The sequence below is a fragment of the Rhodococcus sp. MSC1_016 genome (genome assembly GCF_023667485.2).
GTDB classification, from domain to species: Bacteria; Actinomycetota; Actinomycetes; order Mycobacteriales; family Mycobacteriaceae; genus Rhodococcus_F; species Rhodococcus_F oxybenzonivorans.
In genome coordinates this window covers 2,468,669-2,526,339 of sequence record NZ_JAMOZI020000001.1, presented here as the reverse complement: position 1 = coordinate 2,526,339, position 57,671 = coordinate 2,468,669, and the positions used below count along the sequence as shown (strand labels likewise).

Sequence of the window (57,671 nt, the reverse complement as noted above, 5' to 3'; positions counted from 1 at the left end):
GACTCCCCACAGTTTGCCGTGCGCACTCGTCTCGGCGCTCATTCCACTTCACTCGCAATCGCGTTCAGGGCGGCCGCCGTGATGGCACTGCCACCCCGCCTGCCGCGCACCACCAGGTAGTCGAGGCCGCTGGGATGCTCGATCAGTGCCTCCTTCGATTCGGCCGCGCCGATGAAACCGACTGGACCACCGATCACGGCAGCGGGACGCGGCGCGCCCGACTCGATCATGTGGAGCAGGTAGAAGAGGGCGGTGGGGGCGTTCCCGATCGCGACGACGGCACCCTCGAGTTTGCTGCCCCACAACTCCAGCGCGGCGGCCGACCGGGTGTTCCCGATCTGCGCGGCCAAGACGGGGACCCGGGGGTCGCGGAGCGTGCACACCACTTCGTTGTCCGCGGGTAGCCGCTTGCGGGTGACGCCGGCCGCCACCATCTGCGCATCGCAGAAGATCGGGGCGCCGTTCGCGAGGGCCTCCCGCGCGGCCTTGACGACACCGGGGGTGAATGCGACGTCGTCCACCAGATCGACCTGGCCGCTCGCGTGGATCATGCGGACCACGGCCTGCGAGACGTCCGCGGGGAAGGCGCTGAGATCTGCTTCGGCGCGAATCGTGGCGAAGGACTGGCGGTAGATCTCCGCGCCGTCTCGGATGTACTCGATCATGGCCTCACGATAGAGGCAGTGCTGTCAGCGGTGGTCCACCCGGTAACCGGTTGCGGTCGCAACGACATCGGTCACCTCACCCTTGGGGCGCCCGCAACAGCGGTCGCAACCCGACCAGTGTTGCCTCCCGGCGACGGGGAGCTCGCCACCGAGAACGGCGTCGCGGGCGTCTGTGCGCACGTCGGCGAGCGCCTTGTCGCAGCCCGGCCTGCCCGTGCAGGCAGTGACGTTCAACCAGGGGGAATCCTCATCGAAGATCAGGCCCATCGGTGCAAGGACGCGGACCACCTGCTCGGCGGACCACTCGTCGAGATCGCACAGCAGCACCGACCTCCACGGGGTGACGATCACCGGTTTCTCCACCGCGGCCAGGAACTCCGCCATCCTCGAGTCGAGGACCCCGAACGCGAGGCCGGCGCCGAGCGTGACGGTGCCGTCCGGCTGATCCAGCCACCCGATCGGGGGCCGGTGCTCGGCGAACCCGGTCACCGGTTCCGCGGTGGGCGCAAGGGCAAGGGCGGTAAGGGTCCGTTCGACGCCGTCGTCGATCTCGGACAGCCGCCACTGCCCGTCACGTAGGCCGAGGAAGGTGCGGGCCGCGTCGAGCAGCACGTGCACCGACTGGGTCGCGGAAATCCGGGCCCCGCTGTCGCGGCCGGCCAGCACCAACGCCACCTCGGTCTCGCTCACCGCGTGTATCCCGAAATCGCCGCCGAGCGCGGACATGTCACCGCGGCCGTCGTCGAGGGTGAAGAGGACGCGGCCGGGGAGGTCGGCCAGCGCGGTGTCGGCGCACAAACTCCGGTCGAGTTCGTCGACCACGTCCCGCAGGTCGGCGACGCCACCGATGCGACCTGTCAACGGCGAGGCGAGAATGTTGCGTACCCGTTCGTGGGTGTGCGAGGGCAGCAGGCCGGTGTCCGCGAGCCGCCTCGCGAACTCCGGGGGATCGCCGACGGCGCGAAGCTGCACGTTGCCGCGGGAGGTCAGTTCGATCTCCCCGTTCCCGAGGTCGCGGGCCGACTCCGCGAGCACCTGCAGCTGCGCGGGCGTGAGAACACCACCGGGCAGCCGCACGCGGGCGAGCGGACCGTCGGCGGCCGGATGGACCTGCAGCGCCCCCGGGCAGGCGTCGGGGCGGGAACGTGGGGCGACCATGGTCCCAGGTTACGTCGGCCGCCCGGTAGCATCACGGGCACTTGCGGCAGCAGGAGAGGAAGCCGGTGCAATTCCGGTGCGGTCGCGCCACTGTGAGCTCGCCGAACCCGGTGGGCGAGCCAGACCCTCACCTGCCGTCCGGTTGACCCACGGTTCCGAAGCCGACCCGGTTTTCGGCAACCACCGCCACGGGGCGCGACACCCCAGGAAGGCTCCACCTGTGATCCTGCTGCTCTCCACCTCCGACACCGACCTGCTCAGCGCACGTGCCAGCAAGGCGGACTACCGCTGGGCCAACCCGGCACGCTTGCTGGTCGAGGAGGACCTGCCGGGACTGCTCGCGGGCGTAGACCTCGTCGTGGTCCGGATTCTCGGTGGCCGCCGGGCGTGGGAGGACGGGCTCGACGCGGTGCTGGCCAGTGGCCTGCCGGTGGTTGTCCTGGGCGGTGAGCACGCCCCCGACGCCGAGTTGATGGAGTGCTCGACGGTGACCGCCGGTGTCGCTGCGGAGGCGCACAACTATCTGGCCGAGGGCGGAGCCGACAATCTCGCCCAACTGCACCACTTCCTGTCCGACACGGTCCTGCTCACCGGTCACGGTTTCGAGGCGCCGGTGCATCTGCCGAGCTGGGGTCTGGCACCGTTCGCCGTCGAGGCCGAACCGCAGCGCCCCACCATCGCCTTGCTCTATTACCGAGCCCAGCACCTGGCCGGGAACACCCGCTACATCGAGGCGCTGTGCGCCGCGATCGATGCGGCCGGGGGCAACCCGCTGCCGATCTACTGCGCGTCGCTGCGCACCGCGGAGCCCGAGTTGCTGCAGACGCTGCGCCGAGCCGACGCCATGGTGGTGACCGTGCTCGCCGCAGGCGGCACCAAGCCTGCCGGTGCGTCCGCCGGCGGCGACGACGAGGCGTGGGATGTCGCCGCGCTCGCCGCGCTGGATGTGCCGATCCTGCAGGGGCTGTGCCTGACGAGCAGCCGGGAGTCGTGGGAGTCCAACGACGACGGACTCTCCCCGCTCGACGTCGCCACCCAGGTCGCGGTGCCCGAGTTCGACGGGCGCCTCATCACGGTGCCGTTCTCGTTCAAGGAGATCGACGCGGACGGGCTGTCCACGTATGTGCCCGACGCCGAACGGGCATCCCGGGTGGCGGGCATCGCCGTCCGGCACGCCCGCCTGCGCCATATTCCGGCGTCCGAACGTCGCATCGCCCTGATGCTGTCGGCGTATCCCACCAAGCACGCGCGGATCGGCAACGCGGTCGGTCTCGACACCCCCGCGAGCGCGATCCGCCTGCTCACCGACATGCGGGCGGCCGGGTACGACCTCGGCCCGGACGACGGACCGGACGCGGTGCCCGGTCTCGCCGCGCAGGACGGGGACGCGCTCATCCACGCCCTGATCGCCGCGGGCGGCCAGGACCCCGACTGGTTGACGGCCGAGCAGCTAGAGGGCAATCCGATCCGCATTTCCGCCGCCCGCTACCGGGAATGGTTCTCGGCGCTGCCGGCGGAGCTGCGCGACGGGGTGGAGGAACACTGGGGCCCGGCACCGGGCGAATTGTACGTCGACCGCTCCCAGGACCCCGACGGTGAAATCGTCATCGCCGCAATGCAGTTCGGCAACCTGGTGCTCATGGTGCAGCCGCCCCGCGGTTTCGGGGAGAAGCCGGTGGCCATCTACCACGACCCCGACCTGCCGCCGAGCCACCACTACCTCGCCGCCTACCGCTGGATCGCCGCGCAGACCACGGACGGTGGTTTCGGCGCCGACGCGGTGGTGCACCTCGGCAAGCACGGCAACCTCGAATGGCTGCCCGGTAAGACCCTCGGCATGTCGGCGTCGTGCGGCACCGACGCCGCCCTCGGCGACCTCCCGCTCATCTACCCGTTCCTCGTCAATGATCCCGGCGAGGGCACACAGGCAAAACGGCGTGCGCACGCCACCCTGGTCGATCACCTGATTCCGCCGATGGCCCGCGCCGAGAGCTACGGTGACATCTCCCGGCTCGAGCAGCTCCTGGACGAGCACTCCAACATCTCCGCCCTGGACCCGTCGAAGCTGCCGGCCATCCGCCAGCAGATCTGGACGCTGATGCGGGCCGCCAAGATGGACCACGACCTCGGGCTCGAGGAACGACCCGACGAAGACGTGTTCGACGACATGCTGCTGCACGTCGACGGCTGGCTGTGTGAGATCAAGGACGTCCAGATCCGGGACGGGCTGCACGTGCTGGGGCAGGCGCCCCGCGGCGATGCCGAGGCGGAGTTGATTCTCGCCATGCTCCGTGCCCGGCAGATGTGGGGCGGCGAGCAGAATGTTCCCGGGTTGCGGGAGGCACTCGGACTCAGCGAGGACGGCGACGAATCGCGCACCCGCGTGGACGATGTCGAGGCCCAGGCCCACGCGCTCGTGCGGGGCATGGCCGACGCCGATTGGCGGCCCGAAGCAGCCGACTCGCTGACCGAGGACGCCACGGTTGCGAAGATCCTTCGTTTCGCCGCGACCGAGGTGGTGCCCCGACTCCGGGAAACCGACAACGAGATCGCGCAGGTTCTGCACGCCCTGGACGGTGGATTCATCGCCGCCGGGCCGAGCGGTTCACCGCTGCGCGGGCTCATCAACGTGCTTCCGACGGGCCGCAACTTCTACTCCGTCGACCCGAAGGCCGTGCCGTCGCGGCTGGCCTGGGAAACCGGGCAGGCGATGGCCGAATCGCTTCTCGAGCGGTACCGAGCCGACCACGGGGACTGGCCGCGGTCGGTGGGGCTGTCGGTGTGGGGCACCTCCGCGATGCGTACCTCCGGCGACGACATCGCCGAGGTGTTCGCGCTGCTCGGTGTGCGGCCGGTGTGGGACGAGGCCAGCCGCCGGGTGGTGAGCCTCGAGGTGATCGACCTCGCGGAGCTGGGCCGCCCGCGCATCGACGTGACCGTGCGGATCAGCGGCTTCTTCCGTGACGCGTTCCCACATGTGCTGGCCCTGCTCGACGACGCGGTCCGGCTCGTCGCCGCGCTGGACGAACCGGCGGAGAGCAACTTCGTGCGCGCGCACGCGCAGGCCGATCTGGCGGACCACGGTGACGAGCGGCGCGCGACCACCCGCATCTTCGGGTCGAAGCCCGGAACCTACGGCGCCGGACTGCTGCAGCTGATCGACTCCAAGAGCTGGCGCGGCGACGCCGATCTCGCCGAGGTGTACACCACCTGGGGCGGTTTCGCCTACGGACGCGGACTCGACGGCGCCCCCGCCGCCGACGACATGCGTGCCGCGTACCGGCGAATCACCGTGGCCGCCAAGAACACCGACACCCGCGAGCACGACATCGCCGACGCCGACGACTATTTCCAGTATCACGGTGGCATGGTCGCGACGGTGCGCGCGCTCACCGGGACGTCACCGGAGGCGTACATCGGTGACAGCACCCGACCCGACTCGGTGCGTACCCGCACCTTGTCGGAGGAGACGTCCCGCGTCTTCCGCGCCCGGGTGGTCAACCCGCGCTGGCTCGAGGCGATGCGCCGGCACGGGTACAAGGGGGCGTTCGAGATGGCCGCCACCGTCGACTACCTGTTCGGGTACGACGCCACCACCAACGTCGTCGCCGACTGGATGTACGAGAAGCTGGCCGAGTCGTACGTTCTGGACGAGCAGAACCGCAAGTTCATGGAGAAGTCGAACCCGTGGGCGCTGCACGGAATCGCCGAGCGGTTGCTCGAGGCCGCGGAGCGGGAGATGTGGGAACACCCCGAGAAGGACACGCTCGATGGGCTCCGTCAGGTGTACCTCGACACCGAGGGTGAACTCGAGGGCGACTGAGACGGCGTTCCCGCGGACTAGCATGGCCGGGTGACCACAGAATTCGATCGGGTGTCGGCCGCCAAGTATGTTCTGCTCACCACGTTTCGCAAGGACGGCTCCCCGGTGGCGACGCCACTGTGGGCGGCCCCCGACGGGGACCGGCTACTGATGTGGACGGTCACCGACTCCTACAAGGTGAAACGAATCCGCCGCAATCCGGAGGTCACGGTGGCGGTGTGCGATGCCCGGGGAAAGCCGAAGGGACCGGAGGTCCCGGGGCGGGCGGTGGTCCTCGACGCCGCGGGCACCGATCACGCGCGCGACGTCATCGCACGCAAGTACGGGATTATCGGGTGGATCTCGATGAAGCTCAGCCTGCTTCGGCGCGGTAGGACGGGCACCATCGGACTCGCCGTCACCGCGGACGACCGGTAGCGGCCACCCGCGCCGACGCGAGACCGTCGGCGAGCAGCGTGATGTCCGCGGGGTCGGGAAGCAGGACATCGACGTACCAGGGGAGTGCACGCACCGTGTCCTCGGACGACTGTGCTCCGAGGAGACCACCGACCAGGGCGGCGACGGTGTCGGTGTCGCCGCCGAGCCCGATGGCCTGCTCGAGGGCCTGTCGGAGTGTGCGCGCGGAAGCCGCGCAGAACAGCACTGCCGCGAGGGTGTCGTACGGATCGAGTGACACGCCGGCCGCATCGGCCGCCCACTGATCATCGGCGACCGCGGCGATCAGTTGCTCGATGCGGCGATCCGCGCCGCACAGGTGGACCGCGGCGGCCGCTTCCTCACGGGCGACCTCCAGTAGTTCCCGCCCGGTTGCGCCGTCGAGCGCCCATGCTGCGCAGGCCGACATCACCACGGCCGCGCCCTGGGCGTTCGGCGACGGGTGCGTGATGCGGGACAGCGCGCGGGTGAGGGCTCGGCGACGGTCGGGGTCGTCGACCGGGACGAACCACCCCACCGGCAGCGCTCTCATCACCGCACCGTTCGTGTTTCCTCCTGCCTCGGGTGGGCGGCCGTGGTCGCGGTAGTGCTGGATCGCTGCGTGTGTCGAGGGGCCGATACCGGGAACGCGGTCGGCGCGCTCGCTCAACAACCGCAGGAAGTGCTCCGCCGGATCGGCGTGTGCCGCGGTGATCAGGGCTTCGGCCACCAGGAGGGTGAGCGCTGTGTCGTCCGACGTCGAGCCGCGCGGCCAGCCCGGGCGCACCGGCAACGCCACCGCCGCCGAAAGGTCGATCTCCGCAGCCGGCGCGCCCTCGCAGGGAACGCCGAGAGCGTCACCGCAGGCATAAGCGCACAGTGCCGCGCCGATCCGGTGCCGGTAGATGTCCACGGTGACGGCGTCGCTGTCCATCCGGCCTCCCTCCGCCCGCGCGGGCCCGTGTGTGAGGGCAACCTACAACAGCTTTGTCCCGGTTTACAGGGCAGCCGGCGACGACGCGCCCGGTGGGAGGGTGGGGATGCGGCCACCCAGGTGTTCGATTTACCCACTTCGGGGTGGTGGTCACCGATCCCGTTGCGCGCGACGATCGACCCTGTGCGCCGTGTCAGGTCTCGATCCGCCCGATTGCTCGCCGCCCAGCCGAAGGACGGCACCCGATGAGCCGTCGGATGATGGTCGCGGCCGTCCTCTCGGCGGTCGCGCTGGCCGTCGCGGTGACGGCGTCCGTCGAGTGGCGGATGTGCCGAACAACCTTCGGCCCTACGGAGTTGGCGTTGTTTCTGACGGTCGGTGGGGTGTTCGTGGCGGCGGGTCTGGTCGCGGGCCGGCACCGGCCGGCGGACACTCTGGGAAGTCTGCTGGTGGCGGCCGGGTTGCTCTGGATGACGAAAGGTCTTCGGCTGTCGTCGATTCCGGTGCTGTTCACCACCGGCACGGTCTTGACCAACATGTATATACCGGTGCTGATCCAATTGGTGTTCAGCTTCCCCTGGGGGCGGTTGCACCACCGGTGGGAGCGTCGGTTCCTCGGCGGGTGCTACGCGTATTACGCGGTGTCCGTGGTCTGCGAGCTGGCCTTCCTGGACACCCGCCGCGTCGATTCCACCCATCCACCCGGGTTGAACCTTCTCCTGGTACGGGACGACCCGACGGTCTTCGCAGCGATGCAAGTCGTCTTCGGAGTCGGGGGAATGGCGATCGGTCTGGTGCTGATCGGTGTTCTCCTCGCGCGGTGGCGTTCGGGTACGCGGGCATACCGGGCCGCCGTCGCACCGTTGTGGTTCGCCGCGCTGCTCGGTACCGCCGCCACCGCCTGGACCCCGCTCGCCTCGGTCTGGGTGCAGGGTCCACAACAGGCGTGGACCCTGCTTCTGCGGTATCCGTCGACTGCGCTGATCCCGCTCGCCGTGTTGGTGGGGCTGTGGCGATACCGAGTCACCCGGGCTGCGGTGCGCAACCTGTCGATCGACCTCGGCGCCGCCCCGTTCGGTGCGGGCGTGGTCGACGCCCTGCGTGAGGCACTCCGCGACCCCAGCCTGGTGGTGTGGTGGTACTCCCGCGCCCACGACGGATATGTGGATGCCCAGGGACGACACCAGGTCCTTCCGCGCAGAAACGATCCCCGGGAGGCGACCACTCTCATCCACGACGGAGTTCTGATCGGGGCCTTGGTGTACGACAAGGCGGTCGCCGATCAGCCGCGGCTTCTCGCGGAGGTGCGCACCGCCACCAGCCTGGCGCTCTCCACTCGGCGACGGGACGACGCACTGGGGCAGCGTCGTCGCGCGGTGTCAGCACGGGACTACAGGTAGCGCGAGGGACGCGGTCCCGTCACGCAGTCGGTACCGACAGAGCAGGTGAGCGACCCGACGGCGACAGGGAGGTGGCCCAGTCGCCGAACGCCATCGCAGTCGATCCGGCGGGCAGCGGCGCCGCCTGTCGCCGATCGGCCAGTACGACCAGCATTCGTGCGGCGCGCTGCACGCTCACGTGGTGATGCCGGGAGACATCCAGCAGTTCCTCGAATGCTTCGGCGTCGCCATACCCGCGGCTGGCGATGAGAATGCGCTTCGCCGCGGCGAGAATTTCGCCGGGGCCGGGCGGGGCCTTCGAGGTGGTGGGTTCCGGGGAAGGACGCAGACGGAGTGGAGTGCTCATACAGCGGCAACGGACAGGGCGGTGGCCAGAAGGACAATCAGTCCCACGGACGCTCCCACCAGCAGCGAGTCGGTAAGGACGCCGCTGCCCACACCGGAGACAAGGCACACGAAGCTCGCAAGGGCAACATTCCCGAAGTCGGCTTTCGCTGCGACGATCGATCGGCGCGACTCGGGGGTGAGCGTGTCGCGATCGAGGGCACTGGAGTGCATACAACCTCCTGGGCAGAGTGCAAAGGACAAAACTCGGCGCACGCCGAATACGCGGCAAAGTCACCTGAGTTGTGGTCCCTTTCTCTGGAGACCGAAATGTGACGTCCCTCGCCACTTCCTCGGTGAGTGAGAAATGTCATAAACAGGACGCCTGGACCTTTATAGCGCACACGGGCACCGTATGTCACCTGGACATTTGTCCAGTAGATGCGGCGCCGTTTCGGTGTGCGTCGCCGCGGGTACCGACACGACATGGATTTCCCACGCACCGCGGTCGTCACCGGCTCCGATTCAGGAATAGGTCGCGCAGTGGCGGTGGCCCTCGCGGCAGCAGGGGTGAACGTCGGTATCACCTATCACACCGACCGGGACGGTGCGAACAACACGGCCCGGGAGGTCCGCGACAACGGTGCCGACGCGTACGTCCGCCACCTCGACCTGACCGACCTGCCGAACTCCAGTGCCGTCATCGACGAACTCGCCGCCGAGCTCGGCGGCGTCGACGTGCTGGTGAACTGTTCCGGCACCGGTACCGCGGTGCCGGTCATGGAGATGGATTTCGCGACGTGGCGCGAGGTGCTGTCGGTCAACCTGGACGGCGCTTTCCTGTGCACGCAGCGCGCCGTCCGGCACATGATCGATGCCGGGCGCGGTGGCCGCATCATCAACATCACCAGTGTCCACGAGCACGCACCCAAGTTCGGGGCTGCCCCGTACTGCGCGTCGAAAGCGGGGCTGGGCGGGTTGACGAAGGTACTGGCGCTCGAACTGGCGCAGTACGGAATCACGGCCAATTCGGTGGCACCCGGCGAAATATCTACGCCTATGACGGGACAGACGGACGAGGAGCCCCGTGCGAAGGATCGGCCGGGCGTCCCCGGGCGCCGTCCCGGCGACGCGCGGGAAGTGGCCGCCGTCGTCTCGTTCCTCGCGTCACCCGAGGCGAGTTACGTCACCGGGTCGTCCTATGTGGTGGACGGCGGAATGCTCCTGATGGGGCCGGAGGCCAACGCCCGCTTGCAGAGCGGGGAATGGACGGTCGCATCGGGGAACGCCTGAACTATGATGCCTGACTCACCGAGGACATGTGGAAGTCGGGAATCCGCAACGGCGGCATGGCTGTTCGGGTGAACCAATCCTTCCATTCCCGCGGCAGCGTGCGTTCGGTGGCCCCGGCCTGGGAGACCCTTCGGAGCAGATCGAGGGGGCTTTCGTTGAAACGGAAGTTGTTCACGGCGCCCGTCACCTTCCCGTTCTCGACGAGGTAGACACCGTCACGGGTCAGCCCGGTCAGCAACAGGGTCGCCGGGTCGACCTCGCGGATGTACCACAGGGTGGTCAGCAGCAGCCCGCGTTCCGTCTCGGCCACCATCTGATCGAGCGACAGCGAACCGCCCGCGTCGAGAATCAGGTTGTCCCCGGGCACGGTGACCTCGGCGCCGAACTCCCGGGCCGCCGCACGCGGATAGGCGAGTGCATGGACCGAGCCCTCCCGCACCCAGTCGACGCGGCCGGCGTTCAAACCGTTGTCGAACACCGACACCGATTCGGAGGACGATCGGGTCGCGACGAACGGGGCGTATTCCAGGCCCAGTGCCGCGGGATCGGAGGTGAGCGTGAGAGGGAGCGCGGAGAGGCGTTCGCCGATTCGGGTGCCGCCGGGCGCCGACAACGCGGAGTGCCCTTCCTCCGCGGCCCTGCCCTCCATGGTCCACATGAGATAGATCATCAGATCTGCCACGGCCGACGGCGGAAGAAGAGTTTCGTAGCGGCCGGCGGGTAGCTCCACCCGGGTGCTCGCCCAGTCGAGGCGAGTGGACAACTCCTCGAGCATCTTCGTGCCGGGGACGTCGGTGAAGTCCTTGGTGCTCGTGCCCACCCACGCGCTGGCGTCGCCGCGTTTGGCATTGATCTCGACGGACCCGGTGGGCTGGACGAATCGGCGCCGGATTCCGGTGGAGGTCCCGAGCCAGGTGGTGTGCAGTTGGTGATGGGCGAAGCCGTAGAGCTGATCGCTGCCGTCGAAGCCCATTGCAAGGTCCTGGGCGAGTTGCTCGAACGCGCCGATCTCGGTGACGGCGGCCGTCTCCTCCCACTGCGGGTCGGTGTCGGTCGCGGCGAGGAGCGGCATCGCGTCGGAGGCGGGACCGGCGGCGCGAGCGGCAGATTCGGCCGAACGGACGACGCCGTCGATGTCCGCGGCGTCCATCGAGGCCGAGGTGACGATCCCGACCTTCGCCTCGTCACCGTCCCGGACGATGGAGACCACCGTCCAACTGCGTGACGTCGAGAGGCCGTTGGTGGTCATCGAGTTGCCGGCCCACCGCAGGGCGGCCTCGCTGGCGTCGGTGACGAGAACGATGGTGTCGTCCACCGTGGCGCGGGCGAGGACCTGCTCGACGAGTTGCTGCGGGGCGATCATCGGGCACCTTCCGTCCGGGTGTTCAGTACGTTGACGCCGCGGAACAACGCGGACGGGCAGCCGTGGCTGACAGCCGCGACCTGACCGGGTTGCGCCTTGCCGCAGTTGAACGCGCCGCCCAGTTGCCAGGTGGAACGTCCCCCGAGGGCCTCCAGCGACCCCCAGAAGTCGGTGGTGGTCGCCTGATACGCGACGTCGCGTACCTGCCCGTCGATCCTGCCCCCGCGGATGCGGTAGAACCGCTGGCCGGTGAACTGAAAGTTGTACCGTTGCATGTCGATCGACCAGGACTTGTCGCCGACGATGTAGATCCCGTCCTCCACGCCGGAGATGAGGTCCGCGGTGCTGCGATCGGTGTCCGGGTCGGGCTGGAGCGACACGTTGGCCATGCGCTGAATGGGCACGTGATGGGGTGAGTCGGCGTAGGAGCACCCGTTGGACCGGTCGAGGCCCAGTCGTGGCGCGAACGCCCGGTCGAGTTGGTAGCCCACCAGCACACCGTCCGCCACCAGGTCCCAAGATTGCGTTTCGACGCCCTCGTCGTCGTATCCGACGGTGGCCAGGCCGTGGGGTTCCGTCCGGTCCGCGGTGACGTGCATGATCGGCGTCCCGTACCGCAGGGTGCCGAGCTTGTCGGGTGTGGCAAACGAGGTGCCCGCGTATGCGGCCTCGTACCCGATCGCCCGGTCGTATTCGGTGGCGTGCCCGATGGATTCGTGGATCGTCAACCACAGGTTGGTCGGGTCGATCACCAGGTCGGTGGGTCCGGCCACCACGGTCGGGGCCTTCACCTTCTCGGCCAGTAGTTCCGGGAGTTCGGCGAGTTCGGTGGTCCAGTTCCACGTGTCGTCGGATCGGAGGTATTCCCAGCCGCGGCCGACCGGGGGCGCGAGCGTGCGCATGGTCTCGAACACCCCTGCCGACTGGTCCACGGTGGTGGCCTCGAGTTGCGGGTGCAGGCGCACCCGCTGCTGCACGATGAAGGAGCCGGCGAGGTCGGCGTAGAACGTCTGTTCTTTCACCTGCAGGCACTCTGCGGTGACATGGTCGACACCGTCGGTCGCGAGCAACCGGTGGGAGTACTCGCCGAGCAGCGAAATCTTCTCTGCGGTCGGCACTTCGAATGGGTCCACCTCGTACTCCGACACCCACTGGGCCTCGGCGTACACCGGCTCGTCGGCGAGTTCGACGTGTTCCCGGTTCAGTCCGCGCAACGCCCTGGCCACCGCGACCGCCTGCTCCGCCGTTGCCGCAGCGGTGGCCGGGGTGAGCTCGGCGTGCGAGGCGAACCCCCACGTGCCCTCCACCACCACACGGACCGCGAAGCCCACCTCGTTGGTGTCGACCGCCGCCTGAACCTTGCCGTCGCGCAGCCGAAGAGACTGGCTGGTCAATCGGTGAACCCGCAGATCGGCGTGGGAGGCGCCCGCCGCGCGCGCGGCGCCGAGTGCGGCGTCCGCCAGCACACGCAGAGGGAGGGCGAGGAATTCCGGATCAACCTGTCGTGGAGCCGTCACGGGGACCACCGTAGTCGGAAACTCAGCCGAACTGTTGCCAACCCAGCCGCAGCACCATGCCGATGACCACCACCAGCAGCGTGATTCGGACGAATCCGGCACCCTTGCTCAACGCCATGCGCGAACCGACGACCGCGCCCAGCGCATTGCACACCGCCATGCCGAGGCCCAGCGCCCACAACACGTTTCCACTTGCCGCGAAGAACGCCAGCGCACCGAGGTTGGAACCGAGATTGATCACCTTCGCCATCGCGGCGCTGCGCACGAACTCGGTGCCGAGGAACGTCGCGAAGGTGATGATGAGGAAGGTTCCGGTGCCGGGGCCGAACAGCCCGTCGTAGAACCCGAGCAACCCGCCGGCCAGCAGTACGACGGCGACCATCTTCCGCTGCGTCGGCGGATCCTTCGCCAGGGTGATGCCGAGTTGCGGCCGTGCGGTCACGAACACGGCGACACCGACGAGAACCACCATGATCAGCGGGATGAAGACGTCCTTGTCGATGCGGGTCACCGTGGCCGCGCCGAGCGCGGACGTCGCCGCAGCAAGGAGACCTGCGGGGATCAGTAGCCGCCACGCCATCCGGACGCGCCGTGCGAAGGTCACGACGGCCGCGAAGGTGCCGGTCACCGCGGTCAGTTTGTTCGTGCCCAACGCGACCTGGGGCGTCAGGTGCGGGGCGACGAGGAACAGCGCCGGGATCAGGATCAACCCGCCGCCGCCGACCACGGCGTCGACCCAACCAGCGGCTGTCGCGGCGATCAGCAGCAGGCCCCAATCGCTGGCGGTCACCGCCGAGTCGCTGCCGCGGACGGAGTGGGCGAATTTCTGCGGACCAGCGATCGTCGGGGCACGGCTCACCATAGTAGGAGTGGGCACGGTCCCTACCTGCGTTCGGGCGCAGCGACCGCACAGCTACTGTGGCGACCATTTTCGGATGCAGTGCTGAAGGAGTTGAGCGACACGATGTTCCGGAGCTGCTAGAGGCGGCCGCCGAGGATGAGATTCCAGTAGATCCGCGGTAGCGCGTAACGGTCGAACGCCCAGGCTGTGCGGCGCGGCTTCAGTGGGTCGATGAACGAGGGAAGGGACGAGGCCACCGAACCGGTGCGGTCGAACTCGCCGGCGATGAGTCGCCGCGAGCTGATCGTGATGGGGGCGACGGTGTATCCGTCGTAGTCGCTGAGGGCTCCTCCCCGCCTGGTAGCGAGCAGATTGTCCACCAGTATCGAAATCTGCTGTCGCAGAGCACCACCGGACGGGTCGGTGTCGACGGCGGCTCCGTCTCCCGCCGCCCAGACGTTCGGGTGCGCGTGATGCCGGAAGGTGTTCGGATCGATGTCGACGAGTCCGTGCGGATCGTCCCCGGTCAGGTTCGACGTCTCGAGCCAGCGCGGGCCCCGGAAAGGCGGCACCAGGTGGAGCATGTCGTACGACAGGTGCTCGGGGGTCCCGTCCGAGTCGGTCACGGTGATCGCGCGCTCCTCCGGTTTCAGCTCGGTGACCGTGGTGCCGTGCAGCACGCGAACGCCGAGGTCGCGGAGGTGGTTCAGGAGCCTGGCGTCGAGGTCCGGAACACCCAACAGCTGGGGGCGGTCGATGACCAGCGTGATGTCGACACCCGGCAGCCGTCCGGTGTGCTGCCAGTGCGCGGCGGCCAGGAACAGCGGTTTGACGGTGGTTCCGGTGCAGCTGACCGGTGGGCGCGGCACGGTGAACACCGCGTGCCCTCCGGCCGGCATCGCCTGCACCAGCTTCCACGTCTCCTCGGCGCGGTCCACATAGTTGCTCGCCACCGCGGAAGTGTGCAGTGCCGCGTCGATACCCGGCAGGGCATCGGTGTCCGGCACCAGGCCGGGCCCCAGCACCAGGTCGGTGTACCCGTAGGTCCGTCCGGACGCGCACCGCACGGTTTTCGCCGCCGCGTCGACGACCAGGGCCGTGTCCTGAAGCCAGGTGCACCGGTGCGGAGTCACCGATCGTTGGGTGCGTTCTGCGCTCCGGAGGGATGCCTGTCCGCCGCCGACGTAGGACAGCAACGGGCGGTAGGTGTGCACGCGCTGCGGCTCCACCACAGCGACGTCGGTGATGCCGCGGCGGATCAGCCGCCCTGCCGCACTGAGTCCGGCGTTGCCGCCGCCGATGATCAGCACATCGAAGGATTGGTCACTCTCGCCGCCGTTGGCATTCATTCTTCGGGCAGTACCCGGGACGGAAGGCCGGCAACCATCCAGGACATGAGGTCCCTGGCGGTGGCACGTGCTCACCTCGTGGGTCCGCACTACCTACGCTGTGGTCATGCGAAGGTTCAGCCTGTGGCTGCGAGGCAAGCCGACGGTCGCGGACTCCATGCTGGCGGCGATTCTGTTCACGCTCGAGGTGTTCGCGTTCGCGGCGTCCGACGATCGGCCGCCGTGGGTGCAGTTGTTCATGGGTTTTCTGGTGTGCGTGCCGATCGTGTGGCGCCGCCGCTATCCGCGTGCGGCTGCCGGCGCCATCCTGCTGGTCTCCATCACCGTCACCTTCGTCAGTTATTCGCTCGGTGACGTCGATGCCGAGCATCCCGCCCTCCTCGCACTCGCCGTCGCCCTCTACACCCTCGTTGCGTATGTCGACCGGCAGACGGCGGCCGTCTACGCGGTCGGGTTGGTCGTCGACTCCGCTCTCTCCATCTGGTTGCTCGACCAGCGGGTAATCGAAATCGGTCTGTATTCCGCGCTGATCTACGCGCTGTCCTGGATCACCGCGGAATTCCTGGGTGCCCGCCGGGCCTACGACGAGGAAGTGGCGGCGCGGCTGGCGGTCGCCGACTACGACCGCGACCGCCGTGCCGAGGACGCGGTGGCCGCGGAGCGCACGCGCATCGCCCGGGAATTGCACGATGTGGTGGCACATGCCGTGAGTGTGATGATCGTTCAGGCGGATGGTGCGTCGTATGCGATGACGAAAAATCCGGCGGTGGCGAAACAGGCGCTGACCAACATTGCGAGCACCGGGCGGGAGGCGCTTGCGGAATTGCGGCGCACGGTGTCGCTGCTGCGGACCGAACCCGCCGTCGACGACATGCCCCAGCACGGGACCGCTGGTCTCGCCCGGGTGGTCGACATGATGCGCAGCGCTGGTTTGCCGGTCGAACTCGAACTGACCGGGGAGCTGGACGACATCAGCCCTGCCGTCAGCCTGGGCATTCATCGGTTGGTGCAGGAGTCGTTGACCAATGTGTTGCGCCACGCGGGGGAGCGTCCCCGGGCCAAGGTCAGGGTTCGCCGCCGTGAAGTCGACGTGCTCGTCGAGATCACCGACAACGGCAACGCAACCGAAAAGTTCACACTCGGTTCGGGCAATGGATTGCTCGGCATGCGGGAACGCGTGGCCGTGCTGCACGGCACCCTCGAGGCGGGTCGGCAGACCGACGGAAGCTGGCGGGTGACCGCGGAGTTACCGCTGCAGCTCGAGGACTGAACCCGGCGGATCAGTTAGCCCTTGACCTAAGTGTTCTGTCGGTGATACTTTGCCTTATGGCTCAGTATTCGGAGCAGTTGGACGGCATCTTCCAGGCACTCGCCGACCCCACCCGCAGGGCAGTGTTGACCCGACTCGGCGAAGGGCCGGCGAGTGTCGGCGAATTGGCGAAACCGTTCGACATGGCATTGCCATCATTCATGAAGCACATCCGTTTCCTCGAGGACAGTGGGTGGATCCAGACCCGCAAGCAAGGTCGCGTTCGCACCTGCGTGCTGGAGGAGGAGTCGATGATCACCGCTCAGGCGTGGCTGGCGGAACAGCGCGCCCTGTGGGATGGCCGCACCGACCGGCTCGCGCAGTTCGTCACTACTCGAGAAAAGGACAATCGGAATGAATCCGTCACTGATAGATGAGCTGGACCTGACGATATCGCGCGTCATCGAGGCGCCGAGGTCGGCTGTCTGGAATGCCTGGACCGACCCCGCCAGCTTCGAGCAATGGTGGGTGCCGGCTCCCGCCAAGTGTCGCGTCCTGGAGATGGACCTTCGCCCCGGCGGGGCGTTCACGACCCAGATCAGCGAGGACGGCGGTGATTTCGCGCCTCACATCAACGGATGCTTCCTCGCGGTCGACCATCTCGAGCGGATCGTCTTCACCAACTCCCTCGTCGGTGGATGGCGACCCGCAGAAAACCCGTTCATGAGCGCGATCATCACCCTCGCCGACCATCCGCAGGGCACCGAATACGTGGCCCATGTGATGCACAAGAACAATGCCGACCGGAACATGCACGAGGAAATGGGTTTCGCCGACGGGTGGGGCACCGTGATCGCGCAGCTGGCCGCACTGGTCGAGCGGTAGGGGAGCGCCCGGCGGGCGCATCGAACCGGCCGCCGTGGTGGAAGTGGCGCCGATGTCGATCAGTGCCCACACTGGAAGAGGTACCCCACCCGAGGACGTTGGGTGGGGCGAACCGTCAGGAGACCGCTATGGCCAACGAGAGACCGTTCGGATTCGATCCCGACGACCTCGACCGCGTGATTCGAGAAGCGAGTGAGGAGCTGCGCGGCTTCAAGGACAAGATTGTTCACTTCGTCGAGGCGGACGCCCAAATTCCCTGGACAGGCCTGTTCGCCGACATTGCCGCCAGAACGAAGCGTCCCGATCCCCGGCCGGAAACGACCGGCGACACCGGCGACGGCGTGTGGGCAATCTACAGCGTCGACGACGGCGGCGTCGCCCGCGTCGAGGAGGTGTACGCCACCGAACTCGACGCCCTCCGTGCCCACAAGCACAACACCGATCCGCGGCGATCGGTGCGCTTCCTGCCCTACGGCGTCACCGTCAGCGTCCTCGATCAGCCGAAGGAGCCGCCGACACCGGCAGCTGAGTAACGGACGCGTTTTCGTGGAGGTCTCGGTGGCCGCCTGCTCCTGGTGCGGGCAGGCCCATCGATACCCGCTGCTGTTCCTTCCACTGCAGAATCGGCTGCGGCGCAACTGTATCGGCATGCACGATCCCGGACGCCGGAGTTCGTGTGGGTTCGCTCTCCCGTAGCCAGGTCGGATCTGATCGTCGCCGAAGGATTGTCGACGCCGATGTCGTTCGATGGCAACGCAATTCACCGTGCATCGGCTCGTATCGCTACCTTGGTGTCGGAATCGCGCAGACGCATGGACGCGCGGACGTGGGAGACCAGACTGGCCGTATGAACGCTGGTCGCCGACTGACCTATGGCGCTGTGGCCGGCGATGATGCCAGCGCCTGGAAACTAGATCTAGCTCGCTCGCAATGTCAGCCCGATTCCGTCGGCGTTGACCAGTCGCAGCGAGTCCGAATGGATGCTGTAACCGGTCTCGCCGGTCAACGCCGCGAGTACGGCACGTTCGACCTCCGACACGTCCGGGGGGCACGCCATCCGGGTGGTCGCCCAGGGCCCGAACGCGATCGAACTCCGTCGCACGTCTGCGGTCCCGGTCATCCGGTTGCAGCCGGTGAAACCGGACGCGGAACCGTCGCCGGCGATCAGCAACTGCGGTGCCGTTCGCTCCAGCGCGGCTGTCGTCGTAACCGCGTCCGGGCTGATCAGTGCGGTGACCGTCCACGTGGTCCCGACGACGGGCCGATCCGGCCGGACGACCTTCTCGTCCGTCAAAGTTACCGACCCCGTGGGCGTGGTAAGGGTGAGCGTGTCGCCGCCGAGGGTCCAGCTCGGCTGCGCGTCCAGTAGGGCCGCCACCCAAGCGTCTGCGCCGGCGGCATCTCCCGGACACGCCATCAGGGTCATCGCGAGCGGACCTGCCTCCACCTTCCCGCCGGACAGGTCGACGTCGGCGCTGCCTTGATTGCATCCGGCGTCGACGGAGAGGCGTCCGGGGTCGGTGAAGTCCAGCACGAGCGGACCACCGCCGGGAATGGGATCGCCCTCGACGGTGGTGGAGACGAAGGTGCGGCCCACCGGGTCCGGGGCCGCGGTTGGCGCGTCTCCGCCGCAGGAAGTGAGCGAGGCGAACGTCAGGAGGCCGAGAACGATGGCGGTGGCGCGCATTCCTCGAGGTTAGACACATCGTCCGCATGTGGTAACAGCATGGGGTGACGCTCGTGCACGGAATCCCCACGGCCGCTGTGCACTCCTGCCGGACGGCCGATGCGCCCGACTGATGGGTTGGGGTATTCGCTGGTGTACGAGTGCGAGCGCGGGTCGGTAACGTACTTCTCGTGATCGGATCGCCTATCACGTCCGGTGCCGGAAATCGTCGCGCCGCTCATCGGTGTGTGGTGACGGTGACACCACCATGAAGGCCGCGGCACCGTCGGTCCGGCAGCAGGGCGCCGACTGCGTCATCGGAATGCGCGGATTGTCGAAATACTTCGGTGATCTCGTCGCCGTCGACGCGCTTGACCTCGATGTCCATCGGGGGGAGGTCTTCGGTTATCTCGGCCCCAACGGGTCGGGGAAGAGCACGACGATCCGCATGCTGTTCGACTTCATCCGTCCGTCCGCCGGAACCTACACCGTGCTCGGCGGCAGCGGCGCCGACCCGGCGATTCGTCGTCGGCTCGGCTACATCCCCGGCGAGCTCCGATTCGATCCCAAATACACGACGGCAGACCTGATCGCGTTCTACGGCCGGCTACGCGGGGGCGTCGACATGCCCTATGTTCATGAGCTCCTCGAACGTTTCGACCTCGATCCCATGCGGCCGATCGGACAGCTCTCCACGGGCAACCGCCGGAAGACCGCAATCGTGCAGGCCTTCATGCATCGGCCGGAACTGTTGATTCTTGACGAACCCACGGCCGGTCTCGACCCACTACTGCAACACGAATTCCACCAACTGATCGGTGACGTGAAAGGCGGCGGCACGACCGTGTTCCTGTCCTCACACGTCCTACCCGAGGTGGAAGCGCTCGCTGACCGCGTCGCAATCTTGAAGAAGGGCGCGCTCGTCACCGTCGCCGCAATCGACGAACTCCAGCGCCAAGCGCGCCAGCACATCGACCTCTACCTTGCCTGTGAAGCAAATGCCGAGCCGTTCGAGAAACTCCCGGGAGTCCTGAGCGCCACGTCGTCCGGAGCGGTGATCGCGCTCGTCATCGAAGGCAATGTCGCCGACGTCCTGAAGCACGCCGCGACGCTGCCGGTACGGAGAATCGTCACGCACGAAACCGACCTCGAGGACGTGTTCCTCAACCTGTATCGGGATCAGCCGTGAGGATCTTCGGGCGATTCCTCGAGGACCGGCGCCGATCAACGGTGTGGTGGTCGGGTGGAGTGGCCGCCTACGTGGCGGTCAACAATGCGTTCTACCCGACGATCAAGAACACGGCCGGCATCGAGAACCTCGTCAAGAACCTTCCGGACACCTTCAAGACACTGATCGGCTCGAGCGACCAGATCCTCATCACTTCCCCGGCGGGGTACCTACAGGGACGTGTGTTCGGCCTCATCCTGCCCGTCCTGCTGTTGGTCTTCGCCGTGGGAGCCGGTGCATACGCGATCGGTGGGAGCGAGGAGGACGGCACCCTCGAACTACTCCTGTCCAACCCGGTGACCCGCGGACGTGTCCTGATCGAACGATTTTTCGCCGTCGTCGCGCTCTCGACCAGTCTCGGGATCATTACCGCTGCAAGCCTTCTCGCCTTCTCCCCGCCGTTCGGTCTGCTCGAGGGTGTATCGATTCCCGGACTCGTCGCGGCGGTGTTCGCGGCGACTGCTTTCGGCCTCATGCATGGTGCGATCGCGTTTGCTGCCGGCGCCTGGACGGGTCATCGGTCAGTGGCGATCGCCACGGCCACGACCGTGGCCGTCGTGGGCAATCTTCTCAACGCCGTCGCGGCGGCGAGCGCGAGTTTGCACATCTTGCGCTTCGCTTCGCCCTGGCATTGGTACGGGGGCCGCAACATGCTTGCGCAGGGGATCGCGCTCGAGCCCTTCCTCGTTCCGATTGCCGTTTCCGTACTCTGCGCGGCAGTGGGTTGGTGGAGCTTTCGACGTCGAGATCTGCACTGACCACGGGGGTGATGCGAAACGAACATCATGGGCTAGGGGGACCAGGCGATAAGAGAGTCGGGTGCCGCCCACCGCCAGGCGCTTTGGCCTTTCCTACCCGGTTTCGAGAGTCACCTCGAAGGGTAATTGCGATGTATGGGTGCACCAGAAAGGGTCGACGGCCGGACCGCACCGGCCGGGCCTGACCGCGCAGGCACTCGCTCTCGCGGCACTACCACCGGCAGAGGCAGCCAGACGTCGGCGGCTCAGCCTGGCGCAGTGGCCCGTCCATCCAGGACAGCTCCTTCCGAAGCAGCATCGGGGCGGCTGCCACGAAGGCGCCCGCTTCCCCCCAGGCAACCGGCTGCCAAGACCGCGACCGTCTCCCGTGGCAGCGTCCCACGGAAGAAAATTTCGGCGTCACGCCCGACACGAACCGATGCCACCGCACCGTCCGCGGGCGCGCGCCGTCGGTCACATCCAGACAGCACCGCCTCCACCAAACGTGCGCGGGAACAGACCGGCATCGCGAAGCCGACGGCTCGGAAGCACCCCCGAAACACCGGGGCCCACGCACAAGCCCATTCCCGGTCCACCACGTCGGCCCATATCCGACCGCTCGACACGGCCTCGCGAGGGACGGAACACGGCCCGCTCTCCGATGCGGTCATCGAGTGGCTGAAGAACACAGTTCACAGGCTCCTGGACTCGGCGCGGGACCGCAGCGACACACTGACACAAAAGATTCAGCAGAGACTCCGAAAATTTATGGATGCTCTCGTCGACCCCGCCGCACATGGCAACGCGGGCCTCCTGGCCGGACTCGAAGCACTTCGCGCCGTCCTGACGGGTAAAAGTCCGGTGTGGGCGGCGACCAAGGCGCTGGTGTCCCGACTGAGCGGCAAGACCAAGATCATCATTGTTCTTCTTCTCATTCTCGGACTCCTGCTCGGGCCGGTGCTGCTCGTAGTCCTCCTCCTGGCTCTCGTTGTCGCGGCGGTGGTTGCGGCAGTGCGGGCCGCTGCCAAGTGACATCGCTGACCATCGATTGGGGAATGTTGCGGCCTTGCACGAGACGGTCATCGAGAAGAAGCCAAGGTCATGATCAAGGGTGTGCCCGAGTCCGCGGGTGAAAACACTCACCGGCGGACGAAAAACAAAGTGCGTCAACTTATTTCACACGTCAACTCGGTGCGACACGTGCTGTCCACCCGATGTGGACGCCGGACAGGACGCGGTCGGCGGGGGAGACGGACTCAACATCGCCGCCGAAACTGTCGTCAACGGAGTTCAGTGACGCTTGCGGCGGGGTGCGGGTTCGCGTTCGGTTTCCGATCCGCCGAGCACCTCACCGAGCGACTCTCCGACGGCCTCGAGCGCGCCCTTGGTCTTCGCCTTCGCACTGCCGCTGCCCTTCACATCGGAGACGAGGTCGGCCAGGCCTTCGGGTTCGCTGCCGATCTCGAGTCGGTTCACCGCCTCGGCGAAGCGCAGGTAGGTGTCGACGCTGGCGACCACGACGCGTGTATCGATGGTGAGCAATTCGATTCCGACCAGCGAGACTCGCACGTAGGCGTCGATGACCAGGCCCTTGTCGAGGATGGTGTCGACGACGTCGGCGAGGCTGCTCGAACTGGGGCCCCCTCCCGCTGTGGTCATCACTACGTCCTTCCCGGTCGCCTATCGGAGGTCTACTCAGCACCCCGTCTGCGGGGCCGCCGTCGCACCGGTCGATCCTCGGCCTGCTCGACCGGCTCGTCTCCCTCATCGCCATCGTCGCGGTCGTCCGGTGATGGGGCCGCCTTCGGCCGCTTCCTGCGCCCAAGAGCGCCCAGCGCGCCGAGCGCGTCGCCGGTGACGTTTCGCACCGTGCCCACGGTATCGCCGGTGACGTTTCCCACCGTGCCCACGGCGTCGCCGGTGACGTTTCCCACCGTGCCCACGGCGTCGCCGGTGACGTTTCCCACCGTGCCCACGGCGTCGCCGGTGACGTCTCCGGCCATGTCCGCGGTGTCCTCGACCAGCTCTTCGGCTGTCTCGAGGACCGCATCGTCTCCGGAGAGGAGCCGATTGTTCAAGGCGTCGATTCGGGCGGTCGTCGCGGTCATGGCCGCCACTTTCACGGCGTCGAGAAGTTGGCCACGCACCGATTCACTGAGCTCGGCGAACTCGGGCGAGGACCGGAGTAATTTGGCGGCCCGGTCAACCATTTCCTGGGGTCCCCCGGCGAGGCGGCCGGCCCCCGCAGCCGCGAGCAGAATTCCCAGTTTCTTCCGGTGACCTCGGCCCAACCAATAGCCCACCAGCACCGCTGCTGCGACCTGCACACGGGTCATCATCGTCGACTCCCTTCACCCGGATCGCCCATCTTTGGTCGGGGCCGGGCGACTCGGAGGTGGCCGCCCGGCGTACCCGAAGTCAGGCCCTGCCGCGGCGAACCACCCTCAACCCGGCTACCCGCAACGGACATCCTTCAAGCGGTCGAAAGGGGTGATTGAGTTCCCCCGGCATATCCGGGCGCGCACCGGCACAACCCCGACACGCCCACCAGAGACACCTCCAAGTGGGCGCGTTCTCACCGGGATCAGCGGGCGAAGCGCTGATCGATCGGAGGCAGAACGGTGGGTCCGAAATTGTTCACGATCGGCATCATCGCCTTGAACCAGGTACGGGCCGGTTCGGTGCCACCGAACAGATTGCCGTCACCGCACGAGCGCAACGGGCTGGTGCAGATCTGGCCGGGGGTGGGCGAGTCCCCGAACACGTAGACGCTGCCGGCCAGGTTGTTGGTGTACCCGAGAAACGCCGACGACATGTGAGACTCGGTGGTTCCAGTCTTGCCGGACATCGGCAGCTTCCAGCCGGCGCCGGCAGCTGCCGCCGACGCTGTGCCCCCGGGCAGGTCGTCCTTGCTGAGCGCGTTGGACAGGGTGTCGGCCAGGCCGGGGTCGATGACCTGCTCGCACGCCTGTTGGGTGAGCGGGACCGGCCGCCCCTGCCGGTCGACGATGGAATCGATCGGGGTCGGTGGGCACCACTTGCCGTGCGAGGCCAATGTCGCGGCAACATTCGACAGCTCGAGCGGATTGATCCACATCGGGCCCAGGGTGAAGGATCCCAGGTTTTGATCCTTGACCATGTCGGCCAGGCTCTTGTCCCCGAACCCGGAGGTGCCCGGTTCGGTGTAGGAGCGCATGCCCAGGCGCACCGCCATGTCCACCGTCGCATCCACCCCGGTGGTCTGGATCAGCTTCACGAAGGCGGTGTTCGGGGACTGGGCGAGGGCGTCGGTGACCGACAGTGCCCGCGGATACGGGGCGGCGTTCTGCACGCAGTAGGTCGCTGCCGGGCATCCTGGGGCACCGCCGTCGCCCATCCCACGAGCATCGAATCGGCCGGGCACATCCAGGATCGTGTTCAGCCGCAACCCTTTCTCCATCGCGGCGGCGGTGGTGAAGACCTTGAACACCGACCCGGCACCGTGCCCGGACAGCGAATAGGGCAACTCCTGCACAGTCTCGGCCGCGGCCGCGTCCAGACCGTAGTTGCGGCTACCCGCCATCGCGAGGACCCGGTGCTGGTCCTGCCCGGGCTGCACGACGTTCATCACGCTCGCAACATCCGGAAGTCTCGCATCGGCGTAGGACGACACCGCCGACTTCACCGATTGCTGCACGGCCGGATCCAAAGTGGTGCGGATCAGGAAGCCGCCCTTGTCGAGCTGCTCCCGAGACAGGCCGGCGTTCTGGAGGTACTGCAACGCGTAATCGCAGAAGAATCCGCGGTCGCCGGCGGCGATGCACCCACGGGGCAGATTGTTCGGCTTCGGCAGCACCACGAGCGGGGTGTCCTTCAGGGCGCGGATCTCGTCAGCCCGATCCGGAACATTCACGATCAGGGTGTCCAGCACGACATTGCGGCGTTCGATGACCCCGTCCGGGTTGGTGTAGGGGTTGAGCGCCGAACTGGACTGCACCATGCCCGCGAGCATCGCCGACTGCGCCAGGTTCAGGTCCTTGGCGTCGATGCCGAAGTACGTGCGGGCGGCATCCTGCACCCCGAAGGAGCCGTTGCCGAACGGCACCAGGTTCAGATATCGGGTGAGAATTTCCTCCTTGGAGAGTTCCTGATCGAGGGTCAGGGCCATCCGAATCTCCCGGATCTTGCGGACCGGAGTGGTCTCGATTGCCGCGCGGCGTTCGGCGTCGGTCTGGGCGACGACGTGCAGCAGGTAGTTCTTCACGTATTGCTGATTGATGGTCGAGGCACCCTGCTCGATCTGGCCACTCGAGGCGTTGGTGAAGAACGCACGCATCGTGCCCTGCCAATCCACGCCCTGATGCTGGCCGAACCGTTTGTCCTCGATGGAGAGGATCGCCAGTTTCATGTCGTTGGAGATCTGGTCGCTGGGCACTTCGAAGCGGCGTTGATCGTAGAGCCAGGCGATGGGGTTGCCGGCGATGTCGGTCATCGTGGTCACCGCGGGCACCACCCCGTCGGCCAGTTCCGCCGAGCTGTTTCCGACGCTGTCGGCTGCCCGGTTGGACAGGTAGCCGACGCTGGCGGCGGCCGGAAACAGGATTCCGGATAGCAGCACCCCTGCAGCCGCGGTGGCGCCGGCGAGTTTGGCAATAGTCTTCGAATCCAATACGGCACCTCATTCGGACGGTGCACCGGAACGCGAATCAACCGGTGCAAGAACGATTATCGGGCCAAGGGCAGAGTACGGGCGGGAATGACACACCTGCGGCGCCCTGACCGTGATCGTCACAAGAGTGGCGAGGCGTCAGTTCTCGCGGGGAGGGCGGCTGGTGACCTGTCACACCCGTAGCACGCAGGTGGTTCTGAGCACGGGCATCGGAGATACCGCCGCGGTCGAGGTCGGTGCTCGGGCACCGGCCGGCACGGACACCGGTCGTCCGAGGCGCTGCCCCTTGGTGCGGCGCCGCGCGAGCGCGCTGATCAGGACCGCCAGCGACGCGGACAATGCTGTCAGAGCCAGTTGCGGATGCGCCTCATCCGCCGGCAGGTCTGTGTCCGTCGTTCCGGCTTCGAACGCGCCGGGCGCGAGGGTTTCGGTGACGACGAGCAGCGCCGAACGCCGCCGCGAGAACTGCCGATCACCACGCACAGGGCTCAAGGTAACACCGCGGGTTGGGCGGGGTGGGGCATCGGACACTCCCGAACGTGTTCGGCGTGCTCGCTGCCAGTGAGGCCTGCCGGGATGGGTCGCCGAAGACGGCGATGTCGAGGACGTCGGAGTTCGGTGGGCGAGCTATTCCATCCCGCCTATCACGTCCAGCACGTCGCGGAGCGCGGAGACGGAGTGCGCGGGGAGGAAGGCGTCGCAGAACGGCAGCGCGGCCGCCATCGATCCGGCGAGGGGCCGGAAGTCGGGGTCACCGGCGCGGGGGTTGAGCCACACCAGTCGGTGGGCGCGGCGACGGACCCTGGTGAGGGCATGCGCCAGGTGCTTCGGGTCGTCGCTGTCCCAACCGTCGGACGCGATGATCACGACTGCCCCGCGCAGCGCGTTGCCGTGCGGGGACGCCAGCAGTTCGCTCACGCTGCCCGCGATGTGGGTGCCACCGAATCTGTCGACCACCTTGTCGTTCGCCTTACGGACCGCGGTCTCGGCGCTGCGGTGGGCGAGGACGGGGGTGAGCCGCGTCAGCGACGTGGAGAACGCGAACACCTCCGGCCTGCCCGCGGTCTGCCGTTGCACCGCCGCGCGCATGAGATGGAGATAGATCGCAGCGTACGGCTGCATCGACCGGCTCACGTCGCACAGCATCACGATGCGCCGCGGACGGCGCCGGGCACGGCTCCGCGCGAGAACCACCGGCTCCCAGCCCGTGGCTCTCGACAGGTTCATGGTGGCACGCAGGTCGATACGCCGGCCGCGGCGATGCACTTCGCGACGCCGGGTGCGACGGGACGGCCACGCGGCGGTGGCCTGTTCCAGCCAGGATCCGAGGAGCCGGAGGTCGCCGGCGTCGAATCGTGCGAAGGGCTCGTCGGCGCGAGCCACGAGCCTGCTGGGCAGGGTGTCCGGCACGGCGGTGAGCGCGTCGCGAAGGTCGTCCTCGCCGCTGTCGTCGCCGCCGGTCATCAACGGTCGTGTCACCCACGGCACGCCCTCGACGTCCTGCGCCTCACCGTGCCGGTCGCGACCGTCGCGGACACCGGCGAGGGCAGGCTCCCGTCCCGCAGCGGATCGCCGCGCATGCGGGTCCACGGACAGCACGGCGTCCTCGAAGACCGCGGAGAACACCGCGTCGAACGGCGCGAGGTCGTCGACGCGGTTGACGAGCGTCAGACGCGCCGACCAGTACAGCCGCGACCGCGAACTCGGCGGCGACAGGTGCAGCGCCTGCACGAACACCGCGGGGCCACTCGCCGAGACGACCACACCACGGGAGCGCAATCGGGCGACGAGTGCCACCGCGAACGCCGCGAGGTCGACGCCCTGCAGGACGCCCGACGCGCTCATCGCCTGCGGCGGCCCACCACGAGCACGACCACGATTCCCGCGAGGACGGCGGCGAGAATCGGCGCGTACCGCTTCCACGCCCCCGCCCCGGACAGCGCGAGGAGGTCCAGCGGAGCCGGTTCCGCGGCAGGCGGGGCAACGGAAAGGTTCGTGGTGCCGGCCGCCTCGGGCTCGGCCGTGGGCTCATCGCCAACGCCTCCGGCGAGCTTCGCTTCCAGCGACTCCGCGAACTGACCCATGAGTTTCTCCGACACCTGCTGAATCATCCCGCTGCCGAACTGCGCAAGTTTGCCGACGATCTTCATGTCGGTGTCCACGGTGACGCGGGTGCCGGCGCCGGTCTCGTGCAACTGCGCGATGATCGTCGCGGACGCGTTACCGGATCCGCGCGAGTCCCGACCGCGGGCGTCGATCACGGCGCGATGCTCCTGCGGGTCACGCTGCACGAACGTCGCCTTGCCCTTGAATTCACTCGTCACCGGGCCGACCTTGACCTTCACCTTCCCCAGGTAGTCGTCGCCTTCCCGCCCGGTCATCTGTGCCCCGGGCAGCAGCGGGGCAACCTCCTCGAGGTCGCTGAGTACCTCCCAGGCCTGCTCGATCGGTGCATTGACGGTGAACTCGTTGGCAATCTTCATGGCAGTTGCCTTTTCATCCGGTGGCCAGGACGTGCGCATAGTCGGTGAATGCGTCTTGAACTATTGTGCGGTCGTCAGGGGTCTTCGCGAGGGCACTCAAGCTTTGAATTGCGTCGTCGGGAACCAGATCCGCCACACCCAGGGCCGCGAGTGCGGACACCCAATCGATCGTCTCGGCGATTCCGGGCGGCTTGTCGAGATCGAGTTCACGGGCCCGGCCGACGAAGCGGGTGGCGTGCTCGATGAGGGGCGCCGTCGCCGCGGGGACCGTGCGGCGCACGATGGCGGCCGCCCGGGCCGGCTCCGGATAGTCGATCCAGTGGTAGAGGCACCGCCTGCGCAGCGCGTCGTGGAGGTCGCGACTCCGGTTGGATGTCAGCACGACGACGGGGTGCTGATCGGCCGTAAACGTTCCCAGTTCGGGTACGGTGACCGACGCCTCGCCCAGAAATTCGAGGAGGAGTGCCTCGAACTCGTCGTCGGCCCGGTCTATTTCGTCGATCAGCAGGACGGGCGGGGTCGGTCCCCGATATCTCACGCAATGGAGGATCGGACGCTCCAGCAGGAATTCCTCGGTGAACAGATCGTCCTCGGTCAGGCCGTCACCCCGCGATTCGGCCAGCCGGATGGTGAGCAACTGCCGCTGATAGTTCCAGTCGTAGAGGGCCTCGTTCGCGGTGAGGCCCTCGTAGCACTGCAAGCGGATCAGCGGGGCGCCGAGGACGGCCGCGAGAGCCTTCGCGGCGGTGGTCTTACCGACTCCTGGTTCGCCTTCGAGCAGGAGCGGACGGCTCAGCGCCGCCGCGAGATACAGAGCGGACGCGGTTCCGAAGTCGAGGAGGTAGTCCTCGGCATCGAAGCGCCGGATCACCTCCGCCACATCCGCGAACGGTGTCGTCATACCGCTTCCGTCCCCTGGGCGAACGAAGCCCGGCAACCCGGCCCGCAGAACCAGAAGTCGTCACCGCCGCGCCGCAGGTGGACAGTATCCGGCCGGATCGAGACGCGCATCCCGCACACCGGATCGACCGCTTCCGTCACCGCCGCCCGCGGAGGCGTATCGTCCTCGGGCGCACGTAGTCCCGCGGTGCGCAGTTCCTGCACCAGTTCCGCGGCGATCGACACCGCGATCTCCGCCGACGTCCTCGCCCCGATGTTCAGACCGACCGGGGTATGCACCCTTGCCCGCTCGGATTCGGTGAGACCCAGGGCGTCGAGGATGGCGCCGCCCCGGGTGCGGCTGGCGACGAGCCCGACGTATCCGACCCCGGCGTCGAGCGCCGCGCGGATGACGTCCGCCTCGGGTCCACCGTGACCGGCCAGCACCACGGCCGTCGTGCCCGTGAACTGTTCGAGACCGGCGTCGTCGTGCTCGACGGAGAACTCCAGCAATTCCGAAATGTGCGTCAACGCCTGCGCGATCGGTGTGGTGCCGTAAATCCGCACCACCGGCGGCGGCAGTTGCGGCTCCAGGAAGATCTCCATGGCGCCACCGGACAGGCACGGATTGACCACGACGGATGCGCCCGGCATCTCGGGGAACTGCACGGCCCCGTCAGGAAGGACCCGCAGCAGCACGCTCTCGTTGGTCTTCAACACACCCAGGGCGGCCGTGCGCACCGAGTTCTGCGCGCACTGACCGCCGACGAAACCCTCGATGGTCCCGTCCTGCAAGAGAATCGCCTCGTCACCGGTATGGCTGGACGTGGGTGGCTGCGCTCGCACCACGGTCGCATGGACGAACGGCCTGCGGTCGCGCACCAATTGCGCCGCACGCTCTTTCAGATCCATCGGGCCTCCTGCCGAGAGCCGGGCAATATTCAGATCGGTGGTGCCGCGCGGCCCTGCATGGCCTCCCACACCCGGGACGGGGTGAGCGGCATGTCGGCGTGCCGCACACCGAACGGGGCGAGCGCATCCACGACGGCGTTCACCACGGCCGGCGGCGACCCGACCGTCGCGGACTCGCCGATGCCCTTGGCGCCGATCGGGTGGTGGGGTGACGGGGTGACGGTGAAGCCGGTCTCCAGCTTCGGCACCTCCAGCGACGTGGGGATCAGGTAGTCCATCAGCGATCCGCCGAGGCAGTTGCCGTCCTCGTCGAATTCGATGATCTCCATCAACGCCATCCCGATGCCGTCGACGATACCGCCGTGCACCTGACCCTCGATGATCATCGGATTGATGCGGGTGCCGCAGTCGTCGACGGCGAGGAAACGCCGCACCTTCACCACCGCGGTGCCGGGATCGATGTCGACGACGCAGAAGTACGCGCCGTAGGGGTACGTCAGATTCTCCGGGTTGTAGCAGATCTGCGCGTCGAGTCCGCCCTCGATGCCCTCCGGCAGATCACCGGCGCCGTGTGCCCGCATCGCGATGTCCTGGATGGTCACCTTCGCCGACGGATCACCCTTCACATGGAATTCGCCTTTCTCCCATTCCAGATCCGCGACCGAGGCCTCGAGCATCCCGGACGCGATGATTTTCGCCTTGTCCCGTACCTTGCGGGCCACCAGCGCCGCGGCCGCGCCCGACACCGGCGTGGACCGGCTGCCGTACGTGCCGAGCCCGAACGGTGTGTTGTCGGTGTCGCCGTGCACCACGTCGATGTCGTCCGGTGGGATGCCGAGTTCCTCCGCGACGATTTGGGCGAACGTCGTCTCGTGCCCCTGCCCCTGCGTCTGCACCGACAACCGGAGGACGGCTTTCCCGGTGGGGTGGACGCGCAGTTCGCACCCGTCGGCCATGCCCAGGCCGAGAATGTCCATGTCCTTCCGCGGTCCGGCGCCGACGGCTTCGGTGAAAAACGCCATGCCGATACCCATCAGCTCACCGCGTTCGCGGCGTTCCTTCTGTTCCTCCCGCAACTGCTGGTAGCCGATCAGGTCCATGGCTTTGCGCAGGGTGGTCTCGTAGTCGCCGGAGTCGTACACCCAGCCGGTCTTGCTGGTGTAGGGGAACTGGTCGGGACGCAGCAGGTTCTTCAGCCGAAGCTCCGCCGGATCCATCTTCAGGTCGAACGCCAGGCAGTCGACGAGCCGCTCGACCAGATACACGGCCTCGGTGATGCGGAACGAACACGCGTACGCCACCCCGCCGGGCGCCTTGTTCGTGTAGACCGCCGTCATCGCGCAGTGCGCGGCCTCGATGTCGTAGCTGCCGGTGAAGACGCCGAAGAAACCCGCCGGATACTTCACCGGGGCCGCCGTCCCGTTGAACGCACCGTGGTCGGCCAGCACCTTCGTGCGGATCGCGAGCATCTTGCCCTCTTTGGTCGCAGCGATCTCGCCGACCATGATGTAGTCGCGGGCGAACCCGGTGCTCATCAGGTTCTCGCTGCGGTCCTCCATCCACTTCACCGGTTTGCCGGTCACCAGCGACGCGACGATGGCGCACACGTATCCCGGGTAGATCGGGACCTTGTTGCCGAAGCCGCCGCCGATGTCCGGGGACACCACCCGAATTTTGTGCTCCGGGATCCCCGAGACCAGGGCGTAGACCGTCCGGTGCGCGTGCGGGGCCTGCGACGTGGAGTACAGCGTCAACTTGCCGGACACCTTGTCGACGTCGGCGATCGCACCGCACGTCTCCATCGGCGCCGGATGCACCCTCGGGTAGACGATCTCCTGCTTGACCACCACGTCCGCCCTCGCGAACACGGCCTCGGTCGCGGCGGCGTCGCCTGTCTCCCAGTCGAAGCAGTGGTTGTCTGTTTTGCCGTCGAGATCGTCACGGATCACCGGTGCGTCGGGTGAGAGCGCCGTGCGGGCGTCGACGACAGGATCGAGCATGTCGTACTCGACGTCGATCAGCTCCAGCGCGTCCCGGGCCGAATAGCGGTCCTCAGCGATGACGAACGCGACCTCCTGACCTTGGAACCGCACCTTGTCGGTGGCGAGTACGGCCTGCACATCGTTGGACAGGGTCGGCATCCACGCGAGATTCTTCGCGGCGAGGTCGGCGCCCGTCACTACCGCGGTCACCTTCGGATGTTCCTGTGCCGCAGAGGTATCGATGCTCACTATCCGTGCGTGCGCGACCGGCGACCGCAGGATCGCCAGGTGCAGCATGCCGGGGAGGGTGATGTCGTCGACGTAATTCCCGAGCCCCCGGATGAAGCGGGGATCCTCCTTGCGGAGCATGCGGCCGTGGCCACAGGGTTTCTTGTCGTTGTCGATGATTTCGGCGTCGCCCGACGGCGGACGCGATTCGACGGTGGTCATGACTTACTTCCCGTGGTCGCGTGTTCTTCGACTGTCATCGGTGCGCCCTCGGCGCCCCGCGTCTTGTCCTCCTGGACCTCCGCGTCGAAGTCGCCGGCCGGTTCCGGCTCGGCGGCCTCGCCCGCCCGATGGTCCGCCGCCCACTGGATCGAGCGCACGATCGTGGTGTATCCGGTGCAGCGGCAGATCTGCCCGGAGATCGCTTCCCGGATGGTGGCCTCGTCGGGGCTCTCCTCCCGGTCGAGCAGTGCCCGCGCCGTCATCATCATGCCGGGGGTGCAGAACCCGCACTGCAGTCCGTGGCACTGCATGAAGCCCTGCTGGATGGGATCGAGTTCGCCGTCGTGTTCGAGTCCCTCGACCGTGCGGACGTCGTGCCCGCTCGCCATCGCAGCGAGCATCGTGCACGACTTCACCGGATCGCCGTCCACGGTGACGACACACGTACCGCAGTTGCTGGTGTCGCAGCCCCAATGGGTCCCGGTCAGGCCGAGCTGGTCGCGGAGGAAATGGACCAGCAGCATGCGCGGTTCCACCTCGGCGCTCACTGCCTCGCCGTTGACGGTCATGTTCACCTGCATGGCTATGCCTCTTCTCCGGTCGGCTCGTGCTCCACGTCGCTGCGGAGCACCCGGTCGACCGCTGTGCGGAGTGTGCGGATCGTGAGTTCGGATGCGAGATGGCGCTTGTAGTCGACGGTGCCGCGGGCGTCTCCGACGGGCTCGCAGGCCTGTGCGGCCAACCGTCCGGCTTGGGCGAACGCCTCCTCGGATGGGGGACGTCCGGTCAGGTAGTCGGCAATGTCCGAGAGCCCGGACGGATCCGGGTTCACGGCGGTCAGGCCGACGGCTGCCCGGGCTATCTCGCCGCCCTCCACTGTGACTGCGGCGCCGGCCGCGGCGATCGCCCAATCTCCGGTTCGCCGTGCAATCTTGGCGTACGCACTGGAACTGTGGCCGTGAACAGGTATTACGATCTCGATAAGCATTTCGTTGTGTGCGAGCGCCGTCTCGTACGGTCCGACGAGGAACTCGGACATCGGGATCTCGCGACGTCCGCCGGGCCCGCGCACCACGCACGTGGCCTCGAGTAGAGAGCAGATCGTGGCGAGATCTTCGGCCGGATCCGCCTGGCACAGCGATCCGCCGATGGTTCCGCGGTTGCGGACCACCGGGTCGGCGATCACCTTCTCCGCGTCGCGGAAGAGGGGGAACGCCGCCGCGAGTTCGTCCGATTCGAGTAGTCGGCGGTGCCGTGTCATCGCACCGATCCGCAGCCTCGACCGCTCGGTCGTGATGTAGCCGAGTTCGCCCTCGAGGTCGTTGATGTCGATGAGGTACTCGGGATTGGCGAGGCGAAGTTTCATCATGGGGAGCAGGCTGTGGCCGCCAGCGACGAGCCGGGCTTCGTCGCCCAGCCGGTCGAGCAGGGCGATGGCGTCCTCGACGCCGGTGGCACGCTCGTATTCGAAGGATCCTGGAACTTGCATTGTGACCTACCTCACAAACGTGGATCCTCTCAGCCTGCGCAAGAACCGGTGGTCCGTCAACCCCGGTAAACCGCCCTAGTCGACGCAGAATCGACGGGTTCCTCGTGGTGGATCCGGCCGCTCGACTCCATTAGTGGGCGCCCCGTGCCACCCCACCGGCGGGCGATGATCTCGGCGGCGATGGACACGGCCGTCTCCTCGGGGGTCCGGGCGCCGATGTCCAGGCCGATGGGGCTCGACAGCCGGTCGAGTTCGGTGTCGGTCAGACCGGCCTCGCGGAGGCGTTCGCGCCGGTCCTGATCGGTTCGGCGTGATCCCATGGCGCCGATGTAGGCGACGTCCGGGAGGCGCAGCGCCGTCTCGAGGAGGGGAACGTCGAACTTGGGGTCGTGGGTGAGCACACAGATCACGGTCCGGCCGTCGATGGCCTGCGCCTCGGCCTGCGCAGCGAGATACCGGTGCGGCCAGTCCACCACCACCTCGTCGGCCGTCGGGAACCGCGCGTGCGTCGCGAACACCGGACGGGCGTCGCAGACCGTCACCCGGTATCCCATGAAGGCGCCCTGCCGGGCCACCGCGGCGGCGAAGTCGATGGCCCCGAATACGAGCATGCGCGGCCTCGGCGCGTAACTGGCGACGAACACCTCCATGCCCTCGCCGCGGCGCTGACCGTCGGTGCCGTACGTCAGCACCGTGCTGCCGCCCGCCGCGAGGAGACCCCGCGCGTCGTCGGTCACCGCGGAATCGGCTCGGTCGGAGCCGAGTGAACCGCTCACGTTCTCGGGCCGGACGACCAGACGTCGCCCCACCCGCGCGGCATCGGGATGCGCGACAACGGTGGCCACGGCGACCGGCTGGTGATTGTCGATGTCATGGGCAATCTCACCGAACTCGGGAAAAGTGTTGCGCGACACCGGTTCGACGAAAATGTCGATGATTCCGCCACAGGTAAGACCCACCTCGAACGCGTTCTCGTCGCTGATCCCGTACCGCTGCAGCACCGGCGTGCCGGACGCCGTGACCTCGCATGCAAGTTCGTAGACCGCTCCCTCGACACACCCACCGGACACCGAACCGGACGCAGTCCCATCGGGTGCGACGACCATCGACGCCCCCGGCGGTCGCGGAGCGGAGCGGAATGTGCGGACCACGGTTCCGACACCCGCCGTCCCGCCCGCGGTCCACACCGCCATCAGGTCGGCCAGCACCTCGCGCATCAGCACCCTTCCCACTCGAGTCCGGACGTGTGATAGACGCTCAGGTACAGCCTATTCCGCCGAAGCGGGTTTGGTCCGGGAGACCGGATCTCACCCTCGCGGCCTCAGGTGCCTGCTGGGTGTTGCGGCAGTCGGAATTCCGGGCCAAGACCACAGGGGCCGCCTTTGTGGATCCGCAGCGCGGGGCGGGGCGGTGCTAGGTTGGCGCTGTGCCGATCACCGTGCTACTCGTGGACGACCAGGAATTGATGCGTATGGGCCTCAATATGGTGCTCGACGCGCAGGACGACATCGTGGTGGTCGGCGAGGCCGGCGACGGGGCGGCCGCGGTGGCGGCGGTCCGTAAACTCGAACCCGATGTGGTGCTGATGGATGTGCGGATGCCGGTGGTGGACGGGGTCAGTGCGACGGCGCAGATACTCGAATCCGGGGTCGCGAGCCGCGTACTCGTCATGACGACGTTCGACCTAGACGAGCACGCGATGGGGGCGTTGCGGGCGGGGGCCAGTGGCTTCCTGCTCAAGGACACCCCCTCGGAGGACCTGGTGTCGGCCATCCGCAGTGTGGCGGCCGGAGACGCTGTGGTGTCGCCGAAGGTGACGCGGCGACTGCTGGCCCGCTTCCTCGACGACGGCCCGGCTCCGCGCCGCGACCCGGCGGTACTGGACGTGCTGACCGAGCGGGAACGGGAAGTGCTGCAGCTGGTCGCCACCGGATTGTCGAACACGGAGATCGCGGAAAGTCTGTTCCTGTCCGAGTCGACGGTGAAGTCGCACATCGGCCGGATACTCACCAAATTGAATGTGCGGGACCGCGTGCAGGCGGTGGTCCTGGCCTACGAGACGGGCCTGGTGCGGCCCGGCTCGTAAGTTCGTCCGCCGCCGTGACGGTCAGGACGTGAACGTGCCGACGGTCGGGACCACCGTGCAGTTGACGTTGCCGGGATAGCTCACGGTGCCGAACATCGTGCCGAGCACCGTGCCCGCACCCGTGTCGACAATCTTCGACAGCAGCGGGGTGTTGATGATGGGCAGCCGGTCGTCGAGTTTCACGATCCCGCCCTGGAAGGTGTTCAGGTTGATCCAGGCAACGCTGAGATCGGACGACTGCGGTATCGCCACGTAGGCGGGAATTGCCTGGAACCGCAACTGGCCGGCGGTGATCGGGGGAAAGAGATTCGGTCCTGCCTGAGCGCTTGCCAGGGTGACGGTCGCCGGCTCGTCGGCGACACCGCATCCCAGGGTGGGGGACGGGTACATGAAATCCTGCGGAGTGGTGAGCCCGAGTTCGAGCACATCCTTCGGGACGAAGACGCTGGCGCCGAGGAGTTGGTTCACCGCGTTGCTCGCCACCGGCGACATCTCGGCGGCCAGCGTCTGCAGCTCCCCGATACCCCGGGCCGCGTCGGGAAGGGGCTGGGCCGAGGCGGGTGCGGCCGACAGCATGCCGGCGACAGCGGCCGATGCCAAGACCATCGTGGCACGGCGGAACAGGGTGGACCGGAACATAGCGGCTCCTTGTTGTGCGCGGGATCGGAAGACCCCCATCCGAGAGAACTGCATCACGGCACAACTCTCAATGTCAACTTTAGGGTTAGATTGTGAGCGGTTCGAGATCTGTGCCGGGAGAAATCTGGCGTCCTCGAACGTTGAACGGACAGACGGCCAGAGTGTCGGTATCCGCCGTTCGAAAGGGGGCGTCATGTACGCCGCAGTGTTTCTGCTCTACGTGGTGGTGGAGATCGCCGCACTCATCTGGGTGGGCGGCACGATCGGTGTGCTCTGGACAGCCTGCCTCTTCCTCGGTGGGTCGCTCGTCGGGCTGATGCTGATGCGCTCGCAGTGGCGCCGGGTGATCCAGGGGCTGCGTGCAGCCGCAGGCGGCAAGGGGTCGCCGGGTGCGGCGGTAGCGGACGGCGCCCTCGTGGCGGCCGGTTCGGCGCTGATGGTGGTGCCCGGGCTCGTCACCTCACTTCTCGGGCTGCTTCTGCTCATCCCGCCCACCCGATGGCTGCTTCGGCCCGTCGTCGTGCTTGTTGCCGGCAAGCGCGCCGCCGTCGTCGCGGCCGGCGCCGAGGCCTTCGCCCGGGCCCCACGTCGAGGCAGCGGTGAAGTGATCGAAGGTGAGGTGGTGCACGACGTGTTCAACGGTGAGGTGGTCGATCCGCAACCTCGAACCCCGACCCGTGATCCACGCCTTCTGCCCTAGCAGGCACACTAGGTGCCCGTGACTACCCAACTGCTGGTCGGCGGCCGAATCTACAGTTCCTTTGCACCAGACGCCACGTCGATGGCAGTGACCGACGGAACCGTCGTGTGGGTAGGCGACGACCGCGCAGCCCGCGCACTGCACCCGGACGCCGAAGTCGTGGACCTGGACGGCGCGTTCGTCACTCCGGCGTTCGTCGACACCCACGTTCACGTGACCGCCCTCGGGCTGAACATCGTGGGCCTCGACCTCGTCGGTGTCGGCTCGCTGCGCGAGTGCCTCGACCGGTTGCAGTCCTTTGCTCGCACCCACGACGACGCCGTCATCTGGGGGCATGGCTGGGACGACTCGAACTGGCCGGAGGGCGCCGGCCCCACCACGGCGCAGCTGGACGAGGCCGCGCCGGGCCGCCCGGTGTACCTTTCGCGGATCGATGTTCACTCCGCGGTGTGCTCCACTGCGCTGCGGCAGCTGGTCCCCGATGTGAACGCAACCGCGGGCTACTCCCCGGACGGACCGCTGACCTTCGAGGCGCACCACGCCGCCCGCACGGTCGCCCGGTCCCTGCTGACGGAACGGCAGCGGGCAGTCGCCCGCGCCGCAGCGCTCGACGCCATTGCCGCCCGCGGAATCGTCGCGGTGCACGAGTGTGGCGGTCCGGACATCGCCGGACTGGACGACTTCCGCGAATTGTTGTCCACCTCCCACGCAGTGGAGGTGCGGGGTTACTGGGGGCAGGCAGTCTCCGACGTCGAGGAGGCCCGGAAGCTCCTGCAGGACACGGGCGCTCACGCTCTCGGCGGCGACCTGTTCATCGATGGCTCCATCGGGTCGCACACCGCGTGGCTCCGCGAACCCTACGCCGATGCGCCCGGCACCACCGGGAAGAGCTACCTCACCGTCGACGAGATCGCGGCCCACCTCCGGGCCTGCACGATCGCCGGCATTCAGGCGGGCTTCCACGTGATCGGTGACGCCGCGGTCCGGGCCGCGGTCGATGCCCTCGCGCTGGTGGCCGACGAACTCGGCGGACCCGCCGTCGCCGCGGCCGGACACCGGCTCGAGCACGCCGAGATGATGAGCACCGAAGACGCGGCCCGCCTCGCGACGTGGGGTGTGATCGCCAGCGTGCAGCCCGCGTTCGACGCCCTGTGGGGTGGGACGAACGGTCTCTACGCGCAGCGTCTCGGCCGGGACCGGGCCCTCACCTTGAACCCGTTCTCCGCGGCCGCGTCCGCCGGAGTGTCGCTGGCGCTGAGTTCCGACGCTCCCGTGACCCCGGTCGAACCGTGGGCGATGGTCCGTGCGGCAGTCCAGCACCGGACACCGGGGAGCGGCATCTCGCCGCGTGCCGCGTTCTCCGCTGCCACTCGTGGGGCCTGGCGGGCCGGCGGGGTCCGGGACGGGCTGGCGGGCACCCTGAACCCGGGTGCCCCGGCGTCGTATGCGGTGTGGGATGCCGGTGAGCTGGTGGTCAGCGCACCCCAGGATTCCGTCCAGCGGTGGTCGACCGATCCGCGGTCCCGGGTGCCCGCCCTGCCGCGACTCGACGAAGACGCACCCACGCCGGTGCTGCTGCGTTCGGTGCACCGGGGGAGCGTCGTCCATGAGTGCTGACGGGGGAGCGTCGTCCACGAGTGCTGACGGCATTGCACCCCTTCGGTTGATCGGCGCCCGTGGTCTGCTTGTGCGCTGCGTCGTCTCGGTGGCCGCCGGGTTTCTGATCTTCGCCGGGTTTCCTCCCCGGCCGCTGTGGTTCCTGGCACCGGTCGGTGTCGCACTGCTCGTCCTGGTTCTCACCGGCGCGGGCGGGCCGGCGCCGCGACTCCGCGCCGGCTTCGGCTACGGCTACCTGGCAGGTCTGGGCTTCCTGGTACCGCTGTTGCCGTGGATCGGCGTGTTCGTCGGCGCCCTGCCGTGGCTGGCGCTCGCGGCCGCCGAGGCGGTGTTCGTGGGCCTGTTCGGGGTGGTAGCCGTGCTCGGGTCCCGGTTGCGCTGGGCGCCGCTGTGGATCGCGGCCGGCTGGTCACTCACCGAATGGTTACGTGCCAGCGTCCCGTTCGGCGGTTTCCCCTGGGGCCGGCTCGCTTTCGGGCAGTCGGAGGGATGGCTTCTGCCGTTGGCGAGTCTCGGCGGCGCCCCGCTGCTCAGCTTCGGGGTGGCCTTGACGGGCGCCGGACTGGCCTCCGTCGCCGTGACGGTGTGGGCTCGGGCGCACGGCGCGGCGGACTGGAAGCGACCTCTTGCCGGCGGTCTGGCCGCGGCCCTCGCTGCCACGGTGCTGTCGGTGGCGTTGGCGCCGGCGCTCGCCGACATGGGGTCGGGGGACCGGACGATCACCGTCGCGGCAATCCAGGGGAGCGTGCCCAAACTGGGGCTCGACTTCAACGACCAACGCAAACGGGTCCTCGACAATCACGTGCGGCGCACCCTCCAACTGGCCGACGAGGTGGCCGCGGGGGCGGCGCCGCAACCGGATGTCGTCGTCTGGCCGGAGAATGCGTCCGATATCGACCCGCTGCGTAACGCGGACGCGGCCGCGGACATCTCCCGCGCGTCCGACGCGATCGGCGCGCCGATCCTGGTGGGTGCGGTGCTGGTCAACGGCGACCGCACGACGACCAATTCGGTGATCGTCTGGGACGGCGACGAGGGACCGGGCGAACGACACGACAAACGCATCATCCAACCGTTCGGCGAGTACCTGCCCTACCGCGATTTCTTCCGGCACTTCTCCTCCTACGCCGACCGGGCCGGCAATTTCGTACCCGGCGACGGCGACGGCGTCGTCCACGCGAACGGTGTTCCCGTCGGGGTCGCCACCTGCTACGAAGTGGCGTTCGATCGAGCCTTCGAGGGGTCGGTGCGGGCCGGCGCGGAACTGCTCGCCGTTCCGACGAACAACGCGACCTTCGGCGATACCGAGATGACGTATCAGCAACTCGCCATGTCGAAGGTGCGGGCCGTCGAGCACGGGCGGGCGGTGGTGGTCGCTGCCACCAGCGGTGTCAGTGCGATCATCGCGCCGGACGGCTCCACCGTGGAACAGACGTCACTGTTCGTGCCCGCCGCCCTGGTGTCGGAGGTGCCGCTGCGGACCCAGCTGACTCCGGCGAGTCGCCTCGGACCTCTGCCGGAGGTTTTGCTCTGCCTCGCCGCCGCCGCCGCGGTCGTGGCCGCTCTGGTGCCACGCCGGCGCGAAATTCGCACACCGGCTCGAGGCAGCACCGAGACGGCGCCGGCAATTGCCGGCAGGGAGCATCCTCACGGCATCGAAGACCGAATCCGGGCAGAGGGGGGCACCAAGCGCACCGACTCTGGTGATCATTCCGACATATGACGGGCGGGACAATCTCGCCCTGATCATGGGATGCCTGGACGCTGCCGCCCACAACGCACGTTCTCGCTGCTGGGTTGGGAGTTACGAAACGTGACACCCATGCGCAAACAGGTGGTCAGTCCACATTCTGAGACGCCCTGAAACGGTTTGAACCGTACGTCCGATAGGAACCTGAAGCGTACTCCCGGGTAAGGTTCGGTAAATTCCCAGGTTCGCAGGTCACTATGAGTTTCTTGGGTGGCCGGTGGGTGCCATGCCCACCGCCGGAGTGGGAAGAGGACGAACAACGTGGGCGAAGCCGTGCCGAGTGGTGATGTGACCGCCGTAGGTCGGATTCCGGACGGTGCATTCCCACTCTCCACCGCTCAGCGGGGGATGTGGTTCGCCCAGCAGCTCAATCCCGACGTTCCTGTCACCATCGCGCAGTGCGTGGAACTAACGGGTGTCCTGGACGTGGCGTTGCTGTCGAAGTCCTTGATCACCGCCGGCCGTGAACTCGGCTCCGCCTTCCTCCGCCTGGTCGAGGTCGACGGAGTTCCCTACCAGCTGGTCGATCCAACCCTGGACGCGTCGGTCAGCTTCGTCGACATGCAGCACGAGCCCGATCCGAGGGCGGCAGCCATGGAGTGGATGCGGCAGGAGTACACCACTCCGCTCGACGTGTGTCGCGATCGGCTCGTCACCTCGGCGGTCCTGTGCACCGGGCCGGATCGTCATTACTGGTACAGCCGTGTCCACCACGTCGCGCTCGACGGCATGGGATCGATGACGCTCATCGACCGGACCACACAGCTGTACACCGCAGCCGTCGAGGGGCGTGCCGCCGCACCGTCCAAGGCAGCCGCACTCACCGACGTCGCCCGGGTCGACGACGACTACCGGCTCTCGCCGCGCTACCGCGCCGACCAGGAGTACTGGTCCGAGCGGGTGTCCACTATCGGTGAACCGCACAGCCTCGTCGACCGCTCCGCACCCGCGCAGGCACGAAGCCGGACAACTGGTGGGCAGATCCACGGGACCCTCATCGACCACCTCGAGGCCGCGACGAACCGTCACGACTCGTCGACGGCGTTCGAAATCGTCGCCGCGTTCGCCGCGTACCTTTCCCGGATGACGGGACGCGAAGAGGTCGTGGTCGGCCTGCCTGTCACCGCCCGTACCACCGCGCTGCTCCGCCGCTCCGGCGGCATGGTCTCCAATGTGGTTCCGTTGCGCCTGCACGTCCGGCCGGACATGACGAATGCGGCGCTGGTTGCGGCGGTCCGGCTGGAAGTCACCGCGGCACTCCGCCACCAGCGCTACCCGCATATCGACATGCGGCGGGACACGGCCACCGAATACCAGGGCTTCTACGGCCCCCTGATCAACGTCATGCTCTTCCACGACGAGATCACCCTCGGCAGCATTGTCGGCAGGCTCGAACTGCTGTCCACCGGTCCCATCACCGACCTCGCGGTCAACGTCTATCACGGAGTCGCCGGCACCAGCCTCAACCTGGACCTCGAGGCCAACCCCGACCTGTACTCCGAAGGCACCCTCCGTGCCCATCATGCTCGTTTCACCCGCTTCCTCGAGGCGTTCCTCACCTCCGACACCGACGAACCTCGACGGGTCGGCGATCTCGACCTCCTCGACGACGACGAGGGCCGCACCCTCGTTCCTGCTTCCGGCCGCGCCGGTTTCGCGCCCCTCACGCTGCCCGACCTCCTCGCGGGTGCCGTCCTCGGCAACCCGGACGGGGACGCACTCGTCGTACCCGGGCACGGGATCTCCGCCGACACCCTGAGTTACCGCGCCCTGGACGAAACGTCGAACCGGCTGGCGCGGTTACTGATCGACCTCCAGGTCGGCCCGGAGGTCATGGTGGCGTTGGCGTTGCCGCGGTCGCGGGAGTCGGTGTCGAGTGTGTGGGCGGTGGCGAAGGCGGGAGCGGCGTTCGTTCCGGTCGATCCGAGCTATCCGGCTGACCGCATCGCATTCATGCTGGAGGATTGCGGTGCGCCGATCGGTATCACCACCGCCGCGTTGCGGGATGGGTTGCCGGAGTGCATGCATTGGATCGTCCTGGACGACGACGAGTTTCGGGCGACCGCGGCGGCGTATCCGCCGGATGCGGTCACGGACGCCGATCGGACGCGGGCGTTGTCGGTCGATCATCCGGCGTATGTGATTTACACATCCGGGTCGACGGGCCGGCCTAAGGGTGTGGCGGTCACGCACCGGGGTGTGGTGAATCTGGCGGCGGACGAACGGGACCGTCTGGTGGTGTCGTCCGGTTCGCGGGTGCTGCATTTCGCGTCGCCGAGTTTCGATGCGTCGGTGTTCGAGCTGGTGATGGCGGTGTGTGCGGGTGCGACCCTCGTGGTGGCGCCGACCACGATTTACGGTGGCACCGAGTTGGCGGAACTGATCGCCGAACAGCAGGTGACGCATGCGTTTTGCACTCCGGTGGCATTGGCGTCGCTCGATCACCGCGGGCTGGAGCATCTGAAAACGGTAGTGGTGGCGGGTGATGTGTGCCCGCCGGAGTTGGTGGCGCGGTGGGCCCCGGGCCGGATCATGGTCAATGCGTACGGTCCGAGTGAGACGACGATCATGGCGTCCGCTACCGGACCGATGGTGCCCGGGCAGCCGGTCACCATCGGGTCACCGACCGTGGGTGTCGACCTCGTCGTCCTCGACCACCGGTTGCGTCCGGTCCCCGCCGGGGTGCGCGGCGAACTCTACGTCCTCGGCTCCAGCTTGGCGCGCGGGTATGTGCATCGGGCCGGATTGACGGCGGACCGGTTCGTGGCAAGCCCGTTCGGAACCGGCGGGCGGATGTACCGCACGGGTGACGTGGTCCGCTGGGTGTCCGCCCCGAATCGGCCTCCTACTCTCGAGTTCTTGGGCCGCAGCGATTTTCAGGTGAAGATCCGGGGGTTCCGGATCGAGTTGGGTGAGATCGACGCCGCACTGGCTGCGCATCCGGTGGTGAAGTTCGCCCACACGGTCGGCTATGACGACGGGAGCGGGAGCAGTCGCCTGATCTCGTACGTGCTGCCGGCGCCGGGAACCGACGTCAACACCAGGGTGTTGTCGGAATTCGTCGGGGAGCGTCTTCCCGGATACATGGTGCCCTCGTCGATCATGGTGATGGATACGCTCCCGCTGACCCCGGCGGGCAAACTCGACCGCAACGCCCTGCCCGCACCGGTTTTCGCCGCACGCTCGGCCGACATCGTGCGCCCGAGAACGGTCACCGAGGAGATTGTGCTCGGAGTCTTCCGCGACGTCCTCGGTCTCCCCGAACTGAGCATCGACACCAGCTTCTTCGAAGTCGGCGGAAACTCGCTGATGGCCACGCAGGTCGTGTCCCGAGTGAATGCCGCCTTCGGTGTGCGGATCGGGGTCCGGGATCTGTTCCAGTCGCCGTCGGTATCGGACCTGGCGGTCGCGGCGTCGAACGCCGACTCGCAGGCAGACTCGCGGCCGGTGCTGGAAGCGCGGGACCGCCCCGCCCGCATGCCCCTCTCCGTTGCGCAGCAACGGATGTGGTTCCTCAACCAATTCGACACGGCCTCGGCCGCCTACAACCTGCCGATCGCCCTGCGGCTCACCGGTGCGCTCGACCGGGATGCCCTGCGAGCGGCGCTCGGTGACATCCAGGAACGGCACGAGGCGCTGCGCACCGTCTTCCCCGACAACCCGGACGGCCCACACCAGCTGATCACCCCCGCCGTGAGCGTGCTGGCCGACACGGACCCGATCGACGTCGACGCCGAGTCGCTCACCGCCGCGGTGACGGCCCTCGGCGGTGCCGGATTCGACCTCACCACCGACACACCTCTGCGCGCCGGGCTGTTCCGGGAGGCGGCCGACCGGCACGTTCTCGTCCTCGTGGTTCATCACATCGCCGCCGACGGCTGGTCCATGACGCCGCTGGCCGCCGACGTGATGGCTGCGTACGCGGCGCGCGTCGCCGGTCACGCGCCAACCTGGGCGCCCCTCCCGGTGCAATACGCCGACTACACCCTCTGGCAGCGTGAACTACTGGGTTCGGAAGGCGACCCGGACAGCATGTCCGCGCGGCAAATCGCCTACTGGCAGTCCGCGCTCGCCGGAGCGCCCCAGATGCTCGAGCTGCCCACCGACAGGCCGCGGCCCGCCGAGATGTCGCATCGGGGCGGTCGTGTCGAGTTCACGATCCCGGCCGACGTCCACGGGCGACTCGTCGATCTCGCACAGAGCACCGGCACCACGCTGTTCATGGTCACCCACACAGCCCTCGTGGTGCTGTTCCATCGCCTCGGCGCCGGAACGGACATCGTCATCGGCACCCCGGTCGCCGGACGCGGCGAGGAGGCGCTCGACGCCCTGGTGGGCATGTTTGTCAACACCCTGGTGCTTCGCGCGACCGCCGAGCCGGGCGACACGTTCGAGGAGGTTCTCGACCGGGTCCGTGACGCCGACCTTGCCGCGTTCTCCCACGCCGACGTCCCGTTCGAGCGACTCGTGGAGGTGCTCAGCCCCGACCGGTCCGCCGCGCGTCATCCGCTGTTCCAGGTCATGCTCTCGTTCCAGAACACCGCGCCGACCTCCGTCGAGCTGCCAGGCCTCGAGGTCGCGGCGGCAGAAATCGATGTTCATGTCGCGAAATTCGACCTTCAGTTGACCGTCACCGAACGGTTCGGTGACGCGGGGGCTCCGGGTGGTCTCGCGGCCGGCTTCGATTACGCCACCGATCTGTTCGACGAGTCGACCGTTGCGTCGATGGCCGAGCGATTCGTGAACCTGTTGCGCTCGGTCGCGGCATCCTCTGCGACGGTGGTCGGTGATCTGCCCCTGCTCCACGCCGCGGAACGCGACCGTCTCCTCTGCACGTGGAACGACACCGAGCGCCGCGTGCCTGCGATGTGCCTGCCCGAGCTGTTCGACGCGCAGGTTGCCCGCACTCCGGATGCGGTGGCGGTGGTGTTCGGCGACCTCACGCTGTCGTATGCCCAACTCGATTGCCGCGCGAACAGTCTGGCGCGCTATCTGATCGACCGAGGGGTGGGGCCCGAATCGCGTGTCGGGTTGGCGATGCGGCGCTCACCGGACCTGCTGGTGGGCATGTACGCGATCGTCAAGGCCGGCGGTGCCTACGTGCCGGTCGATCCGGATCACCCGACGGACCGGATCGGGTATGTGCTCGACTCCGCACAGCCCGTCTGCGTGCTGACGACCTCGGCCGACCGCGGCGCACTTCCCGCGGGTTCGTCGTTCGTCGAGATCGATCGGATCGCGTTGGATTCCTGTTCCGGCGAACCTGTCACCGACACCGACCGACTGGCACCGCTCCGCCCCGACAACCCCGCGTACGTCATCTACACCTCGGGCTCCACCGGTCGGCCCAAGGGGGTGTCGGTGCCGCACCGCGGGATCGTCAACCAGCTCGTGTGGATGCAGGCGGAGTATGCGCTCACCGAACGGGACGTGTTCCTGCAGAAGACCGCAACTACTTTCGACGTATCACTGTGGGGTTACTTCTGGCCGCTGCACACGGGCGCGACGATGGTGCTGGCCACCCCGGACGGTCACCGCGACCCCGAGTACCTCGCCCGGGTCATCGACGAGCAGGGTGTCACGGTCACAGACTTCGTGCCCTCGATGCTCGACGCCTTCGTCGCGTCCGTGCCCGCCACCTCGTGCGCCACCCTGCGGCACGTCTTCGTGATCGGTGAGGCGCTGCCCCCGGAGACCGTCACGCGGTTCCGCGCGCTGTCCGATGCCGGACTGCACAACCTGTACGGGCCCACCGAGGCGGCAGTCTCGGTCACGTACTGGGACACCGCGACCACGGTGACCGGCACGGTACCGATCGGCGTGCCCGAGTGGAACACCCAGGTCTACGTGCTCGACTCGCGCCTGCACCCGGTTCCTCCCGGCGTTGCCGGTGAGCTCTACCTGGCGGGCGAGCAGCTCGCCCGGGGATACCTAGGCCGCGTCGATCTCACCTCGGACCGGTTCGTGGCAAATCCGTTCACCGCCGGACTGCGTATGTACCGCACCGGCGACCTCGTGCGATGGACGTCGGCAGGTGTCCTCGAATACATCGGGCGCACCGACTTCCAGGTCAAGTTCCGAGGACAGCGCATCGAGCTCGGCGAGATCGAATTCGTCCTCCGGGCACACCCGTCGGTCACCAGCGCTGCCGTGCTGGTCCATTCCGATCCCGGTACCGGCGATCACCTCGTCGCGTACGTCGTCCCCGAGCCGGGACACGACCTCGATACCACGGAACTTCGCGGGTGCACGGCTGCATCCCTGCCGGCGTACATGATTCCGGCAGCGCTGATGGTCGTCGACGAATTCCCACTCAATACGAGTGGAAAGCTCGATCGGAAGGCTCTCCCCGCGCCCGAATTCCGTGGCTCCGCCACGGAGTACGTGGCGCCGCGCACATCCGTCGAGGCCAACCTCGCGGAGATCTTCGCCGAGGTGCTCGGTCTCGACCGAATCGGCGTCCGGGACAACTTCTTCGACGTCGGCGGTAACTCGCTCGTCGCCACGCGGGTCACCTCGCGTATTCGGGCCGAGCTGGGTGCACCGCTCGCCCTGCGTGACCTGTTCGATGCCCCCACCGTCGGGGCGCTCGCGGAGCGGATCGAGGGAACAGTGCCGACGGCACCACGTGCCCCACTGGTCGCCGCCCCGCGTGCCGGACGGATTCCGCTGTCCCCGGCCCAACGTCGCATGTGGTTCCTCAACCAGTTCGATACCTCATCCGCGGCCTACAACATGCCCTTCGCCCTGCGGCTGTCCGGCAGTCTCGACGGCGACGCACTGCGTTCTGCGATCCGCGACGTCCTCGACCGACACGAGTCCCTGCGTACCCTGTATCCGGACTCGACGGACGGCCCGCATCAGGTGATCGTCGGCGCCGACGAGGTGTCCCTCGATCTCCACGCGCAGCCGATCACCGAGGCCGAGCTGCCGGCGCGACTCCTGGCGCTCGCCACCGAGGGCTTCGACGTCACGTCCGCGGTGCCGCTGCGCACGGCATTGCTGCGACTGTCCGTCGACGAACACGTGCTGGCCGTGGTGGTGCACCACATCTCCGCCGACGGATCGTCGATGGCCCCGCTCGCACGTGACATCCTGCTCGCCTACACGGCGCGTACGGCCGGGCGGGCACCGTCGTGGGCGCCGTTGGACGTGCAGTACGCGGACTACAGCTACTGGCAGGCCGAGTTTCTCGGCGACGAGACCGACGGTCGGTCGCGGGCCGCCGAGCAGATCCAATTCTGGTCCGCGGCGCTCGACGGCATCCCCGACCTGCTGGAGTTGCCCGCTGATCGGCCCCGCCCGGCCGTCCCGACGAATTCGGGTGCGACGGTATCGTTCTCGGTCAATGCTGCCACAGCGAATGCCGTCGCCGACCTCGCGGCCCGCTCCGGCGCCACGCCGTTCATGGTGTGGCACGCCGCGCTGTCAGTGCTGCTCGCACGGCTGTCGAACGCGGTGGACATCACCGTGGGCACGCCCGTCGCGGGCCGTGCCGAACCCTCCCTGCAGAACCTCGTCGGCATGTTCGTCAACACTCTCACCCTGCGCGCACGAGTATCCGGTGACCTGTCGTTCGCCGACGTGCTCGCACAGGTGCGGAACTTCGACCTCGCCGCGTTCGCGCACGCCGATCTGCCGTTCGAGCGTCTCGTGGAGGTACTCGAACCCGCCCGGTCCACAGCCCGTCACCCACTGTTCCAGGTGGGCCTGTCGTACGAGAACTTCGAACCGGGAGTGCTGGAACTACCGGGTCTCACGGTGGGCGCCGTCGAGATGAATCCGGAGATCGCGAAATTCGATCTGAACGTGACGCTCACCGAGATCCGAGACGAGCGCGGCACCGTGTCCGGTCTCACCGGTGCGTTCACGTATGCGGTCGACCTGTTCGACCGTGACACGGTGGAGTCGTTCGCGGACCGTTTCGCGCGAATCGTGGCGGCGGCGCTGGCCGATCCGGGCACGGCGGTGGGGGACCTGCCGGTACTGAATCAACGGGAACTGGTTCGCGTACTGCGCGAATGGAACGCCACGGACGTGGAGGTGACCGGGCGGCCCTACCTCGCCCGCTACGACGAGCAGGCGGCACGGACCCCTGATGCGGTGGCGGTGGTGTACCGCGACGTGTCCCTGACATATCGGGAATTCAACTTGCGGGTCAACCGATTGGCCCGCAAACTCATCGCCGAAGGCGCCGGAACCGAAACCACCGTGGCGGTCGCGGCCCGCCGGTCGATCGAATTTCTGATCGCCCTGCACGCCGTGTTGCGGAGCGGTGCGGCGTACGTGCCACTGGACGTCGACCTTCCGGCGGAGCGAGTGGCCCATGTCATCGAGGCAGCCCACCCGATCCTCGTTCTGACCGCAGTTCGAGGCGAGTTCGAGTCAGACTCCGGAGTCCGGGTTATCCGAATGGACGGGCTCGAACTCGACCGGTTCGACGATGCCCCGGTGACGGACCGCGACCGGCTGCGGCCTCTCGCGGCCGACAACCTCGCCTATGTCATTTTCACCTCGGGTTCGACCGGCCTACCCAAGGGAGTTGCCGTCTCGCACGCCGGTCTCGGAAGCCACTTCGAGTTCCTGATGTCTCTCGGCGCGCTGAATGAGACCGACCGGGTTGCCGTCAAAACACCACAGTCGTTCGACGCATCCCTCTGGGAATTGTTGTGGCCCCTGGCTGTAGGTGCACGCGTCGTGATCGCGGAACCGGACGGACACAAGGATCCCGACTACCTCGCGGAACTGATCGACACCGAGCAGATCACGGCGATACATTTCGTCCCGTCGATGCTCGCCGTCTTCACTGACGTGATCGTGCCGTCCCGGTTCTCGTCGCTGCGTACCGTGTTCGTCGGCGGCGAGGCACTGCCCGTCACTGTGGCGCGGCGGTTCGCCGCCGTCTCCGACGCTGCGATCCTCAACGCGTACGGTCCCGCCGAGGTCGCGCCCACCTCCACCACCTCGTGGGTGGACACCTCGAACTCGGGCATCGTCACCGTGGGCACACCGGTGTGGAACACCCGAGCCTATGTGTTGGACCAGCGGCTCCACCCCAGTCCTGCCGGAGTGACCGGTGAGTTGTACCTGGCCGGCACGCAGGTGTCTCGCGGATACGCGGGACGCCCCGACCTCACCGCCGAACGGTTCGTGGCCAACCCCTTCGACACACCGGGCGCTCGGATGTACCGAACCGGTGACCGCCTTCGCTGGACTGACCGGGGCGAACTGGAATACCTCGGCCGCAACGATTTCCAGGTGAAGCTGCGCGGACTGCGGATCGAGCTCGGTGAAATCGAGGCGGTACTCGAGGCGGCGGACTCGGTTGCCCAGGCCGTCGTGACCGTGTACGCCGGAGCGGCGAGCGAACAATTGGTGGCCTATCTCGTCGCACGTACGGGCGCCACGGTCGATCTAGAGGCGCTGACGGCGCATGCCGAGAGTCGGCTGCCCGAATACATGATTCCGGACGGGTTCGTCACCCTCGACGCCTTCCCGCTCAACGCGAGCGGCAAACTGGATCGAGCGGCATTGCCTGCCCCGGCCGTCGGTGACGTCGCAGTCGCTCGAATGGAGCCACGGACTCCGATGGAGGAAACACTCGCGGCCTTGTTCAGGGAGGCGCTCGGCGTCGACGACCTGGGGGTGAACGACTCGTTCTTCGCTCTCGGCGGCGACAGCATCGTGTCGATCCAGCTGGTTGCGCGAGCCAAGGCCGCGGGGATCGTATTCACCCCACGGGACGTGTTCGAGCGCAAGAGCATTGCCGCGCTCGCCGAAGTGGCTACCGTCGCGACGGCGGGTCGACTCACGCTCGCCGAACTGGCGGGTGGCGGCGTGGGGAACGTCGAGTTGACACCGGTTGTCCGATCACTGCTCGACCGGTCGGGTCCGGTGGGCCGGTATTCGCAGTCCGTGCTCCTCACGCTGCCGACCGGGATCGAGCGATCGGACATCGTGGCGACGGTGCAGGCGGTGCTCGACAGGCACGACGCGCTGCGGTCCCGGCTGGTCCGCGATGGTGCGGACGTACGTCACTCGGTGTTGCCCGCCGGTGCCGTCGACGCCGATCGACTGGTCACGGCGGTGCCGGTCAACCCCGACCTCGGCGACGCAGACTTCGATGTGCTGATCGATCGCGAACTCTCCGCCGCGGCCGACCGGTTCGACTTCGAGACCCCGGTGCTCACGCAGTTCGTCTGGTTGGATCGTGGTGCGACCGAGCCCGGGCGGCTCCTCGTGGTGGCTCATCACCTGGTCGTCGACGGTGTGTCCTGGCGAATCCTCGTGCCCGACCTCGTTGCGGCGGGAGGCGCCGTCGCAGCCGGTCACGCTCCGAACTTGCCGGAGGTCGGTACGTCGTTGCGGCGGTGGTCGCACGGGTTATCAGAGGCTGCCCGTCAGCCGTCCACCCTCGCGCAGTTCGACTACTGGCGAACCGTTGTCGACGCTCCGGACCCGCTCCTCGGCGACAGGGCTCTCGATCCGGTGCGGGACCGGACCTCGACCACGCAGGAGTTGCACGTCGAGCTGTCCACCGAGATCACGGGCACGCTGCTGGCCCGCGTGCCGGCGGCATTCCGGTGCTCGGTCGGCGATTCGCTGCTTGCCGGTTTCGCGGTGGCCCTCACCGAGTGGCGCCGTGCGCGCGGGGTGACCGCCGCCTCTGCGTACATCACCCTCGAGGGCCACGGCCGCGAGGAGTCGGTCGTGCCGGGCGCCGATCTGTCTCGTACCGTGGGCTGGTTCACCAGCGTGTATCCGGTGCGGCTCGCCCTCGAAGGGGTGGACATCCAGGACGCACTTGTCGGCGGCGCGTCGGCCGGCGCCGCGATCAAGGCGGTGAAAGAGCAACTCCTGGCGGTCCCGGACCGGGGCGTCGGGTACGGACTGCTGCGATACCTCAATCCGACGACGGCCCCTGTTCTCGCGGGCTTCGACCCGCCCCAGGTGGTCTTCAACTACCTCGGAAAGACCGGGATGGGCGACCTGTCCCCGGAGATGCGTGAGATCGGCTGGGTGCCGGATCTTGCGTCGTCGCGCGTCTTCTCGGGTGAAACCGATCACGACATGAGCGCTTCCGCAGCAATCGAGATCAATGTCGGAGTAACGGATACCGACGCCGGACCGCGACTCGGAGCTTCCGTGCGGTTCGCCGGTGAACTGCTCGCAGCCGACAACGTTCGCGAACTCGTCGATCTGTGGCAGCAAGCGCTCATCTCACAGATCGAGCACGTCGTCGCCGGATCCGGTGGGGGACTGACCCCGTCGGACGTCGGCACGGTGGCACTCACCCAGTCCCAGATCGAGGTCTGGGAGCGGGCGTACCCGACCCTCGAGGATGTGTGGGCGCTGTCGCCGCTGCAGGCCGGTTTCCACTTCCACTCGCTGTTGGCCGCCGAGCACAGTGTCGATGTCTACCATTCTCAGCTGCGGATGACCCTGCTCGGCGACGTGTCGCCGGATCGGATGCGGGCTGCCGCCGCTGCGCTCCTGGACCGGTATTCCAACCTGCGGGTGGTGTTCGCACAGGACGGCGACGTCACGGCGCAGATCCCCCTCGGCGGGGTGGAGCTCCCACTGACCGTCGTCGACCTTTCGGGCCGTGAGAGTGATTCACGCGAAAGGGAACTCGAGTCGCTGGTCGCAGAGAACCGGACCGCGCCGTTCGACCTGTCCGAGGCGCCGTTGCTGCGTCTGCTGCTCGTGCGCACGGGAGCGGAGCGGTACGAGTTGGCGATGACCAACCACCACATCCTCCTCGACGGGTGGTCCATCCCGCTGATCGTCCAGGACCTGCTGGTGCTCTACGCGACCGCGGGCGATCAGTCCGCGCTTCCGGCGGTGCGGCCGTACCGGGAATACCTCGACTGGCTGGCCCGCCGAGACCCCTCCGCCTCGCGGGCCGCGTGGGCACACGCGTTGGACGGCCTCGACGAGCCGACTCTGCTCGCGCCTGCCCGCACCGGCGGCAGCGTGACCGCGGACCCGGAGGAAGTTCCGATCCACTTCTCCGAGGCGGACACCGCCGCGATGCTAGCCTTCGCCCGCCAGCACGGCGTCACGCCCAACACGGTGATCCAGACTGCCTGGGCCCTGCTGCTCGGGCGACTCACCGGACGGGACGACGTCGTATTCGGCGCCACCGTCTCGGGACGCCCCCCGCACATCCCCGGGATCGAATCGATGGTCGGGCTCTTCATCAACACCGTCCCCGTCCGGGTGCGTATCGACGCCGACGAGTCGGTGGCCGAATTGCTGGCACGGGTGCAGGGGCAGCAGGCCGATCTGCTCGATCACCACTATCTCGGCCTGACGGAAATCCAGGCCCAGGCGGGGGTTGGGGCGCTGTTCGACACGCTCACCGTCTTCGAGTCGTACCCCATGGATCAGGCGGCGCTGCAGGCGCAGACCGACATCGCAGGCATGCGCGTGGACTCGGTCGAGGTGCACAGTGTCACCCACTACCCACTGAGCCTGATGGCCCAGGTCGACGACACCCTGCGGCTCGGAGTGGCCTACCTGCCGGACACCTTCGAGCGCGACGAAGCGAAGCTGATTGCGGCGCGGCTCGATTCGGTGATCCGTGCGTTGATCGCAGAGCCCTCTGCCGAGGTAGCCGAGATCACCGGATTCATCCCGGGCGAGTACACGCGGGTGATGCACGACTGGAACGCCACCGACCACTACGTGCCGGACTCGACGCTGCTGACGTTGTTCGAGGCGCAGGCGGCGCGTACACCCGATGCTGTGGCCGTCGCTTTCGACGGTGACGAGCTGACGTATGCAGCCCTCGATGCGCGCGCAAACCAGCTGGCCCGGCATCTGATCGCGCTGGGTGTGGCCCCCGAATCCCGAGTGGCCGTGGTAATGCGGCGGTCGCTGGAGCTGGTCGTCGGGATCTATGCCGTAGTCAAGGCCGGTGGTGCATACGTGCCGGTCGATCCCGATCATCCGGCGGAGCGAACGAGTTACGTGCTCGCGTCGGCGCAGCCGGTGTGCGTGCTGACCACCTCGGCCGACCGACCGGCCCTGCCGAACCGGATCCCCGTCTCGGCCCTCGACACTCTCGACCTCTCGGATGTCTCCGCGGTGCCGTTGACCGACGCCGAGCGTATCGAACCGTTGCGGCCTGCACACCCTGCGTACGTCATCTACACCTCCGGCTCCACCGGCAAGCCGAAGGGGGTCGCGGTACCGCACTCGGCCATCGTGAATCAACTGCTCTGGATGCAGTCGGAGTACGCACTTACCGATCGGGATGTGTGGTTGCAGAAGACCGCAACCACCTTCGACGTGTCGTTGTGGGGTTACTTCTGGCCCCTGCAGGTGGGTGCCACCATGGTGCTGGCCACTCCAGACGGTCATCGAGAGCCTGCCTATCTGACTCGGGTCATCGACGAGCATGCGGTGACGGTCACCGATTTCGTGCCGTCCATGCTCGACGTGTTCGTCGCTGCCGCCGCCGTGGGGTCGTGCCGGTCCTTGCGGCATGTGTTCGTCATCGGCGAAGCGCTGCCCCCCGCGACCGTCCTGCGTTTCCGGGAACTCTCCGCGGCCGGACTGCACAATCTGTACGGGCCCACCGAGGCTGCGGTGTCGGTGACGTACTGGAAGACCGGTGAATCCGACACCACGAACGTGCCGATCGGTGTGCCGGAATGGAACACACAGGTCTACGTGCTCGATTCCCGGCTGCGCCCCGTTCCCGTCGGCGTTCCGGGCGAGCTCTACCTCGGCGGTGCTCAGCTCGCACGCGGATACCTCGGCCGCGTCGATCTCACATCCGATCGATTCGTCGCGAACCCATTCGGACGCACGGGCGAGCGCATGTACCGTACCGGCGACCTCGTGCGATGGACGGCGGCGGGAACGCTCGTCTACATCGGACGTACCGACTTCCAGGTGAAGTTCCGTGGTCAGCGCATCGAACTCGGCGAGATCGAGACAGTGCTCCGGTCACACCCGGCGGTCACCGGTGCCGTCGTCTCGGTGTACTCCGACACCACCGTCGGCGATCATCTGGTCGCGTACGTCGTCGGTACACCCGGCGAGCTGGACGTTGCGGAGCTTCGCCGACAGGCATCGGAATCCCTTCCGTCGTACATGGTGCCGTCCGCGATCACAGTACTCGACGAGTTCCCGCTGAACACCAGCGGGAAACTCGATCGTAAAGAGTTGCCCGCTCCTGAATTCCACGGGAGTGCAACCGAGTACATCGCGCCGCGAAATGAGGCCGAGCGCACGGTCGCGACAGTGTTCGCTGACGTGCTCGGCTCGGGCCGGGTCGGCGCGCACGACAACTTCTTCGACCTCGGCGGCAACTCGCTCTCCGTCACACGAGTGGCGGCGCGGCTCGGTGAGTTGTCGGGCACCGGACTCTCTGTGCGCGATGTGTTCACCGCGCCGACGGTCGCGGAGTTGGCTCTTCGTCTCGCCGTGCCCACGGCCGCAGGAGACGCGCGCCCGGTGCTGGCCGCGGTGCAGCGACCGGCCCGGATACCGCTGTCACCCGCGCAGCAGCGGATGTGGTTCATCAACCAGTTCGACCCGGCCTCGCCCGCGTACAACCTGCCGCTCGCGGTCCGCATGTCCGGTGCTCTCGATGTCGCAGCGCTGGCGCAGGCACTCGACGACGTCGTCGGACGTCATGAGTCGCTTCGTACCGTCTTCCCCGACACGGAGGACGGACCCGCTCAGGTCGTCGTGTCCGCGGCGGATCTCTCGATGCCCCTCGAGGTGGTGGACGTACCGGAGGGCGAGCTCGATTCCCGGATGATCGCGTTCGCGTCGCGCGGGTTCGACGTGTCCGAGGACTTGCCTGTACGGGCAACGCTGTTCCGTACCGGTCCCGGCGAACACGTCCTGGCGATCACGCTGCATCACATCGCCGCCGACGGTTGGTCGTTCGGACCTCTCGGCGGGGATGTCATGACCGCGTACGCGGCCCGAGCGGAGTCCCGAAGTCCGGAGTGGATTCCACTCGCGGTCCAGTACGCCGACTACAGTCTGTGGCACAGGGCGGTTCTCGGCAGCGAGGACGAGCCGGAGTCCCTCGGCCGACGCCAACTCGAGTACTGGACGCGGACGCTCGACGGTCTCCCGAACGAGCTGAAACTCCCCTTCGACCGCCCACGCCGGACCGAACAGTCCTACGCCGGGGGATCCGTGGGCTTCACCATCACCCCCGAGATCCACAGCGGCATTGACCAGTTGGCGCGTGAACACGGAGCCACGGTCTTCATGGTGGCGCACGCTGCCTTCGCGCTCCTGTTGGCCCGCTTGTCCGCATCGGACGATATCGCCGTCGGCGCGCCGATCGCCGGACGTGGCGAACGAGCTCTCGACAACTTGGTCGGAATGTTCGTCAATACGCTCGTGCTCCGCACGCGCATCGAGAGCGCCGAGACGTTCGCGGAGTTGCTGACGCGGGTACGCGACGGCGACATTGAGGCATTCGGCCACGCGGATCTCCCCTTCGAGCGTCTCATCGACGTTCTCGACCCCGTGCGAACGTCCGCGCATCACCCGGTCATCCAGACTGCGTTGTCGATGCAGCCGACGGCAATCGACGACGTCGAGCTCCCCGGACTCCGGGTGCATGTCGAGGACATCGACACACGCGTCGCGAAATTCGACCTGCAGCTGACATTGGGTGAGAACATCGACCCTACGGGCGTTCCGTCGGGTATGCGCGCCGAATTCACATACGCCGCAGACTTGTTCGACACCGCTACTGTGCGCCGGTACGCGCTGCAGCTCGTGAGAATCCTTGAAACAGTGGTTGCAGACCCGACCACGGTGGTCGGCGACGTGAATCTCCTCGACGACGCCGAGAGGGCCCGACTGGCACCCGTTCGCGGGCCTGCGAGTCGACCTACTCGACTGCTGCCCGACGTTCTGGCGGCATCGGCGGCGGACTCGTCCGCGACCGCGTTCGTCTTCGGAGACCGTTCGACGACCTACGGAGAACTGGACCGGCGATCCAACCTCTGGGCGCGCGCACTGATCGAGGCCGGCGCCGGCCCCGAGACGTTCGTGGCAGTCGCGCTGGCCCGCTCGATCGAATCGGTGCTCGCCGTCTGGGCCGTTGCCAAGACAGGTGCCGCGTTCGTGCCGGTGGATCCGAACTACCCGGCCGAACGGATCGCACACATGCTCGGCGATTCGGGGGCCGCGCTCGGCCTCACGACGATCGAGTTCAGAGCCGGATTGCCCGACTCGACGCAGTGGCTCGTGATGGACGATCCCGACCACCTTGCGCTGGCGGAGACCCAATCCTCGGCGGCGGTGACAGCGGCCGATCGTCTCGGGCGGACGCACGCCGACCAACTCGCCTACCTCATCTACACGTCCGGATCCACCGGACTGCCCAAGGGCGTCGCCGTCACACACTCGGGGCTCGCGAACCTCCTCACCGAGCTGGCCGACGAATACGAACTCACCGCCGAGGCCCGGACCCTGCACTTCGCATCACCCAGTTTCGACGCCTCCGTGTTCGAGTATCTGATGGCCTTCTGCAGGGGCGCGACGATGGTGGTCGTTCCCCACTCGGTGTACGGCGGTGCGGAGCTCGCCGAACTCCTGGGCGAGCAGAGAGTCACGCACGCCTTCATCACCCCGGCCGCGTTGGCGTCCGTCGACCCTGCGGGACTCGATGAACTCGCCGTCGTCGTCGTCGGCGGCGAGGCCTGGGGTACCGACCTCGCAGAGCGTTGGGTACCGGGGCGGGCCCTGTTCAATGGATATGGGCCGACCGAGTCCTCGATGATGGTGACGCAGAGTGGACCGCTGATACTCGGCGAGCGGATGACCATCGGCGGCCCCGTGCGCGGTGTCGAGGCTTTCGTTCTCGATGCGCGGCTGCACCCCGTACCGCCCGGTGTGCCGGGGGAGCTGTACGTGTCGGGACCAGCGCTTGCCCGCGGCTACCACCAGCGACTCGGCCTCACCGCGGAACGTTTCGTCGCGAACCCCCACGGTGCACCCGGTCGGCGGATGTACCGCACCGGCGACCTCGTCCGGTGGGTCGAGTCCCGTACCGGGACCTACATTCTCGAATACGTCGGGCGCAGCGACTTCCAGGTGAAGATTCGCGGATTCCGGGTGGAACTCGGTGAGATCGACTCCGTGTTCCGCGCGCATTCTGCGGTCGGATTCGCCGCGACCATCGCCCATGACACCGAACCC

40 protein-coding genes and 1 riboswitch (2 of these 41 running past the window's edge) are annotated in these 57,671 nt (G+C 67.6%); of the genes, 16 read left to right on the top strand and 24 right to left on the bottom strand.

From position 1 onward, the window contains the following. The 3 genes in view from L1080_RS11630 to cobG are tightly spaced (at most 24 nt apart) and all read right to left on the bottom strand, a layout consistent with a single transcriptional unit that may run on beyond the window. Window positions 1–42 carry the start of a precorrin-2 C(20)-methyltransferase gene (locus L1080_RS11630; protein WP_250768440.1) on the bottom strand. 1,461 nt of this gene lie to the left of the window's left edge, so 42 of the gene's 1,503 nt are visible here — the first part of the coding sequence; its start codon is at window positions 40–42; its stop codon lies off the left edge, out of view. After that, window positions 39–665, bottom strand: a complete 627-nt coding sequence (locus tag L1080_RS11625) for a precorrin-8X methylmutase (protein ID WP_159922079.1) — start codon at window positions 663–665, stop codon at window positions 39–41. The genes L1080_RS11630 and L1080_RS11625 overlap by 4 nt, the downstream gene beginning before the upstream one ends. Before the next feature lie 24 nt (window positions 666–689). Further along, window positions 690–1,823: a precorrin-3B synthase gene (gene cobG / locus L1080_RS11620; RefSeq protein ID WP_250768437.1), complete on the bottom strand. Its 1,134-nt coding sequence runs from the start codon at window positions 1,821–1,823 to the stop codon at window positions 690–692. A 6-nt stretch (window positions 1,824–1,829) separates the two neighbouring features. Then, window positions 1,830–1,972, top strand: a riboswitch (cobalamin riboswitch). A 71-nt stretch (window positions 1,973–2,043) separates the two neighbouring features. Between cobG and cobN the strand changes: the two genes are divergently transcribed. Further along, window positions 2,044–5,646, top strand: coding sequence for a cobaltochelatase subunit CobN (gene cobN, locus L1080_RS11615; RefSeq protein ID WP_250768435.1), 3,603 nt, complete (start codon window positions 2,044–2,046; stop codon window positions 5,644–5,646). 30 nt (window positions 5,647–5,676) lie between these two features. Next, the gene (locus L1080_RS11610) at window positions 5,677–6,063 is read left to right on the top strand and encodes a PPOX class F420-dependent oxidoreductase (protein ID WP_250768432.1); all 387 of its coding nucleotides are present in this window, start codon (window positions 5,677–5,679) and stop codon (window positions 6,061–6,063) included. Here L1080_RS11610 and L1080_RS11605 read toward each other — a convergent pair. Next, window positions 6,044–6,994: an ADP-ribosylglycohydrolase family protein gene (locus L1080_RS11605; RefSeq protein WP_250768429.1), complete on the bottom strand. Its 951-nt coding sequence runs from the start codon at window positions 6,992–6,994 to the stop codon at window positions 6,044–6,046. The genes L1080_RS11610 and L1080_RS11605 overlap by 20 nt on opposite strands. Window positions 6,995–7,239: 245 nt before the next feature. Here L1080_RS11605 and L1080_RS11600 point away from each other — a divergent pair, with 245 nt between their 5' ends. Then, complete coding sequence (locus tag L1080_RS11600) at window positions 7,240–8,394, top strand: hypothetical protein (protein WP_250768427.1); 1,155 nt, start codon at window positions 7,240–7,242, stop codon at window positions 8,392–8,394. 19 nt (window positions 8,395–8,413) lie between these two features. Here the strand turns inward: L1080_RS11600 and L1080_RS11595 are convergent, their stop codons facing one another. Next, window positions 8,414–8,740 carry an ANTAR domain-containing protein gene (locus L1080_RS11595; RefSeq protein ID WP_250768425.1) on the bottom strand — a complete coding sequence of 109 codons (327 nt, stop codon included), beginning with the start codon at window positions 8,738–8,740 and terminating at the stop codon, window positions 8,414–8,416. Beyond that, a complete protein-coding gene (locus L1080_RS11590; RefSeq protein ID WP_250768422.1) occupies window positions 8,737–8,952 on the bottom strand; it encodes a hypothetical protein in 216 nt (71 codons plus the stop codon). The genes L1080_RS11595 and L1080_RS11590 overlap by 4 nt, the downstream gene beginning before the upstream one ends. A 252-nt stretch (window positions 8,953–9,204) precedes the next feature. Here L1080_RS11590 and L1080_RS11585 point away from each other — a divergent pair, with 252 nt between their 5' ends. Then, on the top strand, window positions 9,205–10,011 hold the full coding sequence (locus L1080_RS11585; RefSeq protein ID WP_250768419.1) for an SDR family oxidoreductase: 807 nt from the start codon (window positions 9,205–9,207) through the stop codon (window positions 10,009–10,011). 1 nt (window position 10,012) lies between these two features. On the opposite strand, the gene L1080_RS11580 is transcribed toward L1080_RS11585, so the two are convergent. The 4 genes from L1080_RS11580 to L1080_RS11565 form a co-directional block, all read right to left on the bottom strand. After that, a complete protein-coding gene (locus L1080_RS11580; RefSeq protein WP_250768416.1) occupies window positions 10,013–11,374 on the bottom strand; it encodes a metallopeptidase TldD-related protein in 1,362 nt (453 codons plus the stop codon). After that, the gene (locus L1080_RS11575) at window positions 11,371–12,891 is read right to left on the bottom strand and encodes a TldD/PmbA family protein (RefSeq protein WP_159922097.1); all 1,521 of its coding nucleotides are present in this window, start codon (window positions 12,889–12,891) and stop codon (window positions 11,371–11,373) included. Before L1080_RS11575 ends, L1080_RS11580 begins: the two co-directional genes overlap by 4 nt. Window positions 12,892–12,913: 22 nt before the next feature. Further along, complete coding sequence (locus tag L1080_RS11570; RefSeq protein WP_250768620.1) at window positions 12,914–13,681, bottom strand: TSUP family transporter; 768 nt, start codon at window positions 13,679–13,681, stop codon at window positions 12,914–12,916. A gap of 188 nt (window positions 13,682–13,869) precedes the next feature. Then, window positions 13,870–15,081: an NAD(P)/FAD-dependent oxidoreductase gene (locus L1080_RS11565; RefSeq protein WP_250768413.1), complete on the bottom strand. Its 1,212-nt coding sequence runs from the start codon at window positions 15,079–15,081 to the stop codon at window positions 13,870–13,872. 106 nt (window positions 15,082–15,187) lie between these two features. On the opposite strand from L1080_RS11565, the gene L1080_RS11560 reads away from it, so the two are divergent. The 4 genes from L1080_RS11560 to L1080_RS11545 all read left to right on the top strand — a co-directional run bounded on the left by L1080_RS11560 (window position 15,188) and on the right by L1080_RS11545 (window position 17,748). Beyond that, window positions 15,188–16,351 (top strand): sensor histidine kinase, encoded by a 1,164-nt coding sequence (locus tag L1080_RS11560; RefSeq protein ID WP_159922101.1) that lies wholly within the window; start codon window positions 15,188–15,190, stop codon window positions 16,349–16,351. Window positions 16,352–16,407: 56 nt separating this feature from the next. Beyond that, a complete protein-coding gene (locus L1080_RS11555; protein WP_250768410.1) occupies window positions 16,408–16,767 on the top strand; it encodes an ArsR/SmtB family transcription factor in 360 nt (119 codons plus the stop codon). After that, on the top strand, window positions 16,745–17,215 hold the full coding sequence (locus L1080_RS11550) for an SRPBCC family protein (protein ID WP_250768407.1): 471 nt from the start codon (window positions 16,745–16,747) through the stop codon (window positions 17,213–17,215). The genes L1080_RS11555 and L1080_RS11550 overlap by 23 nt, the downstream gene beginning before the upstream one ends. Before the next feature lie 128 nt (window positions 17,216–17,343). Then, window positions 17,344–17,748 carry a hypothetical protein gene (locus tag L1080_RS11545; RefSeq protein WP_250768404.1) on the top strand — a complete coding sequence of 135 codons (405 nt, stop codon included), beginning with the start codon at window positions 17,344–17,346 and terminating at the stop codon, window positions 17,746–17,748. A 383-nt stretch (window positions 17,749–18,131) separates the two neighbouring features. Here the strand turns inward: L1080_RS11545 and L1080_RS11540 are convergent, their stop codons facing one another. Then, complete coding sequence (locus L1080_RS11540; protein ID WP_250768401.1) at window positions 18,132–18,902, bottom strand: META domain-containing protein; 771 nt, start codon at window positions 18,900–18,902, stop codon at window positions 18,132–18,134. A gap of 247 nt (window positions 18,903–19,149) precedes the next feature. Between L1080_RS11540 and L1080_RS11535 the strand changes: the two genes are divergently transcribed. From L1080_RS11535 to L1080_RS11525, 3 genes are all read left to right on the top strand, one after another. Beyond that, window positions 19,150–20,070, top strand: a complete 921-nt coding sequence (locus tag L1080_RS11535; RefSeq protein ID WP_250768398.1) for an ABC transporter ATP-binding protein — start codon at window positions 19,150–19,152, stop codon at window positions 20,068–20,070. Beyond that, a complete protein-coding gene (locus tag L1080_RS11530; RefSeq protein WP_250768395.1) occupies window positions 20,067–20,867 on the top strand; it encodes an ABC transporter permease subunit in 801 nt (266 codons plus the stop codon). The genes L1080_RS11535 and L1080_RS11530 overlap by 4 nt, the downstream gene beginning before the upstream one ends. 747 nt (window positions 20,868–21,614) lie before the next feature. Then, a complete protein-coding gene (locus L1080_RS11525) occupies window positions 21,615–21,878 on the top strand; it encodes a hypothetical protein (RefSeq protein WP_236603457.1) in 264 nt (87 codons plus the stop codon). 258 nt (window positions 21,879–22,136) lie between these two features. On the opposite strand, the gene gvpJ is transcribed toward L1080_RS11525, so the two are convergent. The 12 genes from gvpJ to L1080_RS11465 form a co-directional block, all read right to left on the bottom strand. Then, window positions 22,137–22,505: a gas vesicle protein GvpJ gene (gene gvpJ / locus L1080_RS11520; protein ID WP_159922113.1), complete on the bottom strand. Its 369-nt coding sequence runs from the start codon at window positions 22,503–22,505 to the stop codon at window positions 22,137–22,139. A 32-nt stretch (window positions 22,506–22,537) separates the two neighbouring features. Beyond that, complete coding sequence (locus L1080_RS11515; RefSeq protein WP_250768617.1) at window positions 22,538–23,182, bottom strand: hypothetical protein; 645 nt, start codon at window positions 23,180–23,182, stop codon at window positions 22,538–22,540. Window positions 23,183–23,430: 248 nt separating this feature from the next. Beyond that, window positions 23,431–25,479, bottom strand: a complete 2,049-nt coding sequence (locus L1080_RS11510; protein ID WP_374433190.1) for a transglycosylase domain-containing protein — start codon at window positions 25,477–25,479, stop codon at window positions 23,431–23,433. Between the two features lie 186 nt (window positions 25,480–25,665). Beyond that, window positions 25,666–25,986: a hypothetical protein gene (locus tag L1080_RS11505; RefSeq protein WP_250768390.1), complete on the bottom strand. Its 321-nt coding sequence runs from the start codon at window positions 25,984–25,986 to the stop codon at window positions 25,666–25,668. A 135-nt stretch (window positions 25,987–26,121) separates the two neighbouring features. After that, window positions 26,122–27,339: a vWA domain-containing protein gene (locus L1080_RS11500; RefSeq protein ID WP_250768387.1), complete on the bottom strand. Its 1,218-nt coding sequence runs from the start codon at window positions 27,337–27,339 to the stop codon at window positions 26,122–26,124. Next, window positions 27,336–27,977 carry an SRPBCC family protein gene (locus L1080_RS11495; protein WP_250768384.1) on the bottom strand — a complete coding sequence of 214 codons (642 nt, stop codon included), beginning with the start codon at window positions 27,975–27,977 and terminating at the stop codon, window positions 27,336–27,338. The genes L1080_RS11500 and L1080_RS11495 overlap by 4 nt, the downstream gene beginning before the upstream one ends. A gap of 13 nt (window positions 27,978–27,990) precedes the next feature. Beyond that, window positions 27,991–28,878: an AAA family ATPase gene (locus L1080_RS11490; protein WP_250768381.1), complete on the bottom strand. Its 888-nt coding sequence runs from the start codon at window positions 28,876–28,878 to the stop codon at window positions 27,991–27,993. Next, window positions 28,875–29,768 carry an XdhC family protein gene (locus L1080_RS11485; protein ID WP_250768379.1) on the bottom strand — a complete coding sequence of 298 codons (894 nt, stop codon included), beginning with the start codon at window positions 29,766–29,768 and terminating at the stop codon, window positions 28,875–28,877. The genes L1080_RS11490 and L1080_RS11485 overlap by 4 nt, the downstream gene beginning before the upstream one ends. A 29-nt stretch (window positions 29,769–29,797) precedes the next feature. Then, entirely contained in the window at window positions 29,798–32,200 is a 2,403-nt protein-coding gene (locus L1080_RS11480) for an aerobic carbon-monoxide dehydrogenase large subunit (RefSeq protein WP_159922127.1), read from the bottom strand. Further along, entirely contained in the window at window positions 32,197–32,781 is a 585-nt protein-coding gene (locus L1080_RS11475) for a (2Fe-2S)-binding protein (protein ID WP_213572226.1), read from the bottom strand. The genes L1080_RS11480 and L1080_RS11475 overlap by 4 nt, the downstream gene beginning before the upstream one ends. A gap of 2 nt (window positions 32,782–32,783) precedes the next feature. Next, the gene (locus tag L1080_RS11470) at window positions 32,784–33,689 is read right to left on the bottom strand and encodes an FAD binding domain-containing protein (protein WP_250768377.1); all 906 of its coding nucleotides are present in this window, start codon (window positions 33,687–33,689) and stop codon (window positions 32,784–32,786) included. Between the two features lie 56 nt (window positions 33,690–33,745). Further along, on the bottom strand, window positions 33,746–34,906 hold the full coding sequence (locus L1080_RS11465; RefSeq protein WP_250768376.1) for an XdhC family protein: 1,161 nt from the start codon (window positions 34,904–34,906) through the stop codon (window positions 33,746–33,748). 209 nt (window positions 34,907–35,115) lie between these two features. Here L1080_RS11465 and L1080_RS11460 point away from each other — a divergent pair, with 209 nt between their 5' ends. Further along, window positions 35,116–35,775 (top strand): response regulator, encoded by a 660-nt coding sequence (locus L1080_RS11460; RefSeq protein ID WP_109329663.1) that lies wholly within the window; start codon window positions 35,116–35,118, stop codon window positions 35,773–35,775. A gap of 21 nt (window positions 35,776–35,796) precedes the next feature. Here L1080_RS11460 and L1080_RS11455 read toward each other — a convergent pair whose 3' ends face one another. Next, the gene (locus tag L1080_RS11455) at window positions 35,797–36,414 is read right to left on the bottom strand and encodes a hypothetical protein (RefSeq protein WP_250768373.1); all 618 of its coding nucleotides are present in this window, start codon (window positions 36,412–36,414) and stop codon (window positions 35,797–35,799) included. Between the two features lie 193 nt (window positions 36,415–36,607). Here L1080_RS11455 and L1080_RS11450 point away from each other — a divergent pair, with 193 nt between their 5' ends. The 4 genes from L1080_RS11450 to L1080_RS11435 form a co-directional block, all read left to right on the top strand. Continuing rightward, the gene (locus tag L1080_RS11450) at window positions 36,608–37,114 is read left to right on the top strand and encodes an FxsA family protein (protein WP_250768372.1); all 507 of its coding nucleotides are present in this window, start codon (window positions 36,608–36,610) and stop codon (window positions 37,112–37,114) included. A gap of 12 nt (window positions 37,115–37,126) precedes the next feature. Then, window positions 37,127–38,731: an amidohydrolase gene (locus tag L1080_RS11445; protein WP_250768370.1), complete on the top strand. Its 1,605-nt coding sequence runs from the start codon at window positions 37,127–37,129 to the stop codon at window positions 38,729–38,731. After that, on the top strand, window positions 38,721–40,454 hold the full coding sequence (lnt, locus tag L1080_RS11440) for an apolipoprotein N-acyltransferase (RefSeq protein WP_250768368.1): 1,734 nt from the start codon (window positions 38,721–38,723) through the stop codon (window positions 40,452–40,454). Before L1080_RS11445 ends, lnt begins: the two co-directional genes overlap by 11 nt. Before the next feature lie 288 nt (window positions 40,455–40,742). After that, a protein-coding gene (locus L1080_RS11435) for a non-ribosomal peptide synthase/polyketide synthase (protein WP_250768366.1) crosses the window boundary here: on the top strand, window positions 40,743–57,671 show its 5' portion. It continues 14,109 nt past the right edge of the window; the window shows 16,929 of its 31,038 coding nt (coding positions 1–16,929); the start codon lies at window positions 40,743–40,745; its stop codon lies off the right edge, out of view.

What these genes read in the sequence shown, in the direction of transcription:
- L1080_RS11450 (WP_250768372.1), top strand. Translation starts at nt 36,608, where the DNA reads ATGTACGCCGCAGTGTTTCTGCTCTACGTGGTGGTGGAGATCGCCGCA.
- gvpJ (WP_159922113.1), bottom strand. Translation starts at nt 22,505, where the DNA reads ATGACCACAGCGGGAGGGGGCCCCAGTTCGAGCAGCCTCGCCGACGTC.
- L1080_RS11565 (WP_250768413.1), bottom strand. Translation starts at nt 15,081, where the DNA reads ATGAATGCCAACGGCGGCGAGAGTGACCAATCCTTCGATGTGCTGATC.
- L1080_RS11465 (WP_250768376.1), bottom strand. Translation starts at nt 34,906, where the DNA reads ATGCGCGAGGTGCTGGCCGACCTGATGGCGGTGTGGACCGCGGGCGGG.
- L1080_RS11600 (WP_250768427.1), top strand. Translation starts at nt 7,240, where the DNA reads ATGAGCCGTCGGATGATGGTCGCGGCCGTCCTCTCGGCGGTCGCGCTG.
- L1080_RS11595 (WP_250768425.1), bottom strand. Translation starts at nt 8,740, where the DNA reads ATGAGCACTCCACTCCGTCTGCGTCCTTCCCCGGAACCCACCACCTCG.
- L1080_RS11490 (WP_250768381.1), bottom strand. Translation starts at nt 28,878, where the DNA reads ATGACGACACCGTTCGCGGATGTGGCGGAGGTGATCCGGCGCTTCGAT.
- L1080_RS11495 (WP_250768384.1), bottom strand. Translation starts at nt 27,977, where the DNA reads ATGAAGATTGCCAACGAGTTCACCGTCAATGCACCGATCGAGCAGGCC.
- L1080_RS11625 (WP_159922079.1), bottom strand. Translation starts at nt 665, where the DNA reads ATGATCGAGTACATCCGAGACGGCGCGGAGATCTACCGCCAGTCCTTC.
- L1080_RS11485 (WP_250768379.1), bottom strand. Translation starts at nt 29,768, where the DNA reads ATGGATCTGAAAGAGCGTGCGGCGCAATTGGTGCGCGACCGCAGGCCG.
- L1080_RS11545 (WP_250768404.1), top strand. Translation starts at nt 17,344, where the DNA reads ATGGCCAACGAGAGACCGTTCGGATTCGATCCCGACGACCTCGACCGC.
- L1080_RS11535 (WP_250768398.1), top strand. Translation starts at nt 19,150, where the DNA reads ATGAAGGCCGCGGCACCGTCGGTCCGGCAGCAGGGCGCCGACTGCGTC.
- L1080_RS11605 (WP_250768429.1), bottom strand. Translation starts at nt 6,994, where the DNA reads ATGGACAGCGACGCCGTCACCGTGGACATCTACCGGCACCGGATCGGC.
- cobG (WP_250768437.1), bottom strand. Translation starts at nt 1,823, where the DNA reads ATGGTCGCCCCACGTTCCCGCCCCGACGCCTGCCCGGGGGCGCTGCAG.
- L1080_RS11455 (WP_250768373.1), bottom strand. Translation starts at nt 36,414, where the DNA reads ATGTTCCGGTCCACCCTGTTCCGCCGTGCCACGATGGTCTTGGCATCG.
- L1080_RS11540 (WP_250768401.1), bottom strand. Translation starts at nt 18,902, where the DNA reads ATGCGCGCCACCGCCATCGTTCTCGGCCTCCTGACGTTCGCCTCGCTC.
- L1080_RS11470 (WP_250768377.1), bottom strand. Translation starts at nt 33,689, where the DNA reads ATGCAAGTTCCAGGATCCTTCGAATACGAGCGTGCCACCGGCGTCGAG.
- L1080_RS11500 (WP_250768387.1), bottom strand. Translation starts at nt 27,339, where the DNA reads ATGAGCGCGTCGGGCGTCCTGCAGGGCGTCGACCTCGCGGCGTTCGCG.
- L1080_RS11590 (WP_250768422.1), bottom strand. Translation starts at nt 8,952, where the DNA reads ATGCACTCCAGTGCCCTCGATCGCGACACGCTCACCCCCGAGTCGCGC.
- L1080_RS11475 (WP_213572226.1), bottom strand. Translation starts at nt 32,781, where the DNA reads ATGCAGGTGAACATGACCGTCAACGGCGAGGCAGTGAGCGCCGAGGTG.
- L1080_RS11580 (WP_250768416.1), bottom strand. Translation starts at nt 11,374, where the DNA reads ATGATCGCCCCGCAGCAACTCGTCGAGCAGGTCCTCGCCCGCGCCACG.
- lnt (WP_250768368.1), top strand. Translation starts at nt 38,721, where the DNA reads ATGAGTGCTGACGGGGGAGCGTCGTCCACGAGTGCTGACGGCATTGCA.
- L1080_RS11585 (WP_250768419.1), top strand. Translation starts at nt 9,205, where the DNA reads ATGGATTTCCCACGCACCGCGGTCGTCACCGGCTCCGATTCAGGAATA.
- L1080_RS11550 (WP_250768407.1), top strand. Translation starts at nt 16,745, where the DNA reads ATGAATCCGTCACTGATAGATGAGCTGGACCTGACGATATCGCGCGTC.
- L1080_RS11515 (WP_250768617.1), bottom strand. Translation starts at nt 23,182, where the DNA reads ATGACCCGTGTGCAGGTCGCAGCAGCGGTGCTGGTGGGCTATTGGTTG.
- L1080_RS11525 (WP_236603457.1), top strand. Translation starts at nt 21,615, where the DNA reads ATGGATGCTCTCGTCGACCCCGCCGCACATGGCAACGCGGGCCTCCTG.
- L1080_RS11480 (WP_159922127.1), bottom strand. Translation starts at nt 32,200, where the DNA reads ATGACCACCGTCGAATCGCGTCCGCCGTCGGGCGACGCCGAAATCATC.
- L1080_RS11555 (WP_250768410.1), top strand. Translation starts at nt 16,408, where the DNA reads ATGGCTCAGTATTCGGAGCAGTTGGACGGCATCTTCCAGGCACTCGCC.
- L1080_RS11560 (WP_159922101.1), top strand. Translation starts at nt 15,188, where the DNA reads ATGCGAAGGTTCAGCCTGTGGCTGCGAGGCAAGCCGACGGTCGCGGAC.